Source organism: Rahnella sp. EDr1-12 (genome assembly GCF_049206505.1).
GTDB lineage: Bacteria > Pseudomonadota > Gammaproteobacteria > Enterobacterales > Enterobacteriaceae > Rahnella > Rahnella rivi.
The window spans coordinates 115344-172703 of sequence record NZ_JBLZNY010000007.1; the positions used below are offsets into that span (position 1 = coordinate 115344).

Genomic DNA, 57360 nt, shown 5'->3' on the forward strand with positions numbered 1-57360 from the left:
AAGGCGTCCGGCAAAACGTTGTGCCTGCTGATGGCAGTGTTCAATAAACGTGGTGACCAGCGCGGAAGCGGGGCGGTGCAGCGGGCGGATCAGGCTGACGGTAAACGGCACGGCGATGCTGAACTCCCGTAATACGACGCCGTTTTCGCTGTTTTTAGCAGAATAGTCCAGCGCAGTCAGCGGGTTAACGATGGAAACGCCCGCACCTTCACGCACCATGCTGCACACCGACGCGGCGCTGTGAGTTTCCATCACCAGCCGCCGCGAAACCTGTTGTTCCGTAAATAAAGTGTCGAGCAGATGGCGGTAACTGTCGGTGGCCGACAGGCTGATAAAATTCAGGCCGCTGAAATCCTGGGGTGTCAGACGTGATTTTTCCGCCAGCGGATGCCCGGCGGGCAGTACGCACACTTCGTTCAGCGTGAGCAGCGTCTGGCGCTCGGTTCCTGCGGGCGTCTGGATGTTTTCCGTCAGTCCTAAATCATGACGCTGCGCCGACAGCCACTCTTCCAGCAGCGGCGATTCCTGCGGCACGATGTTGAAACTCACGTCGGGGTAGCGGTCGAGAAACGGCTTACACACCGCAGGCAGCAGCGACTGGCTGAACACCGGCAGGCAGGCGATCGAGAGTTGCGCCTGCTCAAACTGACGGATGCCTTCCGCCGCGCTGACGATCCTGTCCAGCCCGTAATACGATCGCTGCACTTCCTCAAACAGCCGCAACCCTTGCACCGTCGGGTATAAACGCCCGCGCAACCGCTCGAACAATTGCAAATTCAGCAGCTTTTCGCAGCGCGCCAGCTCGCGGCTGACCGTCGGCTGCGAGGTATTGAGCAACGCGGCGGCTTCGGTCAGATTGCCGGTGGTCATGACCGCATGAAAAATTTCGATATGGCGCAGGGAAATCGCAGGCATGGATTTATCCGGTGAGCGAAGGAACAGCCCATATCATAAATGAATAGACTGGCCTGAAATAGATATTTTATCGCCGGTCAGTGACGCGGCATACTGAGGGAAATATGACTGAATTCACCTGACGGAAAATCTTATGCCACGCGCCCTGAACGACCTGTCTACCGCGCTTAATGCCGCGAATTTACTGGCTCTGCCGCAACAATTTGGCTGCCCTGTGTGGGCGTATGACGCTGAGATCATCAAAGCGCGCATCGCGCAGTTGCGTCAGTTCGACGTCATCCGTTTTGCGCAAAAAGCCTGTTCCAATATTCATATTTTGCGTCTGATGCGCGAGCAGGGCGTGAAAGTCGATTCCGTTTCACTGGGTGAAATTGAACGTGCGCTGGTGGCCGGTTTTATTCCGGGCCGTCAAGACAGTGAGATTGTCTTTACCGCCGATGTGCTGGACCAGCCGACGCTGGAACGCGTGACGGCGCTGGATATTCCGGTGAATGCCGGTTCCATCGACATGCTCAGCCAGATTGGTCAGCACAAAGCCGGGCATCCGGTGTGGCTGCGCGTGAATCCGGGCTTCGGTCACGGTCACAGCCAGAAAACCAATACCGGCGGCGAAAACAGCAAACACGGGATCTGGTATGCCGATTTGCCCCAGGCAATGGCAGAAATCAGTCGGTACGGCCTGAAACTGGTGGGTATTCATATGCATATCGGTTCAGGTGTGGACTACGGTCATCTGGAGCAGGTGTGCGATGCGATGGTCAGTCAGGTGATTGAAACCGGACAAGATATTGAAGCGATTTCAGCCGGTGGCGGTCTGTCGATCCCGTATCATTTTGAAGAAGAATCCATTGATACCGGCCACTACTATGGCCTGTGGAACCGTGCGCGTGAGCAAATCGCCGCGCATCTGGGGCATGACGTTAAACTGGAAATCGAACCGGGGCGTTTCCTGGTGGCGGAATCCGGCGTGCTGGTGGCGCAAATCCGCGCAGTGAAAGACATGGGCAGCCGTCACTTTGTGCTGTGCGACGCAGGCTTTAACGATCTGATGCGCCCGGCGATGTACGGCAGCTATCACCATATTTCGCTGTTACCGGCAGATGGTCGCGATGTGAGCGGACAGCCGCTGACTGATGCCGTGATCGCCGGGCCGTTGTGTGAATCCGGCGACGTCTTTACCCAGCAGGCTGGCGGCGGAGTCGAAACCTTCCCGCTGCCGCCGGTACAAATCGGTGATTATCTGGTGTTCCACGACACCGGGGCGTACGGCGCATCCATGTCATCCAACTACAACACCCGCCCGCTGCTGCCGGAAGTGTTGTTTGAGCATGGCGTACCGCGGTTGATTCGTCGTCGTCAGACGGTAGAAGAGCTGATCGCCTTAGAACTGTAATCCCCGTCATCCTTCGCGCTGACTCTGCGTTGGCTGCCTTTCACGAACCCCGGTCACATACTTGTGTATGTGACCGGGGTTTCATTGCGTTGCCGCCCTGATGCCACTCAAAGGATTCAGGGGAATTCCTGAGTGATAAAGTCATTACTTATCAAACATCTCTTTTCGCAGTAACACGATCTCTTCGGCCAGTTCACGGCACAGCATGGCGGTCATCAGGTGATCCTGCGAATGCACCATGATCAGATTCACCGGAATTTTGCCCACGCCTTCATCCAGACCAATCAGCTGCGTCTGCACTTTGTGCGCGATACGCGCCGCATCGTCTGAGGCTTTCAGCATGGCATCAGCCTGTTCCCACTCTTTTTTACGTGCGTGCTGAATCGCCATCATCGCGTTAGATCGTGCTTCTCCGGCGTTGATCAATAACTCCATCACCGTTTGTTCCAGATCGAATTCCATCGAAAACTCCAAATTGGTATACCAGAAAAGGGTGAATTCATCATATTGGAATTCCAATATTCACATGTGAGAACAATGTCACAGAAATTAATTCTCATTCAGCTATTTTTTGGCATGCCACATTTCGCATTATTGATGAAATAACGCCGACATGTGGCCGACAGGATCACTCTCAGAAACGGAATCTGGCTCTACTTCGCGCGACACCTTTTCTTTCAGATGCATAAAAGGTCAATGCGAAACAAACACCTGCAAAGCGTGAAACAAAATTAAAAGAGGTGGTGTCATGTCATTTAAAGACCGTTTTATCGATTCTCTCGGGGGATTCGCCAATACCTTTAATAGCTACAGATACATTATGGCTATCAAAGCTGCTTTTATCACATTAATGCCCGTTATTATTGTAGGGGCATTCTCCGTATTAATTTCTAACATGGTGATGGATCCGAAAAACGGATTGGCTCACTTTGAAATGTTGTCATGGCTGGCGACGCTCAAACCGATTATGAGCAGCATTAACTACGCCACGCTGAGTTTCCTGACCATTGGTGCCGTCTTCCTGATCGGTATTGAATTAGGAAGAATTAACGGCTCGCGATCATTATTTCCCGGCCTGCTGGCGGTCATTTGTTTTATTGCCGTGACGCCGACCACTGTCGATATGATGGTCAATGGTCAGATGCAGGAAGTGAAAGATGTGCTGGCTAAACAATTCTCCGATACGAAAAGTCTGTTCCTCGGCATGTTTATTGCCATCCTCTCCGTAGAAATTTATTCCAAGCTCGAAAGCTACAGTGGCCTGCGAATTAAGATGCCGGAAAGCGTGCCGCCGAATGTCTCGGCGTCATTCTCCGCATTAATCCCCGCCATTATTACCGTGGTGATCATTGCCACCTTCGGTTTTGTGTTCCATCAGGCCACCGGCATGTATTTGTACGATGCGGTGTATCAGGTGATCCAGCGTCCGCTGGAGTCGGTGATGCAAAGCCTGCCGGGCATTCTGCTGCTGATGTTTGTGGCGCAACTGTTCTGGGTGATCGGTATTCACGGCAATCAGATGATCAAGCCTATCCGCGAACCCCTGTTGCTGGGCGCGATCATGGTCAACATGACGGCCTTCGAGCAGGGTCATGAAGTGCCGAATATCATCACCATGCCGTTCTGGGATGTGTACATGAGCATCGGGGGTTCCGGTTGCACCATCGGTTTGTTGCTAGCCGTCATGCTCGCCACGCGTCGTAAAGAGATGCGCGAAATCTCCAAACTGTCACTCGGGCCAAGCGTCTTTAACATCAATGAACCGGTGATTTTCGGTATGCCTATCATGCTGAACCCGATTCTGGCGATCCCATTCATCATCACGCCGCTCATCACCGGGACCATCGGTTATTTTGCCACCAGCCTCGGTTTTGCCGGACGCGCGGTTGTCATGGTGCCGTGGACCACGCCGCCTATCATCAACGCCTGGCTTTCTACCGCGGGTTCGATGGGGGCTGTGATCACGCAGGCCGGTTGCATTGTGGTGTCGGTGCTGATTTATCTGCCGTTCGTGAAAGTGGCTTCCCGCCGCGCCGAACAGGCACAGCTTGAAGCGATGCAGCAAAAACAGGCGGCGACGGCCTGAGTCAATTCATCCGGACAAAGAGGACTGTTATGAGCAAGGTTACCATCGCCATTCCTGAAGGATTTATCCTCGGCGCCGCGGCTTCCGCGTGGCAGACCGAGGGCTGGAGCGGCAAGAAAGACGGGCAGGATTCGTATCTGGATCTCTGGTACAAAAACAGCCGTCACGTCTGGCATAACGGCTACGGCCCGGCGAAAGCCACGGATTTCATCAACCGTTATAAAGAAGACGTGGCGCTGATGAAAGCCAGCGGGCTGAGCCACTACCGCACCTCGATCAACTGGTCGCGCTTTCTCACCGACTATGAGCTGGGCACCGTCGATGAAGCGTACGCCGCTTACATCGACGACCTGCTCGATGAGATGAAACGCAACGGTATCGAGCCCATGCTGTGCCTCGAACACTACGAACTTCCGGCGTATCTGATTGAAAAATATGACGGATGGAGCTCAAAGAAAGTCGTCGAACTGTTTGTGTTGTATGCGGAAAAGGTGTTTGAGCGTTACGCCCATAAAGTCAGCCGCTGGTTTACGTTTAACGAACCGGTGGTGGTGCAGACCCGCGTGTATCTGGACGCAATCCGCTGGCCGTTCGAGCAAAACACCGCAAAATGGATGCAGTGGAATCACCACAAAGTGCTGGCGACCGCTAAAGTGGTCGAGCTGTTTTACCGCAAAGGTTATAACGCCTCAGGCACCGTCGGAGTGATTTTAAATCCGGAAGTGACCTACGCCCGTTCAACCGCGGCGCACGACCAGCAGGCGGCACGCATATACGATTTATTTTATAACCGCGTATTTTTAGACCCGATGATTAAAGGGGAATACCCGCAGGAACTGCTGGCATTACTGGAAAAGCACGGCGTGCATTTTGATTATTCACAAGCTGAGCTGACGGTGATTCGCAATAACACCGTCGATGAAGTGGGGATTAATTTGTATTACCCGCACCGGGTAAAAGCCCCCTCCCGCGAATGGAATAAAGAGACGCCATTCCATCCGGCGTATTATTACGAGCATTTTGAATTGCCGGGCCGGAGGATGAATAAATCCCGTGGCTGGGAAATTTATCCGCGCGTGGTGTATGACATGGCGATGCGCATTAAAACCGAATACGGCAATATTTCGTGGTTTGTAGCTGAAAACGGCATGGGTATCGAAAACGAAGGGCAGTTCCGCGACGCAATTTCCGGCGAAATTCAGGACGATTATCGGATCGAATTTATCGCCGAGCATCTTTACTGGACGTTAAAAGCGCGGGAAGACGGCGCAAATTGTCAGGGATATATGCTGTGGGCATTTACCGATAACGTCTCGCCGATGAATGCGTTTAAAAATCGCTACGGGTTGATTGAAATTGATCTTGATGACAACCGTAACCGCCATCAGAAAAAATCATCCCGCTGGTTTAAATCCCTCAGTGACAATGGCGTGTTGTCTTTGACGCTGGATGACGAAGATAAATAACCTAAGGAAATACTATGAAACGTATCGTATTAGCGTGTTCAGCAGGCATGTCTACCTCGCTTGTGGTCACCAAAATGGAAAAAGAAGCCGCGGCCCGTGGCCTGGAATTTAAAATCTACGCCATCCCGGAAAATAACCTGCGAGATGAGCTGGAAGCCTATGGCCGGGATATTCAGGTGGTGTTGTTAGGGCCGCAGGTGAGATTCAAACTGGCGGAAAATAAGAAGCTGACCGACGAACAGGGTATCCCGATTGCAGTGATCGACATGGTGGCTTACGGCACGTTAAACGGTGCAAAAGTGCTGGATCAGGCGTTATCTCTGATACAGTAACATCCGGTCTTTTTTGGTTTATGCATCAGGGTGATTGTGTGGAAAAGGGTGTGGTTTCGCAGGACAGAAAGCAGTATCAGGAAATCGGGCATGACCTGCGCGAGCAAATCAAGCAAGGGCATTTTGCTGTGGGATCCCGCCTGCCGCCAGAACGCAACATGGCGGAAACCTACGGCGTCAGCCGGACGATTGTGCGCGAAGCCTTACTGATGCTGGAACTGGAAGGCACGGTGGATATCCGTCAGGGTTCCGGCGTGTACGTGATCCGCATTCCTTCTCAGGAAGAAGGCGAAGACGAACTGATGTATCAGGGGCAGATCGGCCCCTTTGAAATCCTGCAGGCGCGGCAGTTGCTCGAAAGCAATATCGCCGCGTTTGCCGCCAAAATGGCGACCAAATCTGATATCGAAAATCTGCGCCGTACGCTGGAGCAGGAGCAAACCGCAATCGTTGCCAACGATGAGAGCGGCGACAATGACCGGCTGTTTCACCTGCTGATTGCCGGGGCGACGCAAAATCAGATGTTGCTCGATTCCGTCAAAAATATTTGGATGCACCGTGACTCCAGCCCGTTGTGGAAACAGTTACACAGCCACATCGCTACGCGCGGTTATCGTTTGAAGTGGCTGGCTGATCATCAGAATATTTTGGCGGCACTGCGACGTCGCGACGTGATGGGCTCGTACCAGGCGATGTGGCAGCACATGGAAAACGTGAAAAATACGCTGATGGAATTGTCGGATGTCGATGCGCCGGAGTTTGACGGTTATCTGTTTGAATCCGTGCCGATTTTTCAGGGTAAAATGGTTTGAGTGCCATGAAGATCATTAACCTCAGCGACCGGCCTGAATTCAAAGAACAGGTGACGGACTGGTTATGGCAGGCTTTCGGCAGCGAGAACAGTCGGGATTTTTTTGCAAGCGTAGTGCAAAGCAGCCTGAGCGGCGCGGATCTGCCGCAAACGTTTATCGCGCTGGCAGGCGAGACACTGGCGGGAACGGTGGGGCTGTGGCGCTGTGATCTGATCAGCCGCCAGGATCTGACCCCGTGGCTGGCGGCGCTGTACGTCGATGAAGAGTTCCGGTCACAGGGGCTGGGGCAACAGTTGCAGGCATTCGTTCTGGAACAGAGCCGCCGCAGCGGCTTTCGTGAGGTGTACTTGTACGCTGAATTTACCGGCTATTACGAGCGTTTTGGCTGGCAGTATATTGGCGATGCGCTGGATTATCCTGATAAACCAGTGCATCTGTTTCGCCAATTTCTTTAGTTGCCTGCCGGGTTGCTCACCGAGTGTCGGCGCACCAGCGTCGGGCTGAACATGTGGGTGGTTTCCGGTAACGGCAAGCCATTGGCCAGCGCTAACGCCAGCTGCGCCGCCTGATTCGCCATCGCCACCACCGGATAACGCACGGTAGTCAGACGCGGACGCAGATAGCGTGAAATCAGCACATCATCAAACCCAATCAGTGAAATTTCTCCCGGTACATCAATGCTGTTATCGCTTAACACCGATAATGCACCGGCAGCCATCGAATCGTTATAGCAGGTCACCGCAGTAAATCCTTTTCCCAAACCGAGTAAATCCGCCATGGCTTTTTCACCGCCGATTTCATCGGGTTCGGCGTAGGCGATCAGCTTGTCATCCACCGGAATATTATTCTCCGTCAGGGCGTCGATATAGCCCTGCAGGCGATCGCTGGCGTCGGAAATGCCGTGGTCAGAACACAAAATCGCGATGCGTTTATGCCCGGCCTGAATCAGATGGCGGGTTGCCAGCCAGGAACCGTAACGGTCATCAAGGGCAATACAGCGCTGCTCAAAACCCGGCAGCGTACGGTTAATCAGCACCATACCGGGGATTTGTTGCATCAGGCTGGTCAGTTCATCCTCGGGCAACATTTTGGCGTGCACCACTAACGCGGCACAGCGGTGGCGGATCAACTGTTCAATGGCCTGACGCTCTTTTTCGACGTTGTGATAACCGTTACCAATCAGCAGAAAATTGCCGGTGGCGTAGGCCACCTGTTCCACCGCTTTGACCATCGCGCCGAAGAACGGGTCAGAAACGTCTGCCACGATAAGCCCCAATGTTTCGGTCGCCTGTTGAGCCAGGGCGCGCGCATTGGCATTCGGATGATATTGCAGGTGTTGCATGGCGCTCTGAACCGCATCCCGCGAGCTTTCGCTGGCTTTCGGGGAATGGTTAATCACGCGTGAAACGGTCGCAACCGATACGCCTGCCAGTTTTGCTACATCCTTAATCGTTGCCATAACACTTCCGCTATTCCGTGAGGGTAATCGTTTACACTGACCAGTTTTGCGGAAAAGACCGGTCGCTGCAAGGAGGCTGATCGCAACTTTTAGATGTAAGGGCGATGTAATAGAAAAAGATCGTTGTGATTAACGGAAATCCCAGTGCGATAGGGCGGAAATGCATTTTATTAAGATTATTTGTTCTTTGAACTGCCAGCGTCCTGAATGGTATTTTTAAGGTCATTCATCTGCGCTGAGAAAAATAGAAATTATGTCGATAAAACGCTATCCGCAACTGGCTCACTGGGGCGCGTACACCGCCGTGGTGGAAGATGGCCGCTTGATCCGCTGTGAACCTTATAAAGCGGATGCCGATCCCTCGCCTTTACTGGATTCTATTGTGCCGCTGGTTTATTCCGACAAGCGTATCCGTAAACCGGCTGTGCGCCGCTCGTGGCTGCAAAAACGCGAAAACAGCGATCGCTCGCTGCGTGGCCGGGAAGATTTTGTCGAAGTGGACTGGGATCTGGCGTTGGATCTGGTGGCGGAAGAAAACCGGCGTGTTCGCGACCGCTATGGCGCTTCCGGCATTTTCAACGGCTCTTACGGCTGGTCCTCCGCCGGGCGTTTGCATCATGCCCGATCGCTGGTGCGTCGTTTTTATTTCACCGGCGGCGGTGGCGTGGATCAGCTTGGCAACTACAGCTGGGGCTCGGCGCAGTTTTTCCTGCCTTATGTCATCGGCACTTTTACACCGCTGACCGGCCGGGTGACTTCCTGGCCGAGCGTGGTTGAACACGCAGAAATCCTGCTGGCCTTCGGGGGCCTTGCGCTGAAAAACGCGCAGGTGGCGTCAGGTGGCGCAGTAGAACATACGCTGAAACCGGCGCTGGAGCAGCTGGCGAAGAAGGGCACCCGCGTCATTAATATCAGCCCGATGCGCGACGATTGCCCGGCGTTCCTCAATGCTGAGTGGATCCCGATCCGCCCTAATACCGATGCGGCGCTGATGATGGCGATCGCGTTTGAAATTCAGCGCAAAGAGGCGCAGGACGATGCGTTTCTCGCCAGTCACTGCGTCGGTTATCCGCAACTTGCCGCCTATCTGCGCGGCGATTCGGACGGCATCGCGAAAGACCCGGCGTGGGCGAGCCACATTACCGGTATTCCGGCGGAGCGCATTGCGCGTCTGGCCGATGAGTTGATTGGTGTACGCAGCTTTATTACCTGTTCGTATTCCGTGCAGCGTGCTCATCGCGGCGAGCAACCTTACTGGATGATGATCGCCATTTCCGCGATGCTCGGCCAGGTGGGTTTACCGGGCGGCGGTTTCTCGTTTGGTCACGGTTCGATGAACAGCGTCGGGAATCCGCGTTATGACACGCCGGGGCCAGCGGTCAGCGCAGGGCCAAATCCGTCCGGCCTGTCGATCCCGGTCGCCCGTATCAGCGACATGTTGCTCAATCCGGGGCAACCGTATGAATTCCAGGGCGAAACGCAGCATTATCCTGATATCCATCTGGTGCACTGGGCGGGCGGAAATCCTTTCCACCATCATCAGCAGCTTAACCGGCTGGTCGAAGGCTGGCAGAAACCGGACACCATTATCGTGCAGGATAACGTCTGGACGCCTGCCGCGCAGATGGCGGACATCGTGCTGCCTGCCACGACGTCGCTTGAGCGCAACGATATCGGCGGTTCTTCGAGGGATCGCTTCGTGCTGGCGATGCATCAGGCGATTGCGCCTCAGCATCAGGCGCGTAACGATTTTGATATTTTTGCAGACATCGCTGACCGACTCGGTTATCGCGAACAGTTTACGCAGGGGCGTAATGAAGATCAGTGGCTGCGCCATATTTACCGTCAGTGCGGCGAAGCGCAAAAAGGCACCGGCGTGGAATGGCCGGACTTTGAAACGTTCTGGGAGCGCGGTTTTGTTGAACTGCCGATGCCGGAAAAAGATTTTGTGTTCTTCGAGGAGTTCCGCAAAAGTCCGCGTGCAAATCCCCTCGGCACGCACAGCGGAAAAATCGAACTGTTCTCGGAAACGATCGCCGGTTACGGTTACGCAGATTTCGCGCCACACCCTGAATGGCAGCCGCCGGTAGAATGGCTGGGCGCTGAAACAGCCAAAGAGTGGCCGCTGCACCTGATTTCCATTCAGCCGAAAGATCGTCTGCACAGCCAGCTCGATCAGTCTCCGCTGGCGCAGTCCAACAAAACGGCCGGCAAAGAAACGCTGTTTATGCACCCGGAGGATGCCGTCAGCCGTCAGCTGAATGAGGGCGATCGCGTAAAAGTGCATAATGCACGCGGCAGTTGTCTGGCCGGAGTGACGTTTAACGATGGCATAACGCGCGGTGTGGTGCTGATGTCGACAGGTGCCTGGTTTAACCCCGGCTTTGGCGGCAAATGGCAGGAGACCGAGCAGGCGGGTAACCCGAATGTGCTGACGCTGGATATCGGCACTTCACGCCTTACGCAGGGTCCGAATGCCATGAGTTGTCTGGTGGAAGTCACGCAGTGCGCACTAAATGATTAAAACCGGGGACATTTTCACCACTCGTTACACTTTGCGGAATTATGTTTCGATTGCCCGCTGGCTGTGATTACCACAAACCAGCTAGATTGAACGTCCCAGAGGTATTGATTGGTGAATCATCAACGTGCTCTGCATGTTGATACCGATTAGATTTGCACCAACCTACGCAGATGCGTAGGTTTTTTTTTGCCTCCGGTCCCCACTTACTCATCCTCCTCCTAAACTCACTGCTGACTGTCGTCATTATTCTGCGGCTTATAGTATGCTGTTTCCCCAACCTTTTTCTTTCAGGATCAGGGATGACACATAAGGAGATGGCACACATGTATAACTTTCTTTTCGCTGCGTTCAGATGGCTGTTCCGCATCGCGTTTCGGGTCACTGTGACGCCGGCCACATCCTCATTTGATTACCCGCGTTTATTGCTCACCCCCAACCATGTTTCTTTTATTGATGGCATGCTGCTGGTGCTTTTCCTGCCGGTGAAGCCGGTTTTCGCCGTCTATTCCAATATTACCGACACCTGGTATATGCGCTGGCTGAAGCCGTACGTTGACTTTATGCCGCTCGACCCGACCAAACCGATGGCGATCAAGCATCTGATCCGCCAGGTCGAGAAGGGGCGTCCGGTGGTGGTCTTCCCGGAAGGGCGTATTACGGTCACCGGATCACTGATGAAAATTTACGACGGCGCGGCCTTTGTGGCGGCGAAGTCTCAGGCGACAGTGATCCCTGTGCGTATTGATGGCGCCGAATACACGCCGTTTGGTCGTCTGTTCGGCAGCTTTAAGATTCGCTGGTTCCCGAAAATCACCATCAACGTGTTACCCCCGCAGACTATCCCGATGCCGGATGCGCCGCGTTCACGCGACCGCCGCGTGCTGGCCGGAGAGCAATTGCATAAGATCATGATGCAGGCGCGCATGGCCACCCGCGAACCGGAAACGCTGTATGAAGCGCTGCTGTCCGCGCAGACCCGTTATGGCCGCCGCAAACCCTGCATCGCCGATATCGCGTTTAAAGAAGATACCTATCAGGGGCTGCTGAAAAAATCCCTCGGCGTCAGCCGGATCCTGCAACGTTTCACCCGCGAAGGGGAACACGTCGGCATGCTGCTGCCAAATGCCACCATCATGGCGGCGGCGCTGTTCGGTGCCTCTGTGCGCAACCGTATTCCGGCGCTGCTTAACTACACCGCCGGGGCGAAAGGCCTGCAAAGCGCAATGAAAGCGGCGCAGATCAAAACCATCGTCACTTCCCGTCAGTTTCTGGAAAAAGGCAAACTGACGCATCTTCCTGAGAATGTGCCAGAAGCGAACTGGGTGTATCTGGAAGATTTAAAAGACACGGTCACCACGCAAGATAAGCTGTGGATCCTGTTCCATCTGATTTTCCCACGCCGCGCCATGCTGCCGCAAAAAGCCGATGATGCCGCGCTGGTGTTGTTCACGTCCGGCTCGGAAGGCAACCCGAAAGGCGTGGTGCATTCCCACGCCAGCCTGCTGGCGAACGTCGAGCAAATCCGCACCGTGGCAGACTTTACGCCGCGTGACCGCTTTATGTCGTCGCTGCCGTTGTTCCACGCATTTGGTCTGACTGTTGGTCTGCTAACACCGCTGCTGACCGGTGCCCGCGTGTTCCTCTATCCCAGCCCGCTGCATTACCGCATCGTGCCGGAACTGGTTTATGACCAGAACTGCACCGTGCTGTTTGGTACGTCGACCTTCCTCGGCAACTACGCCCGCTTTGCCCATCCTTATGATTTTGCACGCCTGCGTTACGTGGTGGCGGGCGCGGAGAAACTGGCGGAAAGCACTAAGGAAATCTGGCAGGACAAATTTGGTATCCGCATTCTGGAAGGCTACGGCGTGACCGAGTGTGCGCCGGTGGTGGCGATTAACGTGCCAATGGCGACCAAAGTGAACACTGTCGGGAAGATTTTACCGGGAATGGACGCGCGCCTGATTAACGTGCCGGGCATTGAAGAGGGCGGACGGCTGCAACTGCGCGGCCCGAACATCATGAAAGGCTATCTGCGCGTTGAAAATCCGGGCGTACTGGAAACCCCGCAGGCTGAAAATGCCGAAGGTGAAATGCAGGCTGGCTGGTATGACACCGGTGATATCGTCACGCTGGATGAAAAAGGCTTCTGCGCCATTCGTGGGCGCGTGAAACGCTTCGCCAAACTGGCAGGCGAAATGGTTTCACTGGAAAGCGTGGAACAGCTGGCGATCAAGGCGTCTGCGGATGCGCAACACGCCGCGACGTCGCGCAGTGACAGCAGTAAAGGCGAGGCGCTGGTGCTGTTCACCACAGACCCACAATTACGTCGTGATGCGCTGAGTAAGGCTGCCCGTGAACTGGGGCTGCCGGAACTTACCGTGCCGCGTGATATTCGTGTGGTAAAAGCCCTGCCGTTACTCGGCAGCGGTAAACCTGATTTTGTCACCCTGCGCGAAATGGCAGAAAAACCGGAGACTGAGGCATGAGTAAACCTTTAGCGGCGGCCTCGCCGCTGATGTCCAAAAGCATGACGGCGGTGATCGTGGCGCAGTTCCTCTCTGCTTTCGGCGATAACGCGTTGTTGTTTGCCGCGCTGGCGTTGATCAAACAGCAGCTTTATCCCGACTGGAGCCAGCCTGTTTTACAGATGGCCTTCGTCGCCACCTACATCATTCTCGCGCCGTTTGTCGGGCAGTTCGCCGACAGCTTCTCCAAAGGGCGGGTAATGATGGTGGCTAACCTGCTGAAACTGGGCGGCGCGGCGGTTATCTGTGCCGGTCTGAATCCTTTCCTCGGCTATACGCTGGTCGGTATTGGGGCCGCCGCGTATTCGCCGGCCAAGTACGGCATTCTGGGTGAAATCGCCAGTGGCGAACAGCTGGTAAAAGCCAACGGTCTGATGGAGGCGTCTACCATCGCCGCTATCTTGCTGGGTTCTGTGGCGGGCGGTGCGCTGGCGGACTGGAATATCCTGGCGGCGCTGGGGATCTGTGTGCTGGCCTATGGCGCGGCAGTGGCGGCGAACTGGTTTATCCCGAAACTGACGCCGGCGCGCGCCGGGCAGTCCTGGCATCCGGTAAAAATGACGCGGACATTTTTCGCTGCCTGCACCACGTTGTGGCGCGACGGTGAAACCCGTTTCTCGCTGGTGGGAACCAGTCTGTTTTGGGGCGCGGGCGTGACGCTGCGCTTCCTGCTGGTGCTGTGGGTGCCGGTGGCGCTGGGCATTACCGACAATAAAACGCCGACGCTGCTCAACGCGATGGTGGCGATCGGGATTGTGTTTGGTGCCGGTGCGGCCGCGAAATTGATTCGCCTGGAAACGGTGAAACGCTGTCTGCCTGCGGGCGTGGCGATCGGTGTCGCCGTGGTCGTCTTTGCACTGCAAACCAGTATGCTGAGTTCTTACATCGTGCTGATCGTGGTCGGTGTTCTCGGTGGCTTCTTTGTGGTGCCATTGAATGCGTTGTTGCAGCATCGCGGTAAGGCTTCGGTCGGTGCCGGTAATGCCATTGCGGTGCAAAATCTGGGCGAAAATACCGCCATGTTACTGATGCTCGGCCTGTATTCGCTGGTGGTGATGGCAGGAGCGCCGGTGGTGGCGATCGGTATTGGTTTCGGTGTGGTCTTCGCGCTGGCGATCACCGCGCTGTGGATCTGGCAGATTATGCAAAAACGACGTCACGCCTGAGGCTTGTCTGTCATCTCAAAAAACAAAAGGGCGCTGAGCGCCCTTTTTTAATGGCTGAGATCCGGCGTTACGGTGCAGGGATCGTGAAACGCTTATGAATATTTTCCAGTTCGCCCATGATGTCGGCATCCAGCGTTAACTCCTGGCTGTCGATATTGATCTTCAGCTGTTCCAGCGTGGTTGCGCCCAGCAAGGTGCTGGCAACAAAAGGTTGCTGACGCACAAAGGCCAGCGCCATCTGAGAAGGATCCAGATTGTGTTTTTTGGCCAGCGCCACGTATTCCGCCACCGCGCCTTCGGCCTGCGGTGAAGAGTAACGGGTGAAACGGCTGAACAACGTATTACGCGCGTTGGCCGGTTTTGCGCCGTTAAGGTATTTTCCGCTCAGGGTGCCGAACGCCAGGCTGGAATACGCCAGCAGCTCGACCCCTTCGTACTGGCTGATTTCCGCCAGACCGATTTCGAAACTGCGGTTCAGCAGGCTGTACGGGTTTTGAATGGAAACAATACGCGGCAGATCGTGTTTTTCCGCCAGTTGCAGATAACGCATCACACCCCATGGCGTTTCGTTGGAAACGCCGATATAGCGGATTTTACCGGCGCGAACCTGTTCATTCAGCGCTTCGAGCGTTTCCAGCAACGTGACCGGAGACTGCTCTTCGGTGTACTGATAACCCAGTTTGCCGAAGAAATTGGCCTGACGCTGTGGCCAGTGCAACTGGTAGAGATCGAGATAATCAGTGTTCAGACGTTTCAGGCTGGCATCCAGCGCTGCACGGATGTTTTTACGATCCAGCATCTGCGCCGGGCGGATCGCGTTGTCGCTGCCGCGGGAAGGGCCGGAGACTTTGCTCGCCAGAATGATTTTTTCGCGGTTACCACGGGCTTTCAGCCAGCTGCCGATATAGCTTTCCGTCAGACCCTGCGTTTCCGGGCGTGGCGGAACAGGGTACATCTCTGCGGTATCAATCAGATTGATGCCCGCGGCGACGGCGTAATCGAGTTGCTGGTGGGCGTCGGCTTCGCTGTTTTGTTCACCAAAAGTCATGGTGCCAAGACCCAGTAAGCTCACTTCTAAAGAACTGTGGGGTATACGGTGATATTGCATTGCCGGTCTTCCTTTCTTCTGAGAATGTCAGGCGGAGAAAAAAAATGCCTTAACTGACTATATACAAGGCTGGCAGAAGGGGGAAGTAGCAGAGAGTGCCGGTAACGCGGGCGGAAAGGGGCTGACAGCAAAAGAGCCAGCAAAAACTGGCTCTTTGGGTTGCGGGTAACAGAATTTGCTTAACGCTTCATGACCTGGCTGACATTGTCGTTATTGATCTGACGTTCGTTGCCTTGCTCATCGGTATAACTGAGCAGACCGGTGGATTTATCCAGCTCCGGTTTGCCGTCGGTCAGGATCATGCTGCCGTCCTTGGTGGAAATTACATAGTCACTGGCGCAGCCTGCAAGCCCGAATACCAGCAGAGCAGCACTGGTCATCATCAACGCTTTCTTCATCATTGTTGTCATTCCTTTTATGTACGCGACGTAGTAGTGAACGTGAAGTGTGACAAAGTCGAACTTTATACACTCCAGACAGAATCACATTCTAGCGTAGCAAAGGCTTTTAAAAGTGACATAAAAGGTGCCGGTATTTTTAAAATGATGATTCAGAGCTGAAAATGATGCGCCAGCAACGCTGCGGTAAAACGTTTCTTCAGATAAAAGCCGCGTGGCAGGGTCATAATGGGCTGGCCAAATTCACCGATGGCCTCAGTTAACGCTTTGCTGTTTGCCGCTTTCGGGCGCAGTTGCAGGAATTCTCCGTGGCGCGCCGTGATGCTTTCGACTTTGCCCAGCACGATCAAATCCATTAATTCTTCCCAGTCCTGACGCAGTTGCTCATCTTCTTCCTGCGTGGGTTGCCACAGCAGAGGCGCGCCGATGTGGCGTTCGGCCAGCGGGATCTGACGTTCCCCTTCCACCGGGATCCACAATACCCGCGCCAGTTTGTGGCGGACGTGGCTGCTCTCCCAGGTCACACCGCTGTTGCCGGTCAGAGGGGCAACGCAGACGAAGGTGGTTTCCAGCGGCTTTCCCTGAGAATCAATGGGGATCGTTTTCAGCTCGATGCCGATATCAGCAAAATCCTGCTCCGGCTTACTGCCGGCACTCGCGCCGAGATACACTTCCAGCAGCATACCCACCCAGCCTTTTTCACGCTTAAGGTTTGCCGGTATCGGCAATCCGGCACGGGCCGCCAGCTCACCCAGCGTATGCCCGGCGAGCGACTGCGCGCGATGCAGCAACGCATCTTCGTGACGTGGCGGTTCAGTTGCAGGTAAAGGAATAGACATAAAAAACAACACTCATGAAATTAGGTTAAATTTTATACTCACCCTGCGTAATGCAGTGCATAAAAAGTTATACCCGTGGGATGGCCGAATAATAGCATGATTTAATTTGATTTTTTTTACCCTTCTGACCGGTTTATCACAAGCCGTTTTCAGGTTGACCACCTGTTGAAGGCGACAATGAACAGGATCTTCCCCCTACTTATCCACAGATTTCTTGGATAACCCTGGGTAAATTCGATCACTGGTTCGATTTACAGGCTTGACGGACCGGGTTTTATCCAATTTCAGAGCAGGTAACGTCAACTTTTAGACGATCGCTGTGGATAAAAACGTCATTGGTGGATCTTTCGCCAGATCATGTTCGAATGTGACTTGTCTCACTTTTTTAGTCCCGTGATAACCTCATTTTCACGATATAACTCAATGTTTATTAACGATTTTATAAATTTTAATTTTGAGGCTGGGGATAAGTTCACGAGAGTTTTACCCTGCTTACTCTTAAGTTCTGCACACATCTATCCACAGAAAAAGTGAATAAAATCGCGGGCGTCGAACAGAATCTGTTTATAACTTTGCTGTTAAGTGAAAGTTATCCCATTTTTATTCGTGCGGATCAGCGCTAACCAGTGGTTTACCGCCTGTTGGTAGTGTGAAACAATCACAACATCTATGATTTTAAGCTATTGAGGTAGTCCGGTGATCGATGATGATGGCTACCGCCCGAATGTTGGTATCGTAATCTGTGACAAGCAGGGTCAGGTGTTATGGGCCAGACGATACGGTCAGCACTCCTGGCAGTTTCCTCAGGGAGGCATTAACCCCGGAGAAACCGCTGAGCAGGCAATGTACCGCGAGCTGTTTGAGGAGGTAGGTCTGAGCCGTAAAGATGTGCGTATTCTGGCTTCGACCCGCAACTGGTTACGATATAAATTGCCAAAACGTTTGGTGCGTTGGGACACAAAGCCGGTTTGTATCGGCCAAAAGCAAAAATGGTTCTTGCTGCAACTGATGTGTAACGATGCTGATATCAATATGCAGCGCAGCAGCACGCCTGAATTTGATGGCTGGCGTTGGGTGAGTTTCTGGTATCCGGTTCGTCAGGTGGTGTCATTCAAACGCGATGTTTATCGTCGCGTGATGAAAGAGTTTTCGACAACCATTATGCCGATGCAGGAAATCTCCCTTCCCAAGACATCGCCCGCTTATCGTCGTAAAAGAGGCTAAGTCGCGAAGAGATGCTCACGCGTTTGCGAGAAATTGTTGAAAAGGTAGCAATGGCGGCCAGCCTGAATGATGCGCTGGACGTTCTGGTCAATGAAACCTGCCTGGCGATGGACACTGAAGTGTGTTCTGTTTATCTCGCAGATAATGACCGGCGTTGTTATTACCTGATGGCGACGCGAGGTTTGAAAAAACCTCGCGGGCGCACGGTTACGCTTGCGTTTGATCAGGGGATCGTGGGTCTGGTTGGCCGCCTGGCTGAACCAATCAACCTTGCCGACGCACAGAGTCATCCAAGCTTTAAATATATTCCCGCCGTAAAAGAAGATCTTTTCCGATCCTTTTTAGGTGTGCCGATCATTCACCGTCGACAGCTGTTGGGCGTGCTGGTTATTCAACAGCGTGAACACCGCCAGTTCGATGAAAGTGAAGAGTCATTTTTAGTCACACTGGCAACTCAGCTGGCGGCGATCCTTTCGCAGGCGCAGCTGAATGTGCTTTATGGCCGTTTTCGCCAGACGCGCGTTCGTGCGCTGGCGGCTTCGCCGGGTGTGGCGATTGGTATCGGCTGGCAGGACAGTTCGCAGCCTTCCCTCGAACATGTCTATATGGCATCCACGCTGGATACGGTACGTGAACGTGAGCGGCTGACCCGCGCGCTGGAAGATGCCGGTGCCGAGTTCCGCCGTTTCAGTAAACGCTTTACCGCCAGCGCACAAAAAGAAAGTGCCGCGATTTTCGATCTCTACTCCCACCTGCTCAATGATGCCCGCCTGAAACGTGAACTGTTTGCTCAGATCGATCAGGGCGCAGTGGCCGAATGGGCAGTAAAAAAGGTGGTTGAGGAGTTTGCGGCGCAGTTTGCCAGCCTGCAGGATACCTACCTGCGTGAACGCGGCAGTGATTTACGTGCGCTCGGGCAGCGTCTGGTTTTCCATCTCGACGATTCAATTCAGGGCAATACTCAGTGGCCTGAACGCTTCATTCTGGTGGCCGACGAACTGACCGCCACACTGTTAGCCGAAGTCCCTCAGGACCGGCTGGCTGGCGTAGTGGTTCGCGACGGTGCGGCTAACTCTCATGCCGCCATTCTGGTGCGCGCAATGGGCGTGCCGACCATTATGGGCGCAGATATTCAGCCTGCGCTGCTTAGCCAGCGTCAGCTGATTGTCGATGGCTATCGCGGCGAACTGCTGATCGACCCTGAGCCGGTACTGGTCGCAGAGTATAAGCGGCTTATCAGCGAAGAAATGGAACTGAGCCAGCGTGCGGAAGACGACGTTGACCAGCCAGCGGCGCTGAAAAGTGGCGAAAGAGTGCATGTGATGCTCAATGCCGGTCTGAGCGCCGATCATGAAAAGTTGTTTGGCAGCCGCGTTGACGGCGTCGGGCTTTACCGCACCGAAATTCCTTTCATGCTGCAAAGCGGTTTCCCTTCTGAAGAGGAGCAGGTGGCGCAGTATCAGGGCATGTTGCAGCTGTTCCCGCAAAAGCCTGTGACGCTGCGAACGCTGGATATCGGCTCTGATAAACAGCTGCCCTATATGCCGATCAGCGAAGAAAATCCGTGTCTGGGCTGGCGTGGTATTCGCATTACGCTCGATCAACCTGAAATCTTCCTGATCCAGGTTCGCGCGATGCTGCGAGCCAATGCGGCGACCGGTAATCTTGGTATTTTGCTGCCCATGGTCACCAGCCTGGAAGAAATTGATGAAGCGCGCAGGCTTATCGATCGCGCCGGTCGTGAAGTGCAGGAACAACTCGGCTACGAGCTGCCACGCACGCGTATCGGCGTGATGATTGAAGTGCCCTCGATGATCTTTATGTTGCCTGCGCTGGCCGGAAGAGTGGAGTTCATCTCTGTCGGCACTAACGATTTAACGCAATACCTGCTGGCCGTCGATCGCAACAACACCCGCGTTGCAGGGCTCTATGACAGCCTGCATCCGGCGATGCTTCGTGTGCTCAGGCAAATCATCACCAGTGCAGAAGCTATCGGGCTCGACGTCAGCCTGTGTGGTGAAATGGCCGGTGATCCGATGGGCGCCTTGCTGCTGACCGGCATGGGTTACCGTAATCTCAGCATGAACGGGCGCAGTGTCGCTCGTGTGAAATACTTGCTGCGCCGCATCGATTTAGCGGATGCCGAAGAACTGGCTGGCCGGGTTTTACAGGCCCATTTCACCACGGATGTACGCCACATGACGGCGGCATTTATGGAAAGACGCGGTTTAGGCGGACTGATTCGCGGCGGTAAATAACCTTCGGGCGCGGCATTTCCTGTCGCGTCGTTTAAGCCCGCATCTCAGGCCGGGCAAACTGAGACGATTTTTTACAGAACTTTTCCCCCGGCGTAGCCACGGAAAACCTCCGGCTTATGCTACTATTCGCCTCCTGCTGACCCCTAACCGGGCTAAAACAATAAACAATTTGTGGTGATAGATGAGCAACAGCTATCTGGCGTTTCCCCAGTTTGATCCGGTGATTTTCTCTATCGGACCGGTATCCCTTCACTGGTACGGACTGATGTATCTGGTCGGGTTTGTCTTCGCAATGTGGCTGGCCGTGCGCCGTGCGAACAAACCGGGCAGTGGCTGGACAAAAGACGAAGTTGAAAATCTGCTGTATGCCGGTTTCCTTGGCGTATTCCTTGGCGGCCGTATTGGCTACGTATTCTTCTACAATTTGCCTCTGTTCCTCGACAATCCGCTCTATCTGTTCAAAGTGTGGGACGGCGGTATGTCCTTCCACGGCGGTCTGCTTGGTGTGATCGTTGTGATGCTGGTCTTCGCCCGCCGCACCAAACGTAATTTCTTCCAGGTTGCAGATTTCATCGCGCCACTGATCCCGTTTGGTCTTGGTGCCGGTCGCCTTGGCAACTTTATCAACGGCGAGCTGTGGGGGCGTGTGACCACCGATGTGCCATGGGCAATGCTTTTCCCGGGTTCCCGTCAGGAAGATATCGCCATTGCCGCTGCGGATCCTAAATGGCAGCCGCTGCTGAACCAGTACGGTGTGCTGCCGCGTCATCCTTCTCAGCTGTATGAATTGCTGCTCGAAGGTGTCGTGCTGTTTATCATCCTGAATGTCTTTATCCGCAAATCACGCCCGATAGGTGCGGTATCAGGTTTATTCCTGATCGGTTATGGCTTATTCCGCATTATCGTTGAGTACTTCCGCCAGCCGGATGCACAGCTTGGGTTGTTCGACGGCGTCATCAGCATGGGACAGGTTCTGTCCATCCCGATGGTGGCCATCGGCCTGATTATGATGGTCTGGGCATATCGTCGTCCGCAGAAACAATTGTCGTGAGGTAACATGAAACAGTATCTGGATTTAATGCAGAAAGTGCTCGATGAAGGCACACCTAAAGCCGACCGTACGGGTACTGGCACATTGTCGATTTTCGGTCATCAGATGCGTTTCAACTTGCAGGAAGGTTTTCCGCTGGTCACCACCAAACGCTGTCATTTGCGCTCAATCATTCATGAACTCCTGTGGTTCCTGAAAGGTGAAACGAATATCGCCTATCTGCGTGAAAACAACGTCAGCATTTGGGACGAATGGGCCGATGAAAACGGCGATCTCGGCCCGGTATATGGCAAACAGTGGCGCGCCTGGGGCGCAGCCGACGGTAAGCAGATTGACCAGTTGACGAATGTTATCAATCAGCTGAAAAGCGACCCTGATTCCCGTCGTATCATCGTATCGGCGTGGAATGTGGGCGAGCTGGATCAGATGGCGCTGGCGCCTTGCCATGCCTTCTTCCAGTTTTACGTGGCGAACGGTAAATTGTCCTGCCAGCTGTATCAGCGCTCTTGCGATATCTTCCTCGGCCTGCCGTTTAACATCGCCAGCTATGCGCTGCTGGTACATATGATGGCGCAACAGTGCGATCTCGAAGTGGGTGATTTTGTCTGGACCGGTGGTGACACCCATCTCTACAACAACCACATGGAACAGACGCATCTGCAACTGAGCCGTGAACCTCGCGCAATGCCAACACTGATTATTAAACGCAAACCTGCCTCCCTGTTTGATTACAACTTCGACGATTTCGAAATCGAAGGATACGACCCGCATCCTGCAATCAAAGCACCTGTCGCTATCTGATCGTCTGCTGCCTGACCCCGCGTCAGGCAGCGATCCCTCTGACGTACCGCCTTTCTGTTGCGCCACTTTCTACGCTTTTTTCTGACGATTCCCACCGCTATTTCGCCCTGACTATTGTTTCTGCGAGACGCCCCGCAACATTTTTGTTTAGGGTGCTTTGTTGCACATTTTCTTCTGAAGGCATCGCGGAGAAAGGTTTTTTGCCTGTGGCACCGAAAATTTAAATGCTTACCCTGACCGCATGAAAAAAAACGAACGTTCAGGGGAGCAGGGAATGTCGCTGATAGAAATGATGGTCGTCGTTGCGCTGGTGGCAATGTGCACTCTTTGGGGATTGCACAGCTGGCGAGGTTACCAGCAGGCGTTAAAGCTTGAGCAACAGGCTCAGCAGTTACGTTTATATCTCTATGGCCTGCAGGCCGAAGCCAATAATTACAATCGCTCCGCCGTGTTGTGGGCCATCGGTGGAACCGCCGGTTGCGTGGGCGCAGGGCTGCGCCCGGCCGACTGCCATGCGGCCAGTGGCAGAGTATTTGCTGTCGGCGAAGCGGATATAGAATTGCTCGATTTTACCGATAAATCGATGGGCTTTTACGGGCTGCGTAATGCCGCACTGGCAGGGCATCTGACGTTAAAAAATACCGCCGGAAGTTTGCGCGTGGTGCTCTCAGCCAGAGGGCGGCTGCGTATCTGCAGCGAGAATCAGCCTGTACTGGGCATCGGTGTGTGCCAGTGATTCATCATCGTGCCAACGGATTCACCCTGCCGGAAGTGATGATGGCGATGGGTGTCGGCAGTATGCTTATGCTCAGTGCCGCGCAAATTTATCCGCTGATGCGCCAGCGCAGCCAAAGCCTGGGGAGACATTATCAGCTTGAGGAGTTACTGCATCAGACCGCTTTTACCATCGAAAAAGATGTGCGGCGCGCCGGGTTTTGTAATGGTATCTGTCAGGGCAAAACAGTCATCATCGGCAATGCGTCCGGTGAGCCCGCGGGTTCCTGCATCATTGTCATCTATGATCTGAATCGCAACGGGCGCTGGGAGAAACCGGGCACCGCGGAATCAGAGTATTTTGGTTATCGCCTGCGACAGGGAGGGATTGAAATGCAGCGTGGCACAGAGTCGTGCGGCAGTTCAGGGTGGGAGAAATTACTCGATCCGGCGGAAGTCACCGTCACGAAATTTGTTGTAACTGAAAGTTCTGGTCTGCATTCAGGAAACTTGTTTTCTCTGCAAATTGACGCCCACTGGAGTAAAAACCCGCTTATTCACCGGCAGGTTGACGCTCAGATTGCAGGGCATTCTCTGTGAACTCATTGGAAAAGAACACAGCGAAAAATCATCCTGATCGCCAGCAGGGCAGTGCCATGATTTTAAGCATCATGGTGATGATGGGGTTGGGGATCATTGCCCTTAATGCTTTACAGCAACAGCTTTCCGCCGGACTGGCGCTGACCTCAAACCAGCACCGTTATGTGATCGCCTGGGAAAATGCCGCATCGTCATTAAGCTGGGGAGTCAGCCAGCCCTGGAAGGCGTTCAATGATGCTAAGTGGCAATGTCAGGACGTCCCGGCAGTCGTTGTTGGCGCCGGATCCGGGCGGGCATGTGTACGCCCTTCGCTGAGAATTGACGTTTTTGTGGTTCGCGGGGAAGGTGTATTGGCCCAAGGTGGGGAACCTGTGAGGCTTTATCAACAGGTCAGCATGCAAAAACAAGCGGACGGTTCACTGGCTTTTTCACCTCTCAGACAAGGCTGGCTGGATTTCTGCCCGGAAGCTGATGAGCAGTTTTGCAATGAATAAGGCTGAGAAGAATCAGCAGGGGTTTAGCCTGCCGGAAGCGCTGATCGCCGCGCTGCTGCTTTCGGTATCTGTTCTGGGATTGCTTAATTATTTTCAGTCACTGAGTCATGGCTTTATGCGTCAGTGGCAGGTGCAGCAGGCGTGGTCGGAGGCTCACTCACAGTTAGAAGCCTATTCGGCCACCGGAAACGTGACTGAACCGCAAATTAAAGGCTGGGAGTATCAGTTGTCGGTCTTTCCCGTGGGGCAACGCTGCCAGCGGATTAACGTGGTGATCCTGACTCCCACACATTATCAGGCACGTTTACAACGTTTACTTTGTGAGCCTGGCACGGGGAACCCCGCCGGCTAAGCAGGAAAAATACCGCCAAGCCGCTTGCAATAGCAGCCCAACTGCATAGAGTGGTTTAAGACCGAGGAATTAACCGGGCGTGTAATATCGCGACAGGTCGCAAACTGTGACATTACGCCAGAATGCACATCACGGTACTGAGATTGTGACAACTATCCTGCATCCGCGGGGTCTTATCAGACTCAACGGCATAAAACAGCAGGTTGAGGTTCATCAGTTGGTGAACCGTTATTTTTGCCCACGTGGCATGTTTATTTGATTGAGGGAGAGTGGCAATGTTAAAACAGGTTACCCGAATTTCAGGGTTACTGTTGTTATTGACCTTTTGGGCCCCTGTTGTTTCAAGCGCTGCCGGTTGGCAGCCTTATGCACAAGCTATCAATAAAAGTCAGAACGACCCGCGTCAGTATCAGGCGATAAAGCTGGCCAATGATATGACGGTTTTGCTGGTTTCTGATCCTGAGGCGCCCAAGTCACTTGCCGCTCTGGCTATCCCCGTAGGCTCGCTGGAAGACCCGAATTCACAGTTAGGTCTGGCTCACTACACCGAACACATGTTGCTGATGGGCTCAAAAAAATATCCTCAGCCTGAAAGCCTTTCTGAATTCCTCAAAAAACACGGCGGCAGCCACAATGGCAGCACGGCTTCCTACCGCACAGCCTTTTATCTGGAAGTTGAAAATGATGCCCTGCCGGAAGCGGTAGATCGCCTTGCCGATGCTATTGGTGAACCTTCACTGGATCCTGCCAACGGCGATCGCGAGCGTAACGCGGTGAATGCTGAGCTGACCATGGCGCGCTCGCGCGATGGAATGCGTATGGCCCAGGTGCGGGCTGAAACCCTAAATCCCGCGCATCCCGGCTCCCGTTATTCCGGCGGGAATCTGGATACTCTGAAAGACAAACCAGGCAGCAATCTGCACGAGAAACTGACGGAATTTTATCACCGTTACTATTCGGCGAATCTGATGGTCGGTGTGATTTATAGTAATAAGCCGTTGCCGGAGCTGGCTGAGCTGGCCGGGAATACCTTCGGGAGTATTGCCAATCATCATGCTGCAGTACCACCGATTACCGTTCCCACATTAACGGACGAGCAAAAAGGTGAATATATCCATTTTGTTCCGGCACAGCCCCGCAAAGAATTGCGCGTAGAGTTTGCCATTGATAACAACAGCGCAGCGTTTCGCAGTAAGACAGATACCTATATCAGCTATCTGATCGGAAACCGCAGCCTGAATACATTATCTGACTGGTTACAAAAGCAAGGTTACTCCGACGGTATCAGTGCGGGGGCAGACCCGATGGTTAACCGCAATCAGGGCGTATTTAACATTTCGGTATCCCTGACGGACAAAGGTCTGGCTGAGCGCGACAGAGTGATTGCCGCCATTTTCAGTTATCTCCAGGAGATGCGCGGGCAGGGCATTAACAAAAGCTATTTTGATGAAATCGCGCATGTGATGGCGCTTGATTTCCGGTATCCCGCGCTGACGCGGGATATGGACTACGTTGAATGGCTGGTGGATACCATGCTGCGCGTACCGGTTGAACACGTTCTGGATTCGCCATATCTGACGGATCAATATGATCCTAAAGCGATTGAATCGCGTCTGGATGAAATGACCCCACAGAATGCGCGTTACTGGATTATCAGTCCCAACGAGCCGCACAACAAAGTTGCCTATTTTGTGAATGCGCCTTATCAGGTTGATAAAGTCCCACCGCAAACCTATGAACAATGGAAAGCGCTGGGGAAGGACATCAAACTTTCTCTGCCTGAGCTGAACCCTTATATTCCCGACTCGCTGGCGCTGGTGACTAAAAACGCCACGGCCACCAAACCTGAACTTCTGATTGAAGATAAAGGCCTGCGCGTTTTCTATATGCCAAGCCGCTACTTTGCCGATGAGCCCAAAGCCAATGTGACGGTTTCTTTTCGCAATGAGCAGGCGTTAAGTACGGCGAAAAACCAGGTACTTTACGGTCTGACTGACTATCTGACCGGTGTGGCATTTGATCAGCTGAGTTATCAGGCTTCTATCGGCGGGCTGAGTTTTGGGACGTCGCCGGATAATGGACTGCAGTTTACCGCCAGCGGTTTCACCGAATGTCTGCCAGATCTGCTGGCTACGCTGGTGGAGAGTTACCCTGATTTTAAACCGACGCAGGAACAGCTGGATCAGGCGAAATCGTGGTATCTGGAACGTCTGGCATCGGCGGATAAAGGTAAAGCTTTCGAACTGGCGCTGCAGCCGGTTCAGTTATTGTCGCGGGTACCTTACACCGAACGTTCAGAACGGGAGAAACTGGTTGCGGGTATCACACTGGAAGATGTGAACGCTTACCGTGAGCAACTTATTCACCACGCCGCCGTTGAGATCATGGTGGTGGGGAATATGACCGGGGATCAGGTGAAAGCCATGTCCCTGCAGATTATGCAGAAGCTGGGGGCGCACGGCACACAGTGGTGGCGTGGAACGCAGGCCGTCGTCACGGAGCCGTTGAAAGCCAATATTCAGCGGACGGGCAGCAGTTCTGACTCGGCGCTGGCCGCCGTGTATGTGCCAACAGGTTATGATGAAATTCAGAGCATGGGCTACAGCGCATTGCTCGGGCAAATCATCCAGCCATGGTTCTATAGCCAGCTGCGCACCCAGGAGCAACTGGGTTACGCGGTGTTCGCCTTCCCCATTCCTGTTGGCAAACAGTGGGGTATTGGTTTCCTGCTGCAAAGTAACAGTAAGCAACCGGACTATTTGTATCAGCGGTACCTGGCCTTTTACCCACAGGCTGAGAAGCGTTTGCGGGAAATGAAAGATGCCGAGTTTGTTCAGTACAAACAGGGTCTGGTGAATGAAATGCAGCAGCGTCCGCAAACGCTGGATGAAGAGTCAGACCGCCTGGGCAATGATTTCAGCCGTGGGAATGCGCAGTTTGATACGCGCACCAACGTCATTCGAGTCATTGCGGGGCTGACGCAGACGCAGCTGGCGGACTACTTCCATCAGGCAGTGATTAAACAGGACGGACTGGCGATGTTGTCGCAAGTTTCCGGCAATGACAGTAAGACGCCGCAGTATGCGGCGCCGGAAGGGTTCAAAACCTATGCCGACACCTCGACACTGCAGCAAACCCTGAAATCTCAGACTTCACATTAATGTGAGATTAGTGAGCGGGGAAACTAAAAAGGGCGCATTTGCGCCCTTTTTAGTATGTGCACCAGAGCGCTTACAGTTCGGAAATTAAGATCTTCGACCGGCGCTGATAGTTGTACATTTCCTGCTTTTGAATCGGCAGAACATCAACTTCAGCCGGTTTGAAGCCGCGTTCCTGGAACCAGTGAATGCTGCGGGTCGTCAGCACGAACAGGCGGTTCAGCCCCATTTGTTTTGCCTGACTGGCCACCCGCTGCAACAACATTTCACCGCGTGACGAACTGCGGTAATCAGGATGAACTGCCACGCAGGCCATTTCCCCGATACCTTCATCGTGGAACGGATACAGCGCCGCACAGGCAATGGTCAGGTTATCCCTTTCAATAATCGTGAATTTATCGATTTCCATCTCTAGCTGCTCGCGGGAGCGACGAACCAAAATACCTTGTTGTTCAAGCGGGCGGATAAGCTCGAGGATCCCGCCGATATCGTTGATCGTTGCACGGCGTACCTGCTCCGCACTCTCCATCACAATTTGGGTACCGATACCGTCACGCGAGAACAGTTCCTGAATCAGCGCACCGTCTTCCTGATAGCTGATCAGGTGGCTGCGACGCACACCGCTGCGGCAGGCTTTAACAGCGCCACGCAGGAAACGCACTGTTCCCGAAAGGTAATCGCCGCTGGCTTCCATCTTATCAATGCGTTGCTGCGCATCGTTCGGGAACAACTCAGAAATGATATTCCCTTCCTCATTAATCACGCCCTGCGACGAGCAGAAACCGATCATCTTTTCGGCTTTCAGCTTGATGGCCAGTTGCGTCGCCACTTCTTCAGACGTCAGGTTAAAACTTTCTCCGGTAACGGATACGGCTACCGGCCCCATCAGCACGATGGCATTGCTGTCGAGCTGGCGGTGAACGGCCTCTTCATCGATGCGACGGATACGGCCACTGTGGCAATAGTCGATACCGTCATCTACGCCCAGGGGTTGCGCGATAATAAAGTTACCGGAAACAACATTGATGTGCGCACCCTGCAGCGGAGTATTATTCAGGCTCATCGACAGGCGGGCGGTGATATCCAGCTGTAACAACCCCGCAGCCTGCTTCACCAGCTCGAGTGTACGGGCATCGGTAACACGAATATTTTTATGATAAATCGGCTCGCAGTGATGCTCTGCCAGATTCTCATCGATTTGCGGACGGGCACCATACACCACCACCAGCCGGATACCTAAGCTATGTAACAGCCCGATATCATTGACGATGTTGCTGAAGTTCTCATGTTCAATGGCTTCACCACCGAGCATGACAACGAATGTTTTGCCACGGTGAGCATTTATGTAGGGAACGGAGTGGCGAAATCCCTGGACCAATTCAGTGCTACGTTCCTTCACGGCAAAACCTCATTTGAATTTTTATTCGTAATTTTTGTATTTTTATTCTTTTGAGGCTGTGTGGCAAGTAAGAAATCTCTGTTTTTCTATTAACAACGATTACAAACACTCAACAAATTGATTTATCAAAATAATGTTAAGGAATGACATGCAGGGAAGGATTAGTTAAAATTCCCAAACTGAGTTTTTTATCATCACTTTTGATTTTTGTAACCTGTTTGAGATTGCATGACTGACGATAACCACAACCCCGGAAGACGACGACTTCTTCAGACCGTAGCGGCTTCCTGGATGCTCAGTGTGAGTAAAGTGGGGTTTGCCGCCAGTTCACAGGTTATCGCCGTGCGCATATGGCCTTCCTCGACGTACACCCGCATCACTCTGGAATCCAGTACTCCTCTGAAGTATAAGCAGTTTCTGCTGAGTTCACCTGCGCGTGTGGTTGTGGATATTGAGGGTGTACAACTGAATAGCGTGCTCAAAGGTTTGGGCGAAAAAGTTCAGCAAACCGACCCGTACATTCGCCAGGCGCGGGTAGGTCAGTTTGATGCCCAAACGGTGCGCATGGTGCTTGAGCTCAGGCGCCCCATCAATCCCCATGTGTTTACACTCAAACCGGTCGCAGAGTTCCACAATCGTCTGGTGGTTGATTTGTACCCTGAAGAGGGGGCGGTCAGCGCTGAGGATGATCCGCTGCTGGCATTACTGGAAGATTACAACCGCGGGGACGTGGCCAGAACATTGCCGCCGGAAACGGCGAAAGATGGGCAGGCAGGGCACAGCCGCCCTCTGGTCATTATGTTGGATCCCGGTCATGGCGGTGAAGACCCCGGCGCAATCGGCAAATATAAGACCCGTGAAAAAGACGTTGTCTTACAGATCGCGCGTCGTTTACAAAAACTGATCGCCCGTGAAAAGAACATGAAAGCCTACATGACCCGTAATGAAGACGTGTTTATTCCGCTGAAAGTGCGGGTCGCCAAGGCACGAAAGTTGCGGGCTGATTTGTTTATTTCCATCCATGCTGATGCTTTTACCAGCCGTGCCGCCAAAGGTTCATCCGTTTTTGCTCTGTCGACCAAGGGCGCTACCAGCTCAGCAGCACGTTTTCTTGCGCAGACTCAGAATGAATCCGATCAGATAGGCGGTGTCAGTAAAAGTGGCGATAAGTATCTCGACCATACGATGTTCGATTTGGTGCAGACCGCGACAATCAACGACAGCCTGAAATTTGGCAAAGAAGTGCTGACACGGATGGGCAAGATTAACCCGCTGCATAAAAACAAAGTGGATCAGGCCGGTTTTGCGGTACTGAAAGCGCCGGATATTCCGTCGATTCTCGTGGAAACCGCGTTTATCAGTAACATCAATGAAGAGAAAAAACTGCGCACCGCGCATTTTCAGCAGCAGGTTGCAGAATCAATACTGGCGGGGATTAAGGCGCATTTCGCCAATGGCTGAGTGCCTGCAATGAATTGGATATTAAGGATAATGTGAGGAAAAATGTCGGGGCTGGTGCGCTGTTAACTCAATCTTCAGATACAAAAAAACACCCGTTAAGGTGCCTGATGTTTACGTCTTACTGATTATTTTAGTAGTTGGTTGCGGGGGCCGGATTTGAACCGACGACCTTCGGGTTATGAGCCCGACGAGCTACCAGGCTGCTCCACCCCGCGTCCGTCACTACTTAATACTGCATTTACTTCTTCACATTATTCGAACTCAGCGTAATAAGCATAAGTCTCGAATTGGTTGCGGGGGCCGGATTTGAACCGACGACCTTCGGGTTATGAGCCCGACGAGCTACCAGGCTGCTCCACCCCGCGTCCGTAGCACTTCTTACTTCTTTACTTCATCGTTCAATTCAATCGGGCATTTTATTGCCTGCGAATCGAATTGGTTGCGGGGGCCGGATTTGAACCGACGACCTTCGGGTTATGAGCCCGACGAGCTACCAGGCTGCTCCACCCCGCGTCCGATGGAGGCGAACTATACTCCCCATGAGATTTCGCGCAACCCTTTATTTGGATTTATTCAAATAAACCACCTGGTTGCTGACTTTTTAGGCATAAATTCCTCTATTGCTTCCCAATTTGGCCGAGGGCACTTTTTTCGGCTATTGCAATTCCTTTCTGATAGGCCGTTTGTTATCGTTTCGCCAGTCAATTCCCATGAAAGTAAGAGAGCGCGGCAATAATGAAAGGACGTTGGAGTAAATTTCTGCTGGGTGGTTTGGTTGTTGCGGTGCTTGCAGGTTGTTCCTCGCGCCCGACCGACCGGGGTCAGCAGTATAAAGACGGGCGGCTTGATAACGCGCTTGAATACGTCAATGAGCCGAATGCGACAGGCAAACCCGTCAATGCCCTGGATTACTCCAATCAGGTCGCCGCGGTACAAATTGCCTCTTCTTCCTTATATGGCAGAAATAACCCCACTTTCCAGGCCGTCCAGCAATGGCTGCGTTCCGGTGCTGATACCCGCAACCTGAGCCAGTACGGTATCAGCGCTTATCAGATGGAAGGGGCTGATAACTTCGGTAACGTGCAACTGACCGGCTATTATACGCCGGTGGTACAGGCGCGTTACACGCGTCAGGGTGAATTCCAGTATCCGTTGTACCGTATGCCGCCTAAACGTGGACGTCTGCCTGATCGCGCCTCGATTTACTCAGGTGCACTGAGTGAAAATTACGTAGTGGCCTGGACTAACTCCCTGATGGATAACTTCATGATGGAAGTGCAGGGCAGCGGCTATGTGGATTATGGCGACGGGCGTCCGTACATGTTCTTTGGTTATGCCGGGAAAAATGGTCACGCTTACCGCAGTATCGGTAAGGTGCTGATCGATCGTGGCGAAGTCGCGCGTGAGAATATGTCGATGCAGGCGATCCGCCAGTGGGCGGATACGCACAGTGCCGCTGAAGTCCGTGAGTTGCTGGAACAGAATCCCTCATTTGTATTCTTTAAACCTGAACCTTTTGCCCCTGTTCGTGGCGCAAGCGGCGTGCCGCTGATTGCCAAAGCATCCGTGGCGTCTGACCGCTCGCTGATCCCGGCAGGAACCACGCTGCTGGCGGAGGTGCCGGAGCTGAATGATAAAGGTAAGTTCACCGGTAAATACCATATGCGTCTGATGGTTGCGCTGGACGTCGGCGGTGCCATTAAAGGGCAACATTTCGATATGTATCAGGGGATTGGTACCGATGCCGGACACTCAGCAGGATTTTATAACCACTATGGCCGCGTCTGGGTGTTAAAATCAGCGCAAAATGGCAAACCGCTGTTCACAGCCTATGCTCAGCCAAATTAAGTTTCGACACGTATTGAGGTTCAGAAGGTCATGACAGCAACATATTCCGACGCCTACCAGCAACGCTTTGGCGGCACTGCACGTCTTTATGGTCAGCAGGCACTGGCGTTATTCTCACAGGCACATGTCTGCGTGATTGGTATCGGCGGAGTGGGTTCCTGGGCTGCGGAAGCGTTGGCCCGCACCGGAATTGGCGCCATTACGCTCATTGATATGGATGATGTGTGCGTGACCAATACCAACAGGCAGATCCACGCTCTGCGGGAAAATGTCGGGCAGGCGAAAACCGAAGTAATGGCCCAGCGCATTCTGGCGATAAACCCGGAATGCAAAGTGACCTGTATCGATGATTTTATTACGCCGGACAATGTTGCTGAAATGCTCAACAAGGGATTTAGCTACGTGATTGATGCCATCGACAGCGTGCGGCCAAAAGCCGCGCTGCTGGCATACTGTCGTCGTTTTAAGATCCCGGTCGTGACCACCGGCGGGGCGGGCGGACAAATCGATCCGACGCAGATCGCCGTCGTGGACCTGGCGAAAACCATACAGGATCCGCTGGCAGCCAAACTGCGTGAGCGCCTGAAAAACGATTTCAACGTGCTGAAGAACAGTAAAGGTAAGCTTGGGATTGACTGTGTATTTTCCAGCGAACCGCTGATGTACCCGCAGGCGGATGGTTCAGTCTGCGCATCGCGCGCGACGGCAGAAGGCCCGAAACGTATGGACTGCGCTTCAGGTTTTGGTGCGGCGACGATGGTCACCGCCACGTTTGGTTTTGTCGCGGTTTCTCATGTTCTTAAGAAGATGATGGCAAAACAGCAGCGTCAGGCTCAGTCTGCCTGACGGGCGAGATGTAAAACACCTTCAGCCAGCGCGTTCAGCCCGCTGGAGCGGCTGGTGCTCAGTTGCTCCCTCAGGCCCAGCACATCGAATAACGCCAGCGGATCCCGACTCAGGATCTCGTCTGGCGTTTTGCCTTCTACGGCGGTCAGCAGCACTGCCAGCAAACCTTTGACGATCCGTCCCTCGCTGTCACCGTAAAAATGCATTCTTCCATTTTCTGATTTTTCCGCTCCCAGCCAGACCCTATTTTCGCATCCCGACAGCTCATTCTCCGGTACCTTCAATGATGCCTCCAGCGGTGGCAGAGATTTCGCCAGCAGAATTAACTGGCGATAGCGGTCCTCCCACTGACGAAATGAAGCAAATTTTTCTGTCAGCGAAGCTTCGGTAATTTCCTGTCCAAAAGGGTGTGGCGCGAGCATTGTGATCCTTAAAAAGCGTATGTCTCAGAAATGTGATTAATCAGCCAGCAGGCTCATCGCATATTTTACCGCCCCGACCAGGCGTGCGACATCTTTTTCATTATTATAGGGCGCGAATGATGTGCGCAGGGTTCCTTTGACGCCCAGTGCGTCCATCAGTGGCTGCGCGCAGTGTTGCCCGGCGCGCAGCGCAATGCCTTGCTCCGCGAGTAAGGTGACCAGGTCGCTGTGATGCACGCCGGCAATATCAAATGCAAGCAGCGAAGCGTCCTGTGCGCGGAAACTTCGAAAACCTTCAATCTGCGACAACTGTTTCTCCGCCATTGCAGCCAGGTTTTGCGCATGTTTCTCGCCAGCCTGTAGGTCTTGGGTTTTCAGCCAGGTCAGCGCAGCGGCCATGCCGATCACGCCGGCAATATTGGGGGTACCTGCTTCAAAGCGATGGGGCACCTTCTGCGGCGTAAAGCCGGTCATTGTCGCATGGGTCAGCATTTTTCCGCCGCCGTGCCAGGGCGCCATGCTGTCGAGCAATTCTGTTTTGCCGTACAACACGCCAATCCCCGTCGGGCCATACAGCTTGTGGCCAGAAAAAGCATAGAAGTCGATATCAAGTTGCTGTACGTCCGGCGGGCAATGCACTACGCCCTGTGCGCCATCCACCAGAACCGGCGTGCCGTTGGCGTGTGCCAGTTTAATGGCGAGTGAAAGATCGGGCATACCGCCGGTGACGTTCGACATTTGTGTGATCGCCAGCAGACGCGTGCGGGTATTCAGCAGGGCGGGAAGCTGGCTGATATCTGCAATACCTCGCTCGTCTACCGGCAACGTGATAACCCGCGCCTGACACTGTTCTGCCAGCATCAGCCAGGGGATCAGATTCGCGTGATGCTCGGCCTGACTGACAATAATCTCATCTCCGGCCTGCAACCGCGGGCGCAGATAGCTTTGCGCGACAAGATTGACTGACTCGGTGGTGCCGCGTGTCCAGACAATGTTCTCTGCGCATGGCGCATGGATCCAGTCAGCCACCTGTACGCGCGCCTGTTCGTAGGCATCAGTAAGTGTTTGTGCCGCACGGTGCTGACTGCGGTGGACTGTCGCCCCCTCCTGTGAATAAAAATCCACAGTGGCGTCAATCACGGCCTGCGGTTTGAGCGCCGTGGCTGCACTGTCGAGGTAGCACTGCCCCTGCGACAGGGCGGGGAAGTGTCGCCGGAAATCAGCGGCGTTAAAGTCGGTCATGCGAGGTTATATCCTTCGGCTTCAGGGTAAAGAGTACAAACTTTGAGCTAATGCAAACCACCTATTCATTTTAGGAATGGTTACCTGGAAATATATCAGAGGTTTGTTATGCTGAATTACGAACACTAGACAAATTAGCCTGGGGGCTTCCCGGGAATTGAAAGCATTTTAATCTGCAAGGAGTCTACAATGAAAAAGATCGTCGCCGTAATTTCAGCCGCACTGCTGACCACAACACTTGCCGCCTGTTCAAGCAACTACGTGATGCACACCAACGATGGCCGTACAATCGTTGCTGAAGGCAAACCAAGCACTGACAGTGATACCGGTATGATCAGTTATACCGATGCGTATGGCAACAAGCAGCAGATCAATAAATCTGAAGTGAAAGAAATGGCCGAAGGGAAATAATCCCTTGCGTGACACCACCTTCGGGTAACCTCACTGCGCCTCACGACAAAACCGGATACGTATGCGACGTAGCCGGTTTTGTCACATATGAAGGGCGCTCATTGGCAGGCATCCCAAAATTCGGGCAAAAAAAAGCACCGCAAAATGCGGTGCTAAAAAATCACTTTGGACAGACAGGGTAATGTACAGGAAGTGAAAAGTTTGTAGCATTCAAGCTACGTGTCCGGATTGCCGGACAATTGCAAACACAACATCACAACCACAAGCCAAAAGTATTTCAGCATCCTCATACCAATCTACTTTTCGTTCCGGCTCAGGAAGTGGCGCCACTATAGGTTTTTGCCTGTACATCCTCAACGGACAAATTATAATGTCTCGGATTAAAAAAACTAATATCTGAACCTCCTGACAGGGGTTCCGCTGACCGCCACATAAGAAGTCTCTTATTTATGTCAAAACGTTTACCCCCTCTGAATTCACTGCGCGTGTTTGACGCCGCAGCGCGTCACCTTAGTTTTACTAAAGCGGCGGAGGAATTGTTTGTCACACAGGCTGCTGTTAGCCACCAGATCAAGTCACTTGAGGACTTTTTGGGGCTAAAACTGTTTCGTCGCCGAAATCGCTCTTTGTTACTGACCGAAGAAGGGCAGAGCTATTACCTCGATATTAAAGAGATATTCTCGTCTCTGAACGAAGCGACACGCAAACTTCAGGCCCGCAGTGCAAAAGGCGCACTGACCGTCAGTTTGCCGCCAAGCTTTGCGATTCAATGGCTGGTGCCAAGATTGTCTGGCTTTAACTCAGCTTATCCGGGTATCGATGTACGCATTCAGGCCGTAGACCGCGAAGAGGACAAATTGTCCGATGATGTGGACGTGGCGATTTTCCATGGCCGAGGTAGCTGGCCGGGGCTGCGTGCAGAGCGTTTATACGCCGAGTATTTGATTCCCGTTTGTTCTCCTTCCTTATTGATGGGCGATAATTTGCTGAAAGAACCGGCAGATCTCGGCCATCACACGCTGCTGCATGATGCCTCGCGCCGTGACTGGCTGGCCTACACCAAACAGCTTGGCCTGCAGCAGGTGAATGTTCAGCAGGGGCCGATTTTCAGCCACAGTGCGATGGTTGTTCAGGCCGCGGTTCACGGGCAGGGGATTGCACTGGTGAATAATGTGATGGCGCAAACCGAGATTGAAGCTGGCCGTCTGGTGTGTCCTTTTAATGAAGTTTTAGTCAGTAAAAACGCTTTTTATCTGGTTTGTCATGACAGTCAGGCAGAACTGGGTAAAATAGCCGCCTTTCGTCAGTGGATCCTCGCGCGGGCCGCCAGTGAGCAGGAAAAACTGCGCTTTCGGTTTGATCAGGCCTGAAACCTGAAATACAGAAACCGATGACCATGAACGTACTGATGAGACGGATGAGTAGACGTTTTCATCATTAAAAAACGATAACGGGTAACGTATAATGACCAGTCGTTCAATGCTGATTTTTGCCGCGATAAGCGGTTTTATCTACGTGGCGTTTGGTGCTTTTGGCGCGCACGTGCTGAGCCAGTCGCTGGGAGAGGCCGAAATGGCCTGGATCCACACCGGGCTGACCTACCAAAGTATTCACACGCTGGCGGTGATGATTTTAGGCGTTGCCATGCAGCGTCAGCGTAATGTGTGGTTCTACTGGAGCAGTGCCTTCCTGGCGCTGGGAACCGTGTTATTCAGCGGCAGCCTTTACTGTCTGGCGCTGTCGCACCTCCGTTTATTTGCTTTTGTGACTCCGATTGGCGGTACCTTGTTTCTGGTCGGTTGGATTTTGATGTTGATAGGCGCATTGCGTCTGAAGAAAAAGGCCGAACGCCATGAATAAAGTTGCCCTCTACTGCCGTCAGGGTTTTGAAAAAGAATGCGCAGCAGAAATCACAGATAAAGCTGCGAAGATGGAAATCTTCGGTTTTGCCCGCGTAAAAGAAAACAGCGGGTATGTGTTGTTTGAATGCTATCAGCCTGATGATGCTGATCGTCTGGCGAAAGAGCTGCCATTCCGCGAACTGATCTTTGCTCGTCAGCTGATCGTCGTCGGCGAATTGCTGAAAGATCTGCCGCCGGAAGATCGCGTTTCGCCGATCGTGGGCATGGTACAAAACGTGGTGACCAACGGTGGTGAACTGCGTGTAGAAGTGCCGGATACCAATGAAAGTAAAGAACTCACCAAGTTCTGTCGCAAACTGACAGTGCCATTACGTACCGCGATGCGCGAACGCCGCGTGCTGGGAAAACGTGAAAATCCGCTGCGCCCTGTCGTGCACGTCTTCTTCATTGCATCAGGTTGCTGCTACGTTGGTTATTCCTACAGTAATAACAATTCCCCGTATTACATGGGGATCCCGCGTCTTAAGTTTCCGTCAGAAGCACCAAGCCGCTCCACGCTGAAGCTGGAAGAAGCATTCCATGTGTTCATTCCTGCTGATGAATGGGAAGAGCGTCTGGCGAGCGGGATGTATGCGGTAGATTTGGGTGCCTGCCCGGGCGGCTGGACCTATCAGCTGGTACAACGCAGCATGATGGTTACCGCCATTGATAACGGCCCGATGGCGCCAAGCCTGATGGAAACCGGTCAGGTTATTCACTTGCGTGAAGATGGCTTCCGCTACAAGTCCACCAGTACCAAAAACTACTGGCTGGTGTGTGACATGGTAGAAAAACCGGCGAAAGTGGCTGCGCTGATGTGCGACTGGCTGGTTAACGGCTGGTGCCGCGAGACGATTTTCAACCTGAAATTGCCGATGAAAAAGCGTTACGAAGAAGTGTCTAACATCCTCGCGCGAATTGATGAACGTCTTAAAGAAAATGGCATTAATGCGGAGATCTTTGCCAAACAGCTCTACCATGACCGGGAAGAGGTAACGGTGCATATTCGTCGCTTCTGGTCCGCCATCGGTGGCCGTCGTGATGAACGCGATCGTTGATTTACGCTGAATGGCGTTTGATATGATGCGAAAAGGCGCTTTCTTCGGGAAGCGCCTTTTTTCTTTGGCAGACTTACGGCAAGCGCAACTGCTGTAAATTCCCGTCGAGAGCGATATCAGTTTGCAGCGCAGACACCCGTTTGCAGGCGTATGCCAGATCCCGATGCTCCCGCAATTTTGACTGCCACTTTTCCGGCACCGCACTGAGATTGTCATACAGCGCGTCCAGTGAACCGGCCTGAGCCAGCAGAGTCACGGCTGTTTTTGGGCCAATACCGGGTACGCCAGGGATTTTACTGCTGCTGATCCCCGCCAGCCCCCAGTAGTCTGTAAGCTGGTGCGGTAATACGCCGAATGTTTCCTGCACAAACGGCAAATCAAGCCAGCGTTTTTGGAAATAATCGCGGATCTGAACGTTAGGGGCCAGCAACTGGCAATACCCTTTATCCGTTGAGACGATGGTGACCTGATGACCGCCGGAGGCGACTTTTTCCGTCAGCGTCGCCGCGAGATCGTCAGCTTCGTTGCCGGCTGAATGCCAGCAGGCGATCCCGTGAGCTTCAAAACCGGCCTTCAGACTGGGCATTTCTGCAAACAAATTGTCCGGCATCGGTGAGCGTCCTGCTTTGTAATCTGGCAGGCACTGATGACGCCAGCTATCAGCGCGATCGTCTTCATCGAAAACGGCTACAGCGTGCGTTGGGCGGGTATGCTGAATCAGCTGCGCGATCGCATTCTGACAGGTAATCAGGCAGGGCGAACCCTGAACCGCATGAATGCGGCGGATAAGATTCAGGGCATCAATAATCAGCAGATGTATTGCCATCGACAAACTCCATAATAATCAGGGCGACATCGCGTCGCCCTGAAAAACCCTTATTCTTCAAACTTACCGTGACATGTACCGGGCATCCGAAGGTGTTTGGGTATCCATTTCTATGCACAAATCTCGTAGCACGGAATGTACGCGCTGCCCGGTAATTTCATGCGGTGCTGAGCGACAAAACCTTGCAACAAACTGTCCATTTTCTTCATCAGTGCCGGATCACCATGCAGCTTAAAGCGCCCGTACTGTTCAATGGCGTGGATGCCAAACTCTTTGACGTTACCGGCCACAATCCCGGAGAAGGCGCGGCGCAGGGCAGCGGCCAGTTCCTGTGGGGGTTGGTTTGGATAAAGATTCAGGTTAGCCATATTTTCATGGCTTGGTTCGAACGGATGCTGTAAGTCAGGTGCAATACGAATCGACCAGTTAAAGCTGTAAGCATCACCGCTGTTACGACGGTTTTCCTTGACCAGCGGCATAGCCCGTTTCATCTGGCGTGCCACTTCGGTCGGATCGTCAACAATGATGGTATAGAACTTAGAGGCTTCTTCGCCCAGCGTTTCTTTGATGAACGCATCCAGTACGTGGAAGTAGTCTGCACTCTCTTTCGGGCCGGTCAGAATCAGCGGTAACACCTGATCGCTGTTTTGCGGATCCATCAATATGCCCAGTAAATAGAGCAGTTCTTCCGCCGTGCCGACGCCGCCAGGGAAAATGATAATACCGTGGGCAATACGCACGAAAGCTTCCAGCCGTTTTTCGATATCCGGCATGATGATCAGTTCATTGACCAGGGGATTAGGCGGTTCTGCGGCAATGATCGACGGTTCGGTCATTCCGATAAAACGACCGGCTTTGTAACGTTGCTGCGCGTGGCCGACGGCCGCACCTTTCATCGGCGCTTCCATTGCCCCCGGACCGCAGCCGGTGCAGATGTTCAGTTCACGTAAACCAAGCTGGCTGCCGACGTTGCGGGCATACTGGTATTCAATCTCATTGATTGAGTGCCCGCCCCAGCACACTACCATGTTCGGATCTTCATCCAGATGGAGTGCGCGGGCATTACGTAAGATGGAGAACACCATATTGGTCAGGTGTGCAGAATCGTTATCGTTGAAGTTCTCAAAGCGCGGGTTATTAGAGATTTGCGCATTCACAAACAGGATGTCACGCAAAACAGCGAACAGGTTGGCCTGTAATGAGCGGATAATCCGGCCATCGACAAAGGCATCTTCCGGCGGGTTTACCAGCTCGAGTTTTACGCCGCGCTCTCTGCGCAGCACATTGATATCAAAACTTTCGTAACGTTCGAGGAGTTCTTTGCTGCTGTCGGTCTGGCTGCCGCTGTTGAGTACGGCCAGTGAGCAATTTCTGAAAAGACGATATAAGTCGCTGCTCGCCGTGCGCTTGAGCATGTCGACTTCCAACTGCGACAACAAATCCATTGAGCCCAGCGGGCTGATGTGAGTAATCAAAGTTGCTCCTTGACACCTAAGGGTGCAGTGATTCTTTCTGCCTGCCGGGCGCGATGCATGATTTTTCGGATCATGTTTTTTGCGTCGCAAAGCGTGAGCAAACAAAAACAATTGTCTGTTAGCAGAAAGGATTACCGGTACTGTTTTGCCCCGTAATCTCTTTCTGATTTAACAGTAACCTTGTCACCAGGCTTTTACCAATACTCACAGAGCGTTAGCGCAAATCTTGAGCAATGCCTCGCATTATTGCCTGACGAGTCTTGCTGTTACCGGTTCAAACGGGAAGTTAGATCGCCATGGATTGATGTCCAGACCGCCGCGGCGGGTGTAACGCGCATACACAGCGAGCTTCTCTGGCTGACAAAAATGCAGAATGTCGTTAAAAATTCGCTCCACGCATTGTTCGTGAAATTCGTTGTGATGACGGAATGACACCAGGTAGCGCAGCAGGGCTTCGCGGTCGATTTTCGGGCCACGGTATTGGATCTGCACTGAACCCCAGTCGGGCTGATGGGTGATCAGACAGTTTGATTTGAGCAGGTGGCTGACCAGTGACTCTTCGACGAACTCTTCGCCCGCAGCATTCGCAAGATAGCCGGCATTGAATTCGTAGCTGTCGATTTCAATATCCTGATCGTCGATGCAGTCGCCTGCGAAATGCCCGACGGGCGACCCTTCTATTTCTGACAAGCGACTGACGCTTACCGTCACCTCACCTTCAGCGCAGGCGCTTAAATCACGTGTTAACGTTTCCTGTACTGTCTGCCAGTCCGGGAATACGGTCTGGTTGAAGCTGTTGAGGTAAAGTTTAAAGCTTTTGGATTCGATCAGATTTTGACTGTCGGCCTTCAGGCTGATTTCACCCACAGCGACCTGAGGTAATCCTTTTGCATTGAGCCAGGACAGTTCATACAGCGTCCAGATATCTGCGCCATGAAAAGGCAGATTATCCGGAAATAAACCCAGGGGTTCGCGGTTCATACTGCGGGGAACGGCTTGTAATAAGGAGGCGTCGTAGTGATCGACGTAGGCCGTGCTTTTGCCCAGCGTCAGTTGCGCCAGTGCGGGGTTATCCTGATAAGAGGACATGCTGTCACCTTGCTAAGAGATCGGTACAATAGGGAATAGTGACTAGTTTAACCCAGCCTTACCTGAAGATGAGAGAATTATGGAGTCTGAAGTTTCTGTAGCATTGCGTGAATTTACTCAGCGTTATGTCGATCTCTGGCAGCGGGAAACCGGGATGCCGCCATCAAGTGAAGCATTATTGGGTGTGGAATCACCTTGTATCGTGAAAACCGATGAAGACAAGGTGTTTTGGCTCACTCAGATTTTCAGCCCCGATGACACGCTGCAAAACGTTGAACGGGCGATGGAGTTGCAGCTACGCCATGAAGCGCACGTGTTTTATACCACGCAGTTTGCTGGTGATATGACAGCGCAATGGCAGGGCAATACGCTGACGCTGTTACAGGTCTGGAGCCCGGAGGATTTCACCCGTTTGCAGGAAAATCTGATAGGCCATCTGGTGACGCAAAAGCGCCTTAAGCTGACGCCAACCGTGTTTCTGGCGACGACCGATTCTGAGTTGGATCTCGTATCGCTGTGTAATGTGACGGGGAATGTTATTCTGGAGCAGTTCGGCAGCAAAAAAAGAACGATACTCTCGCCATCGCTATCTGAATTCCTTACAATGCTGACCCCTGTTTATCCCGCCTGATGCCGTTATTCAGAAAAACATTTTCCCGCAGAGCTTAAATGGCTCACATGCGTGTGAGAGATCTCTCACAAAGACTGTAAGAGATCTCGCTAATTTGACTTATCCTCTCGCCGATATTCTTGTTAAATTTCTTTTTAATGAATGAGTTAAGTGTTTTTATGCCTGTGAGATGGCTTACCCGTTTCTCTTTTGGCTTACAGCCCTTATTGCCTGAGAGGGCAAAATCAACGATTCTAGTCGGGCAGAAAGGAAGCATGAATCGGAACATCAGGATGATGGCTGATTCATAAAGCAGGGGACGGCTCAGGAAGAGTCAGGACGGCATCGGATTATGCCAGGATGTTTCAGGAAGAAACCAGGGACACCTCCAGGACGGAGAAGAGAGCTCACAAAGGAAGCTGAGCGGGTCACAGATGACCAGGATGCAAGTCGGGATGACTTAGGATAAACCGTCAGGATGAAAGTTGGACGATGCAAAGGACAGCCGGTTAGGATAACCGCAGGAAAAGTTTTCAGGGATTGAGCAGGGAGCACTTAGGTAGCTGGATTGCTATAAAACGAACCGGGGGCACTGTGTAAACAGTGCCCCCAACTTTTTGTCTGAACCCTGAGATTTTGCTACACACTGAACGGCGCCCCGAAGTTCACGGCGCGCCTCTTAGCGACAAGGGCTAGCCAATCGCGCCCAGAACATCATCCTGACCCTGCTTTTTCGGCAGCAGGAACAGCGTTGCGAAGATATCCAGCAGGTAGATAGCCGCCAGTAACGTTATGGCGGCTGTGAAGGAAACCTGCGCGACCAGCATACCGATCACCAGCGGACCAAAACCTCCCACGCCGCGCCCCATGTTGAACAACAGATTTTGTGCCGTCGCCCTGACGCGAACCGGATAGAGGTCTGAAATTAATCCGCCGTATCCCCCAATCATGCCATTGACGAACATGCCCATAAGCGCGCCTGCAAACAACATCAGTGTTGGATCGGATAACTGCGCGTAACAGACGACCATGATTACGGCACCCACCTGATAAATCAGGAAAATTTTCCAGCGCGGGAAGCGGTCAGACAATACGCCAAACAGCCAGATGCCGAAGGTCATGCCGATAACGGTTACCGCCGTCCACAAACCGGATTTAGTCAGCGAGAAGCCAAAGTTTTTGGACAGATAACTCGGCATCCAGATCATCAGGCCGTAATAACCAAAATTTTGCACCGAGCACAGAATGAAAATACCGATGCTGGCTTTGGTCGTGGCTTTATCGCGAAACAGCAATTTGATGCGGCTGAACAATGAACCGTCGTTATCAGTTGACGCACTTTTGACAAAGGCTTCAGGTTCGCCCATGGTGCGGCGGATAAGGAAGGAGGCCAACGCTGGCAGCAGGCCGACCAGAAACATTCCGCGCCAGCCAATGATGCCGAGCAGCAGCGGAGTGAGGAATGCCGCGAGCAGTACACCGAGCTGCCAGCCCATACCGACGTAGGCCGATGCCCGGTTACGTTTTTCTGCCGGCCAGGCTTCGGCAATCAGCGCCATGCCAATTCCAAACTCACCGCCAAGTCCGATACCGGCCAATGTGCGATAAATCAGTAAATCCCAGTAACCCTGTGCGAAGGCGCATAAACCGGTAAATACTGAGAACATCAGTATCGTAAAGGTCAGGACGCGTATGCGGCCAAAACGATCGCTGATCGGCCCGAAAATTACGCCACCGAGCACGGCGCCAATCAGCGTCCAGGTCACCAGTGAACCGCTTTGGGAGGCCGTCAGGCCAAATTCGCTGGAAATTGCCGGGAGCATGAAGCCGAGGATGAGCAGATCAAAGCCGTCCATGGCGTAGCCTGTTACCGAGGCCAGCATGGCTTTTGCGGGTGTTGCGTGTGTTTTTTGAGTGTGTTGAGCAGACATGGATACACATCTTGAGAGAAAAAAGTGGCGGTAGTTTGCCCGTATCGGGCATCTTTCGCTACCACGAAAAACGTATGGTTGAAGGGATTAACGCAGCCGGATGCAGAAAGTTGGGGCAAAAGGTCTTCAATGTTATGCTTTGCGCCCCCGAACGGACGCTGGCCGGGGCCATGAATGAAGAGAGCGACTCATGAATATAGAAAAACAGGTTCGTCAGATTTTAGAAGATATTGAACAGGTAATGCGTGACGATAAACTCTGGCACGCCACGCCTCCTGATGCGGAAGCTTTTGAGAGTAAAGAACCGTTCTCGGTCGATACGATGTCTGCTGAACAGTGGCTGCAATGGGTGCTGGTTCCCCGTATGTATGCGTTACTGGCTGCCGGATCGCCAATGCCTACCCGCTTTGCTATCACTCCTTATTTTGAAGTGGCGATGCCTGAAGCAACCCTGTTGTTGAGTCAGTTGCAGCGTCTCGATGACTTGCTGAATATAGAAGACTGACATGCTGGAAATTTTGTATCAGGACGAACATCTGGTCGCAGTGAATAAACCTGCGGGCATGCTGGTTCATCGCAGTTGGCTTGACCAACATGAAACAGTGTTTGTGATGCAGACATTGCGTGATCAGATTGGTCAGCATGTGTTTACCGTTCACCGGCTGGATAAACCAACTTCAGGCGTTTTGCTGATGGCGTTATCCAGCGACGTGGCAAGGTTGCTGTCCCAGCAGCTTGAGAATCACCAGATGAATAAGGTGTATCACGCGGTGGTTCGCGGTTATGTCAGCGAGGACGGAACGGTCGATTACGCACTGACCGAAGAGCTGGACAAAATTGCCGATAAGTTTGCTAACCCCGATAAAGCGCCGCAGTCAGCCGTCAGCCATTATCGCGTGGTAGCACAGGCTGAGATGCCGGTCGCCATTGGCCGTTACGATACTGCCCGCTACAGCCTGGTAGAGCTCAAACCCGAGACTGGCCGTAAGCATCAGTTGCGTCGGCATATGTCGCATCTGCGCCATCCTATTATCGGGGACAGCGCGCATGGCGATTTGAAGCAAAACCGTGGCATGACGGAGCATTTCGGTTGTTCCGGTTTGATGCTGCACGCCAGCCACATGACGCTGCCGCATCCGGTTACGGGTGAGCTGCTGTCTTTACAGGCTCGCTGGGATAACCGCTGGCAAAGTGTGGTCGAACAGTTCGGCTGGCAGGGAAAAATCCCTGAACTTGAAAGGGTTGAAGTTACCCCCGCTTGCGGTCAGGATAGTGAACAAATTTAAGTTCTACGGACGAAATCGTCGAATGACACAGGAGTGAAGCCATGGCAGAAGTCGGAATTTTTGTCGGTACGGTGTACGGCAATGCGTTGCTGGTTGCGGAAGAAGCGGAAACCGTGCTCAAAAGTCAGGGGCATGAGGTAAAGCTGTTCGAGGAAGGATCGCTCGAAGCCTGGCAGTACTATCGTCATCATTTCGTTCTGGTTGTGACGTCGACGACCGGGCAGGGCGATTTGCCTGACAGCATTGCGCCGCTGTATGTGGCCATCCGGGATACTGTCGGATATCAGCCTGAGCTGCGTTACGGTCTGATTGCGCTGGGTGACAGCAGTTATGATCATTTTTGCGGCGGCGGGCACAAGCTGGATGATTTATTGCAGGAGCAGGGCGCTGCGCGTATTGGCGATTTGCTGGAAATTGATGCCATGGAAAATCCGGAGCCGGAAACAGTGGCTATTCCATGGGTAGAGAAGTGGGCGTCGCTGCTGAAATAAGGTGCACTTCTGCATATATTAAAAGGTCAGGTAATTCACCTGACCTTTTGCATTTCTGAATGGCGAAATAATGCCAGACATTAACCGCGTTAACGACCGCTGGTCAGTTTTTCCAGATCGGATTCAATCTCGGTAATTTTATTGGCCACCACGGATTCCAGATGACGTAAATCATCCAAAATTTTACGTTTCAGGTCGACTTCCACCTGGTCGCGCTGACAGATTTGATCTAACTCATCTATGACATAACGCAGATTCGGGCTGATTTCATGAATTTCTTTATAACCCTGCCCTGCATTATCGGCAACGATGGTTTTACGCTGGCGCGGATATTTAAATTTCACGCTTTTAGCGAAGAATTCACCTTTATCACGGCGGAAATAAATCTTCAGGATGTCGTTATTAGCCTCCTGACGCAGGCTGTAACGATCAATATCGTCGGGATTATTAATGCCCAGGCTTTTCAGATTGTCATACATAGCGCTACCTTCGTTTAGGAGAATATTTAAACATCATGATGAACCGAACGGCGGTTCGAATCGTTGATTAATGACACAATTTGCTATCAACAAGATAAAAAAATAGCGGGTATCGTTGTAAACACAAAACTTAACCCGCTATTTCTCAGTTTAGTCGATGTTACGTAATAACTCATTCAGACCGGTTTTGCCCAGCGTTTTAGCATCGACTTTCTTCACGATGACTGCGCAGTACAGGCTGTAGCTGCCATCTTTAGAAGGCAGGTTACCGGAGACGACAACAGAACCCGCTGGCACGCGGCCGTAATGCACTTCGCCGGTTTCGCGGTCGTAAATTTTGGTGCTCTGGCCGATGTAAACGCCCATCGAAATCACGGAGCCTTCTTCAACGATCACGCCTTCAACGATCTCTGAACGGGCACCGATAAAGCAGTTATCTTCGATAATGGTCGGGTTAGCCTGCAGAGGCTCCAGAACGCCACCGATGCCGACGCCGCCGGAAAGGTGAACATTTTTACCGATTTGCGCACAAGAACCAACGGTCGCCCAGGTATCTACCATGGTGCCTTCATCTACATAAGCACCAATGTTGACGTAAGACGGCATCAGCACAGTATTGCGTGCGATGAACGCGCCTTTGCGCACCGCGGCTGGCGGCACTACGCGGAAACCTTCACGCTGGAAACGCGCTTCATCATAATCGGCGAATTTCATAGGGACTTTGTCGAAGTAACGGCTTTCACCGCCTTCCATCACCTGGTTGTCATTGATTCTGAAAGAGAGCAGTACCGCTTTCTTCAGCCACTGATGCGTTACCCATTCGCCATTAATCTTTTCAGCCACGCGCAGTTCGCCGCTGTCGATTTTGTTAATGACCTGAGTGATGGCGTCGCGCGTTACGCTGTCTACGTTTGCCGGGGTAATGTCTGCACGGCGCTCGAAGGCTTGTTCAATAACGGTTTGTAGTTGCTGCATCCTGTTCTCTTTCCTGAAGTGATGTTAAATAGACAACCGTACTTGTATCACATTTTGTCGGCTGGGTTGAGTGCCTCGGTTAATCGGCGTGTGATTTCCTTGCGCGTCGGCTTATCAAGGGCACGACGTTCTGAGTTCGCCAAAATAAATAAGTCCTCCACCCGTTCGCCGATGGTCGAAATTCTTGCACCGTGCAGCGATAAACCTAAATCAGAGAAAACTTCGCCGACACGGGCCAGCAGGCCGGGTTGATCCAGCGCCACCAGTTCCATATATGTGCGGCGATCGGTGTGCGTCGGCAGAAAACTGACGTCGGTCTGCACACTGAAATGGCGAAGTTTTGGCGACGGGCGTCTTGCCCGCGGCGGCTGATATGCCTGCGTCATTGACTGTTCCAGCGCATAGCGGATCGCCTCGTGGCGATCCTGCGCAAGCGGGCTGCCGTCCGGCTCGAGCACAATAAAGGTATCCATTGCCATGCCGTCGCGGTTGGTGAAAATCTGTGCGTCATGAATGCTCAGATTGCGGCGGTCGAGCTCTCCGGCTACGGTTGCGAACAGATATGGACGGTCCGGGCTCCAGATAAAGATTTCTGTTCCGCCGCGGGTAGCCTGACGGCTGACCAGCACCAGCGGTTTAGTGGAATCATGTTCCAGCAGGTGCCGGGCATGCCACGCCAGCTGATTAGGAGAATGGCGCAGGAAGTAATCTGCACGACAGCGGCTCCAGATCCGGTGCAAGGCTTCTTCATCAATGTTGTCCATACGCAACAAGGCCAGCGCCTGCAGGCGGTGATGGCGCACGCGTTCCCGCAGATCCGGCGTATTTTGCATTCCCCGCCGCAATTGTTTTTCGGTGGCGAAATACAGTTCGCGTATCAGGCTCTGCTTCCAGCTGTTCCACAACGTTTCATTGGTGGCGCAGATATCGGCAACGGTCAGGCTCACCAGATAACGGAGACGGACCTCGGTTTGCATTTCTGCTGCGAACTGCTGGATCTCGTTGGGATCCTGAATATCACGGCGCTGCGCGGTGACGGACATCAGCAAATGACAGCGAACCAGCCACGAAACCAGCTGCGTTTCCCGCGAGTTCAGCCCGTGCAGCTCGGCGAATTCCAGCACATCCTGCGCGCCAAGAATCGAGTGATCGCCACCGCGACCTTTAGCGATATCGTGGAAAAGCGCAGCCATCAGCAGCAATTCGGGCTGCGGAAGGCGCGGATACAATTCCACGCACAAAGGATGTTTAGGGCGAGTTTCTTCATGCGCAAAGCTTTCGATTTTCTGCAGAACGCGGATCGTATGTTCATCCACCGTGTAGGCATGGAACAAATCGAACTGCATCTGGCCGACAATTTGTCCCCACTGCGGCATGTACGCCCACAACACGCTGTGCCGGTGCATCGGCACCAGTGCGCGCGAGACAGCGCCCGGATGGCGAAGGATCGACATAAACATTTCCCGCGCCTGGGGGATCATACAAAGCGGTTCTTTCAGATGACGGCGCGCATGGCGCAAAAGACGTACGGTGGTGGAGTAAATCCCTTTGATTTCGCGATGACGGACCATCAGATGGAACATACCGATGATCGTTTCCGGCTGGCGTTCAAACAAAGAGTCGTCGCGCAGATCGATCAGATCCCCTCGCAGCTGGAAATGCTCATCCAGTGGACGCGGTTTCTCGTTCGGGCCTATCGCGAGAATCGCTTCATCGAACAGCTGCAGTAACATTTGATTCAGCTCGCCCACCCGGCGGGTCATGCGATAGAAATCTTTCATCATCCGTTCGACAGGCTGATTGCCTTCGCCCTGATATTGCAGGAGCTGGGCGACGTTAAGCTGTCTGTCGAAAAGCAGGCGGTTATCGTAACGCGGCAACACCAGGTGCAGGGCAAAGCGGATACGCCACAGGAAACTCTGGCACTCCAGCAGCTCGTTGCGTTCGGCTTTCGTCAGAAATCCAAAAGCGACCATTTCATCCAGCGACGTTGCGCCGAAGTGACGACGTGCGACCCACAGAATGGTATGGATATCGCGCAGGCCGCCCGGGCTGCTTTTGATATCCGGTTCCAGATTGTAGCTGGTGCCGTGATAGCGCAAATGGCGCTCGTTTTGTTCTTCAATTTTGGCACGAAAGAAGTTAGGGGAAGGCCAGAAGCCATCACTGAAAATGTGTTTTTGCATACTGAGAAACAGCGCAACATCCCCGCAAATCAGGCGGGATTCAATCAGGTTTGTTGCGACGGTAAGGTCCGCAAGCCCTTCCAGCAGGCATTCTTCCAGCGTGCGGACGCTGTGTCCGACTTCCAGTTTCAGATCCCACAACAGGGTGATCAGCTCTCCGATGCGCTGCGCCTGTTCATCGTTGAGGCGCTTTTGGCTCAGTACCAGGACGTCGATATCGGAAAGCGGATGCAGTTCTCCGCGGCCATAACCGCCAACGGCAACCATCGCCGTCTCCGGGATATTATCGAAACCGTAGAATGTCCACAGGCGTTGCAGGAGCTGGTCGATGTAATGCGCTCGCGCATCCACCAGTTCCTCGGCGCGCAGCCCGGCATTAAAGGCGTCCGCCAGCCAGCCCTGAAACTGTTCCATATGTTGTTTGAGGCTCTGACGATTTAACTCGTCGTCCGGATAAACGGAGGGGGAAACGGGCTGTGGCGGGCAGGAGCAAGGGGGGTTCTGCATTAATTCTGGTTGCAGGCTCTTTTCAGCAGAGAAGTTTTCAGTCATAGAAGCGCAGCCCATTCCTACACGTTAAGATAAAAAAAACCGGCTTTCGCCGGTTTGATTGACAGATTTATACCCTCTGCGCCGAGCGGGTCACTGTTAGTCGTGCGTCAGGATAGCCGGGATGGTGTCATCCTTACGCAGCGTCATAATTTCACAACCGTTATCAGTCACCACAATAGTATGCTCGTACTGAGCCGACAAGCTGCGATCTTTAGTTTTTACTGTCCAGCCATCTTTCATGGTGCGGATGCGGAAATCACCGGCGTTAACCATAGGCTCAACGGTAAAAGCCATACCGGCTTGCAACACTACGCCGCTGTCGTCGGCATCGTAGTGCAGAACCTGAGGTTCTTCGTGGAAGCCTTCGCCAATACCGTGACCACAATATTCACGGACTACGGAGAATTTTTCAGCTTCCACGAATTTCTGAATCTCTTTGCCTAACGTCCGCAAGCGGATGCCCGGCTTGATCAGACGCAGCGCCAGATACAGGCTCTCCTGCGTTACGCGGCAAAGGCGCTCACCGAGAATGGTCGGTTTCCCCACGATGAACATCTTCGAAGTATCGCCGTGGAAACCCTCTTTAATCACCGTGACGTCGATGTTGACGATATCGCCGTCTTTCAGAATTTTGTCGTCACTCGGGATACCGTGACAAACGACTTCGTTAATCGAGATACACACCGACTTAGGGAAGCCGTGATAGTCGAGGCAGGCAGAAATGGCATGCTGTTTGTTTACGATGTGATCAGAGCAAATGCGATCCAATTCACCGGTGCTGACGCCAGGTATGACGTAAGGCTCGATGATTTCCAGCACTTCGGCAGCCAGACGGCCAGCGACGCGCATTTTTTCGATATCTTCAGGGGTTTTGATTGAAATGGCCATGAGTCATCCTGCAGGTTTGTACATCCGGTGTGCTGTATTTCTTCACCGTTGTCGTCAATAATTAGCTGTGGCTTATGGTATCAGCCCTGATATTAGCTGCCAAACTATCATTTCCCGGTGCGTAATCCGCTGAACAAAAGTTGCTGCCCGACCGTTATTTGTGGTATAAAACGCGCCGGCAATCCGCTCTGGGTCCCAGACTCCGGGGGATTAAAGCCAAATTCACTCATATGTGTACTTATTAACGTAAGTAATAACACACACGTATCGACACATACGCCGGGGTGCCTTGGGAATTCGTTCTGCAGGGTCGGTTGTATGGGATACGTGGAGGCATAACCCCAACTACTTAATAGAGGTTTTATCATGGCAACTGTTTCCATGCGCGACATGCTCAAGGCCGGTGTTCACTTCGGTCACCAAACCCGTTACTGGAACCCGAAAATGAAGCCATTCATCTTCGGCGCTCGTAACAAGGTTCACATCATCAACCTTGAGAAAACTGTTCCAATGTTCAACGAAGCTCTGGCTGAGTTGCAGAAGATCTCTGCCCGTAAAGGCAAGATCCTGTTCGTTGGTACTAAACGCGCAGCAAGCGAAGCGGTAAAAGACGCTGCTCACAACTGCGACCAGTTCTTCGTGAACCATCGCTGGTTGGGCGGCATGCTGACTAACTGGAAAACTGTTCGTCAGTCCATCAAACGTTTGAAAGACCTGGAAATTCAGTCTCAGGACGGCACTTTCGAGAAGCTGACCAAGAAAGAGGCGCTGATGCGTACTCGCGAACTGGCTAAGCTGGAAAACAGCCTGGGTGGTATCAAGGATATGGGTGGTCTTCCTGACGCACTGTTCGTTGTTGACGCTGATCACGAACACATCGCTATCAAAGAAGCTAACAACCTGGGTATCCCGGTATTCTCCATTGTTGATACCAACTCCGATCCGGATGGCGTTGACTTTGTTATCCCTGGTAACGATGACGCAATCCGTGCAGTAAATCTGTACCTGAGCGCTGTTGCTGCCACTGTCCGTGAAGGCCGTTCGCAAGATCTGGCTGTTCAGGCAGAAGAAAGCTTCGTAGAAGCTGAATAATAAGGCAAGCTCAGCAGAGCCCTTATTAACCAGGTATTGAAATATGTTGGTTAGGGGGCCTTTATTGGCCCCCTTTGCTTATCTTAAATGCGAGAAATATCTCACCGCAAAAAGCCTTTTTGCACTGAGATAATCGAGGAAAATACAATGGCTGATATTACCGCTGCCCTGGTAAAAGAACTGCGCGAACGTACTGGCGCTGGCATGATGGATTGTAAGAAAGCTCTGGTTGAAGCTAACGGCGACATCGAGCTGTCAATTGAAAACATGCGTAAATCTGGCGCGATCAAAGCGGCGAAAAAAGCAGGCAACGTAGCTGCTGACGGCGTGATCAAAACCAAAATCGAAGGCAACTACGGTGTGATTCTGGAAGTTAACTGCCAGACTGACTTCGTTGCTAAAGATGCCGGTTTCCAGGCATTTGCTGACAAAGTGTTGGATGCTGCTGTTGCAGGCAAAATCACTGACGTTGAAGTGTTGAAAACACAGTTCGAAGAAGAGCGTATTCAGCTGGTTGCTAAAATCGGTGAGAACATCAACATTCGTCGCGTTTCTTCTCTGGAAGGCGATGTGTTGGGTAGCTACCTGCACGGTGCTCGTATCGGTGTTCTGGTTTCTGCTAAAGGCGCTGACGAAGATCTGGTTAAACAGCTGGCTATGCACGTTGCAGCAAGCAAACCAGAATTCGTTAAACCAGAAGACGTGTCTGCTGAAGTGGTAGAAAAAGAGTACCAGGTTCAGCTGGACATCGCGATGCAGTCTGGCAAGCCAAAAGAAATCGCAGAGAAAATGGTTGAAGGCCGCATGAAGAAATTCACCGGCGAAGTTTCTCTGACTGGCCAGCCTTTCGTTATCGACCCAAGCAAAACTGTTGGTCAGATGTTGAAAGAGCATAACGCCGACGTTATCAACTTCATCCGCTTCGAAGTGGGTGAAGGCATTGAGAAAGTTGAGACTGACTTTGCTGCTGAAGTTGCAGCGATGACCAAACAGTCTTAATCAGTACCTGATGCACAATAAAACGGAACCGCTGCATGTTGGCGGTTCCGTTTTATCCAGCCCCAAATTCCAATGACATTGTGCGATGTACTGTAGAACATCCGGTAACAACGCTATGATGTAAAGATTGAATTCTCATTAAGACACATTGCTTCTAGGACAGACACCATGGCTACCAATGCGAAACCCGTTTATCAGCGTATCCTGCTCAAACTCAGTGGCGAAGCCCTGCAGGGCAGTGAAGGTTTTGGTATCGACGCGAGTGTATTAGATCGTATGGCTCAGGAAGTGAAAGAGCTGGTCGAACTCGGCATTCAGGTAGGCGTTGTGATCGGCGGCGGTAACTTATTCCGTGGCGCGGGTCTGGCGCAGGCGGGCATGAACCGTGTTGTAGGCGACCATATGGGTATGCTGGCGACTGTCATGAACGGCCTGGCAATGCGTGATGCATTACACCGTGCTTATGTTAACGCGCGTCTGATGTCTGCAATTCCTTTGAACGGTGTTTGTGATAATTACAGCTGGGCTGAAGCCATCAGCCTGCTGCGTCATAACCGCGTGGTGATTTTCTCCGCGGGGACAGGCAATCCATTCTTTACCACCGATTCTGCAGCGTGCCTGCGTGGTATCGAAATCGAAGCCGATGTGGTATTAAAAGCCACCAAAGTCGACGGCGTATATTCTGCTGATCCGGTCAAAAACCCGGAAGCAACGCTGTATGAGACATTGACCTATCAGGAAGTGCTGGAGCAGGAATTGAAAGTGATGGATCTGGCGGCGTTTACGTTAGCCCGCGATCACAATCTGCCAATTCGTGTATTCAACATGAACAAACCTGGCGCACTGCGCCGCGTGGTGATGGGTGAAAATGAAGGGACGCTGATTTCTAACGCTGAGTGATCCTTCGCCATTGAACATTGTGTTCAGCCAGCCTGTGCTGGCATAAGTATTCACGGACTATACTGAGTATGGTCTGCCAGGTAACCAGCTCTCAAGGGTTCACATCGTGATTAACGACATTAAAAAAGACGCTGAAATTCGTATGGACAAATGCGTAGAAGCATTCAAAACCCATATCAGCAAAATTCGTACCGGTCGCGCTTCTCCGGGTATTCTTGACGGCATCATGGTCGAATACTACGGTTCTGCAACGCCACTGCGCCAGTTGGCTCAGGTAACGGTTGAAGATTCCCGTACCCTTGCTATCTCCGTCTTTGACCGTTCTATCAGCGCTGCTGTTGAAAAGGCGATCATGACATCTGATTTGGGTCTGAACCCTTCTTCTGCGGGCGCGACTATCCGCGTTCCATTGCCAGCACTGACCGAAGAGCGTCGTAAAGACCTGATCAAAGTCGTGCGTGGTGAAGCAGAGCAGGGCCGTGTTTCTGTGCGTAACGTCCGCCGTGACGCTAACGACAAAACCAAAGCGCTTCTGAAAGATAAAGAAATCAGTGAGGATGAAGATCGTCGTTCCCAGGACGATATCCAGAAACTGACTGATATCTTCATCAAGAAAATCGACGTTGCGTTGAGTGAGAAAGAAACCGAGTTGATGGAGTTCTAATCAGACTCGCTCGTTTTCTCCGATAAAGCGTCGCAAATGCGGCGCTTTATTTTTTACAGGCCTCAGATCTTTTATCTGTTTCCACAATCTCATGGACAAGCCGGATAAGAGGTTTCAGACTGTGCACTATTCTGAATTAATGGCGTTATCCCGGGCATTTTCATGAAACAAATGACTATTCTTGGTTCGACAGGTTCTGTCGGCACCAGCACGCTTTCCGTTGTCCGGTCTAATCCCGACGCCTTTGTGGTGAAAGCCCTGGTAGCAGGATGTAATGTGGACGTGATGGCGCAGCAATGTCTGGAGTTTCGTCCAGCCTATGCGTCAATGGCCGATGAACCGTCAGCCCGCGCACTGCGCAACATCCTGACTGAACATGGCGTCACCACTGAAGTGCTTTCTGGCGAAAAGGCGGCAATCGAACTGGCCGCGCTGGATGATGTTGATCAGGTCATGTCAGCCATTGTCGGAGCCGCAGGGCTTTTGCCGACGCTCGCCGCAGTGCGTGCCGGTAAGCAGGTCCTTCTGGCGAACAAAGAGTCGCTGGTCACCTGTGGTCGTATTTTCATGGATGCCGTCCGGCAGAGCCAGTCTCAACTCCTTCCTATCGACAGTGAACATAACGCGATTTTCCAAAGTTTGCCTGAAGCTGTGCAACAGCAACTTGGCTATGCTTCACTCGAAGAAAACGGCATCTCCCGCATTATTCTGACGGGGTCAGGTGGACCGTTCCGCGAGCTACCTTTGAACCAATTTAATGATGTGACGCCGGATCAGGCCTGCGCGCATCCGAACTGGTCTATGGGGCGCAAAATTTCAGTCGACTCCGCCACCATGATGAATAAGGGGCTGGAGTACATCGAGGCCCGCTGGCTGTTTAATGCGTCGGCTGCAGAGATGGAAGTGATCATCCATCCTCAATCGGTCATCCACTCGATGGTGCGTTATCGCGATGGCAGTGTGCTGGCACAACTGGGCTCTCCGGATATGCGCACGCCTATCGCACATGCAATGGCTTATCCTCGACGGGTTGCTGCAGGAGTGGAAGCGTTGGATTTCTGCAAGATGGGGGCACTGACCTTCTCTGAGCCGGATTATACACGCTACCCTTGTCTGCAACTGGCTATCGAAGCCAGTAATACCGGTCAGGCAGCGACAACTGCGTTGAACGCCGCCAATGAAATTTCTGTTGCTGCATTCCTAAACGGCGAGATCCGTTTCACTGATATTGCATCGGTCAACCGGGATGTCATGGAACAGCTGGTAAGTGCTGAGCCGGGCTCGGTGGATGAAGTTCTGGATATCGACAGGCAATCGCGGGCTTTAGCCAGGCAGAAACTTCGCACATTTGCGGTCTGACGCTAATTTTAGTGCTTATGCAGCAGTTTGTTAGCATCACATTGAAATGGTATAGTCTGCGCCACGCTGACAGTGGATTCAGGTTTTTAGTGCCTGGATCCCGTAAGTGGAATCGGTAAGCTGTCAGTGTAGCCGTGCCCGCAAGGGAGACACGGCTTTTTTGCGCGTGTTACAGCGCCAGCGTTTGATGTACAACGCCAGCTAAAAAGCCGTCGTGTTCTGATAAAAGGAAATGAGTACGCGTTATGTCCCTCGAAAATCAACAGATGTCTGATACGTCTTGCGCTCAGCCGCGCCATGTTGCCATTATTATGGACGGCAACGGTCGTTGGGCAAAACGTCAGGGTAAAATGAGGGTCTTTGGTCATAAAGCGGGCGTAAAATCAGTGCGTAAAGCCGTGAGTTTTGCTGCCAACCATCATTTAGATGCTCTTACGCTTTATGCCTTTAGTAGTGAAAACTGGAATCGCCCGGCTCAGGAAGTCGCCGCGTTAATGGAACTGTTTGTTCGTGCACTCGACAGTGAAGTTAAAAGCCTGCATAAACACAATGTCAGGTTGCGGATTATTGGCGATGTCAGTCGCTTTAGTGCTCGTCTGCAGGAACGCATTCGTCGTTCAGAAACACTTACACAAAATAACGACGGTCTTACGCTAAACATCGCTGCGAATTATGGCGGACGATGGGATATTATTCAGGGCGTTAAGGCACTGGCCGGTCAGGTTGAAGCTGGTGCGCTGCGGGCAGAGCAAATAACAGAAGACATGCTGGATTCAGCCGTCTGTATGAGCGAACTGGCACCAGTCGATTTGGTGATCAGAACCGGTGGGGAACATCGAATCAGTAACTTCTTGCTGTGGCAAATTGCCTATGCGGAGTTTTACTTTACGGATGTCCTCTGGCCTGATTTTGATGAAAATACCTTTGAAGATGCGCTAAATGCTTTTGCACAACGCGAGCGCCGCTTTGGAGGGACTACACCTATCGGCGCCAATGCGTCCTAGGGAGAACATTTGCTGAAGTATCGCATTATCACAGCTCTGATTTTAATACCGATTGTTATTGCAGCACTCTTTTTGTTACCACCGGTAGGTTTTGCCATTGTCACGCTGGTCGTGTGCATGTTGGCGGCGTGGGAGTGGGGGCAATTAGCGGGTCTGGGAACACGTAATCAGCGGATCTGGCTGGCTATCCTGTGTGGTTTTCTGCTGGCAGTCATGCTACTGAGCATTCCGGCCTATCATCACAGCGTGCAGTTGCCGCAGGTGAGTGGATCGTTATGGGCTGCGCTT

53 protein-coding genes and 3 tRNA genes (2 of these 56 running past the window's edge) are annotated in these 57360 nt (G+C 52.7%); 36 read left to right on the forward strand and 20 right to left on the reverse strand.

Annotated elements, in window-relative coordinates; all coding sequences use genetic code 11:
- On the reverse strand, positions 1-915 hold the 5' portion of the coding sequence (locus ACO0U8_RS21265; RefSeq protein WP_122097014.1) for a LysR family transcriptional regulator. The gene continues 21 nt to the left of window position 1, outside the view; the window shows 915 of its 936 coding nt (coding positions 1-915); the start codon lies at positions 913-915; its stop codon lies off the left edge, out of view.
- A 133-nt stretch (positions 916-1048) separates the two neighbouring features.
- Between ACO0U8_RS21265 and lysA the strand changes: the two genes are divergently transcribed.
- The gene (gene lysA / locus ACO0U8_RS21270; RefSeq protein ID WP_421671588.1) at positions 1049-2308 is read left to right on the forward strand and encodes a diaminopimelate decarboxylase; all 1260 of its coding nucleotides are present in this window, start codon (positions 1049-1051) and stop codon (positions 2306-2308) included.
- Between the two features lie 144 nt (positions 2309-2452).
- Here lysA and ACO0U8_RS21275 read toward each other — a convergent pair whose 3' ends face one another.
- Positions 2453-2770, reverse strand: coding sequence for a PTS lactose/cellobiose transporter subunit IIA (locus ACO0U8_RS21275; protein ID WP_056781835.1), 318 nt, complete (start codon positions 2768-2770; stop codon positions 2453-2455).
- Positions 2771-3056: 286 nt separating this feature from the next.
- Here ACO0U8_RS21275 and ACO0U8_RS21280 point away from each other — a divergent pair, with 286 nt between their 5' ends.
- From ACO0U8_RS21280 to ACO0U8_RS21300, 5 genes are read left to right on the forward strand one after another with little or no spacing between them, the layout of a single operon-like run.
- Complete coding sequence (locus ACO0U8_RS21280; RefSeq protein ID WP_421671589.1) at positions 3057-4394, forward strand: PTS sugar transporter subunit IIC; 1338 nt, start codon at positions 3057-3059, stop codon at positions 4392-4394.
- Between the two features lie 29 nt (positions 4395-4423).
- Positions 4424-5860 carry a glycoside hydrolase family 1 protein gene (locus ACO0U8_RS21285; protein WP_390973057.1) on the forward strand — a complete coding sequence of 479 codons (1437 nt, stop codon included), beginning with the start codon at positions 4424-4426 and terminating at the stop codon, positions 5858-5860.
- 14 nt (positions 5861-5874) lie between these two features.
- Complete coding sequence (locus ACO0U8_RS21290; RefSeq protein ID WP_056781828.1) at positions 5875-6192, forward strand: PTS sugar transporter subunit IIB; 318 nt, start codon at positions 5875-5877, stop codon at positions 6190-6192.
- 38 nt (positions 6193-6230) lie between these two features.
- Entirely contained in the window at positions 6231-7004 is a 774-nt protein-coding gene (locus tag ACO0U8_RS21295; protein WP_056781826.1) for an FCD domain-containing protein, read from the forward strand.
- Positions 7005-7009: 5 nt separating this feature from the next.
- Positions 7010-7459, forward strand: coding sequence for a GNAT family N-acetyltransferase (locus ACO0U8_RS21300; protein ID WP_122097010.1), 450 nt, complete (start codon positions 7010-7012; stop codon positions 7457-7459).
- On the opposite strand, the gene galR is transcribed toward ACO0U8_RS21300, so the two are convergent.
- Entirely contained in the window at positions 7456-8463 is a 1008-nt protein-coding gene (galR, locus tag ACO0U8_RS21305) for an HTH-type transcriptional regulator GalR (RefSeq protein WP_056781823.1), read from the reverse strand. The two genes, ACO0U8_RS21300 and galR, sit on opposite strands and share 4 nt — an antisense overlap.
- A gap of 253 nt (positions 8464-8716) precedes the next feature.
- On the opposite strand from galR, the gene ACO0U8_RS21310 reads away from it, so the two are divergent.
- The 3 genes from ACO0U8_RS21310 to lplT all read left to right on the forward strand — a co-directional run bounded on the left by ACO0U8_RS21310 (position 8717) and on the right by lplT (position 14681).
- Positions 8717-10987, forward strand: coding sequence for a molybdopterin-dependent oxidoreductase (locus tag ACO0U8_RS21310; RefSeq protein ID WP_217203829.1), 2271 nt, complete (start codon positions 8717-8719; stop codon positions 10985-10987).
- A 323-nt stretch (positions 10988-11310) separates the two neighbouring features.
- The gene (gene aas, locus ACO0U8_RS21315; RefSeq protein WP_421671590.1) at positions 11311-13476 is read left to right on the forward strand and encodes a bifunctional acyl-ACP--phospholipid O-acyltransferase/long-chain-fatty-acid--ACP ligase; all 2166 of its coding nucleotides are present in this window, start codon (positions 11311-11313) and stop codon (positions 13474-13476) included.
- On the forward strand, positions 13473-14681 hold the full coding sequence (lplT, locus tag ACO0U8_RS21320; RefSeq protein WP_122097007.1) for a lysophospholipid transporter LplT: 1209 nt from the start codon (positions 13473-13475) through the stop codon (positions 14679-14681). The genes aas and lplT overlap by 4 nt, the downstream gene beginning before the upstream one ends.
- A 67-nt stretch (positions 14682-14748) precedes the next feature.
- Here lplT and ACO0U8_RS21325 read toward each other — a convergent pair whose 3' ends face one another.
- The 3 genes from ACO0U8_RS21325 to mutH all read right to left on the reverse strand — a co-directional run bounded on the left by ACO0U8_RS21325 (position 14749) and on the right by mutH (position 17026).
- Complete coding sequence (locus tag ACO0U8_RS21325; protein ID WP_056781813.1) at positions 14749-15789, reverse strand: NADP(H)-dependent aldo-keto reductase; 1041 nt, start codon at positions 15787-15789, stop codon at positions 14749-14751.
- Positions 15790-15968: 179 nt separating this feature from the next.
- Complete coding sequence (locus ACO0U8_RS21330; protein WP_056782032.1) at positions 15969-16187, reverse strand: YgdI/YgdR family lipoprotein; 219 nt, start codon at positions 16185-16187, stop codon at positions 15969-15971.
- 152 nt (positions 16188-16339) lie between these two features.
- A complete protein-coding gene (gene mutH, locus ACO0U8_RS21335; RefSeq protein WP_056781810.1) occupies positions 16340-17026 on the reverse strand; it encodes a DNA mismatch repair endonuclease MutH in 687 nt (228 codons plus the stop codon).
- A gap of 696 nt (positions 17027-17722) precedes the next feature.
- Here mutH and rppH point away from each other — a divergent pair.
- The 9 genes from rppH to ptrA all read left to right on the forward strand — a co-directional run bounded on the left by rppH (position 17723) and on the right by ptrA (position 27681).
- A complete protein-coding gene (gene rppH / locus ACO0U8_RS21340) occupies positions 17723-18250 on the forward strand; it encodes an RNA pyrophosphohydrolase (RefSeq protein WP_056781808.1) in 528 nt (175 codons plus the stop codon).
- Positions 18251-18261: 11 nt separating this feature from the next.
- Complete coding sequence (ptsP, locus tag ACO0U8_RS21345) at positions 18262-20508, forward strand: phosphoenolpyruvate--protein phosphotransferase (protein WP_056781807.1); 2247 nt, start codon at positions 18262-18264, stop codon at positions 20506-20508.
- A gap of 181 nt (positions 20509-20689) precedes the next feature.
- Positions 20690-21559, forward strand: coding sequence for a prolipoprotein diacylglyceryl transferase (gene lgt, locus ACO0U8_RS21350; RefSeq protein WP_217203825.1), 870 nt, complete (start codon positions 20690-20692; stop codon positions 21557-21559).
- Between the two features lie 6 nt (positions 21560-21565).
- Entirely contained in the window at positions 21566-22360 is a 795-nt protein-coding gene (gene thyA, locus ACO0U8_RS21355) for a thymidylate synthase (protein WP_056781802.1), read from the forward strand.
- Positions 22361-22601: 241 nt separating this feature from the next.
- The gene (locus ACO0U8_RS21360; RefSeq protein WP_122097002.1) at positions 22602-23096 is read left to right on the forward strand and encodes a prepilin peptidase-dependent protein; all 495 of its coding nucleotides are present in this window, start codon (positions 22602-22604) and stop codon (positions 23094-23096) included.
- A 38-nt stretch (positions 23097-23134) separates the two neighbouring features.
- Positions 23135-23674: a prepilin peptidase-dependent protein gene (locus tag ACO0U8_RS21365; RefSeq protein WP_156362063.1), complete on the forward strand. Its 540-nt coding sequence runs from the start codon at positions 23135-23137 to the stop codon at positions 23672-23674.
- 56 nt (positions 23675-23730) lie between these two features.
- Positions 23731-24168, forward strand: coding sequence for a YgdB family protein (locus tag ACO0U8_RS21370; protein ID WP_421671591.1), 438 nt, complete (start codon positions 23731-23733; stop codon positions 24166-24168).
- Entirely contained in the window at positions 24146-24520 is a 375-nt protein-coding gene (locus ACO0U8_RS21375; protein ID WP_238485140.1) for a prepilin-type N-terminal cleavage/methylation domain-containing protein, read from the forward strand. Before ACO0U8_RS21370 ends, ACO0U8_RS21375 begins: the two co-directional genes overlap by 23 nt.
- Positions 24521-24795: 275 nt before the next feature.
- Positions 24796-27681, forward strand: coding sequence for a pitrilysin (gene ptrA / locus ACO0U8_RS21380; protein ID WP_421671592.1), 2886 nt, complete (start codon positions 24796-24798; stop codon positions 27679-27681).
- A 70-nt stretch (positions 27682-27751) separates the two neighbouring features.
- Here ptrA and argA read toward each other — a convergent pair whose 3' ends face one another.
- On the reverse strand, positions 27752-29077 hold the full coding sequence (gene argA, locus ACO0U8_RS21385; RefSeq protein ID WP_056781792.1) for an amino-acid N-acetyltransferase: 1326 nt from the start codon (positions 29075-29077) through the stop codon (positions 27752-27754).
- Between the two features lie 228 nt (positions 29078-29305).
- Between argA and amiC the strand changes: the two genes are divergently transcribed.
- On the forward strand, positions 29306-30538 hold the full coding sequence (gene amiC / locus ACO0U8_RS21390) for an N-acetylmuramoyl-L-alanine amidase AmiC (protein ID WP_056781791.1): 1233 nt from the start codon (positions 29306-29308) through the stop codon (positions 30536-30538).
- Positions 30539-30676: 138 nt separating this feature from the next.
- Here amiC and ACO0U8_RS21395 read toward each other — a convergent pair.
- The 3 genes from ACO0U8_RS21395 to ACO0U8_RS21405 all read right to left on the reverse strand — a co-directional run bounded on the left by ACO0U8_RS21395 (position 30677) and on the right by ACO0U8_RS21405 (position 31051).
- Positions 30677-30753: transfer RNA gene (locus ACO0U8_RS21395), tRNA-Met, on the reverse strand.
- A 73-nt stretch (positions 30754-30826) separates the two neighbouring features.
- Positions 30827-30903 (reverse strand) — tRNA-Met (locus tag ACO0U8_RS21400).
- 71 nt (positions 30904-30974) lie between these two features.
- Positions 30975-31051, reverse strand: a tRNA-Met gene (locus tag ACO0U8_RS21405).
- Between the two features lie 222 nt (positions 31052-31273).
- On the opposite strand from ACO0U8_RS21405, the gene mltA reads away from it, so the two are divergent.
- Together mltA and tcdA are read left to right on the forward strand one after the other, a co-directional pair.
- The gene (mltA, locus tag ACO0U8_RS21410; protein ID WP_056781790.1) at positions 31274-32386 is read left to right on the forward strand and encodes a murein transglycosylase A; all 1113 of its coding nucleotides are present in this window, start codon (positions 31274-31276) and stop codon (positions 32384-32386) included.
- Between the two features lie 30 nt (positions 32387-32416).
- Positions 32417-33232 carry a tRNA cyclic N6-threonylcarbamoyladenosine(37) synthase TcdA gene (gene tcdA, locus ACO0U8_RS21415; RefSeq protein ID WP_421671593.1) on the forward strand — a complete coding sequence of 272 codons (816 nt, stop codon included), beginning with the start codon at positions 32417-32419 and terminating at the stop codon, positions 33230-33232.
- Here the strand turns inward: tcdA and csdE are convergent.
- Together csdE and csdA are read right to left on the reverse strand one after the other, a co-directional pair.
- Positions 33220-33654 (reverse strand): cysteine desulfurase sulfur acceptor subunit CsdE, encoded by a 435-nt coding sequence (gene csdE, locus ACO0U8_RS21420; RefSeq protein ID WP_421671594.1) that lies wholly within the window; start codon positions 33652-33654, stop codon positions 33220-33222. The two genes, tcdA and csdE, sit on opposite strands and share 13 nt — an antisense overlap.
- 36 nt (positions 33655-33690) lie before the next feature.
- Positions 33691-34896: a cysteine desulfurase CsdA gene (gene csdA / locus ACO0U8_RS21425; protein WP_421671595.1), complete on the reverse strand. Its 1206-nt coding sequence runs from the start codon at positions 34894-34896 to the stop codon at positions 33691-33693.
- Between the two features lie 189 nt (positions 34897-35085).
- Here csdA and ACO0U8_RS21430 point away from each other — a divergent pair, with 189 nt between their 5' ends.
- The 4 genes from ACO0U8_RS21430 to rlmM all read left to right on the forward strand — a co-directional run bounded on the left by ACO0U8_RS21430 (position 35086) and on the right by rlmM (position 38266).
- Positions 35086-35307 (forward strand): YgdI/YgdR family lipoprotein, encoded by a 222-nt coding sequence (locus ACO0U8_RS21430; protein ID WP_056781782.1) that lies wholly within the window; start codon positions 35086-35088, stop codon positions 35305-35307.
- 449 nt (positions 35308-35756) lie between these two features.
- Positions 35757-36677 carry a transcriptional regulator GcvA gene (locus ACO0U8_RS21435; RefSeq protein WP_421671596.1) on the forward strand — a complete coding sequence of 307 codons (921 nt, stop codon included), beginning with the start codon at positions 35757-35759 and terminating at the stop codon, positions 36675-36677.
- A gap of 94 nt (positions 36678-36771) precedes the next feature.
- Positions 36772-37167 carry a DUF423 domain-containing protein gene (locus tag ACO0U8_RS21440; protein ID WP_056781778.1) on the forward strand — a complete coding sequence of 132 codons (396 nt, stop codon included), beginning with the start codon at positions 36772-36774 and terminating at the stop codon, positions 37165-37167.
- A complete protein-coding gene (rlmM, locus tag ACO0U8_RS21445; protein ID WP_056781775.1) occupies positions 37160-38266 on the forward strand; it encodes a 23S rRNA (cytidine(2498)-2'-O)-methyltransferase RlmM in 1107 nt (368 codons plus the stop codon). The genes ACO0U8_RS21440 and rlmM overlap by 8 nt, the downstream gene beginning before the upstream one ends.
- Before the next feature lie 73 nt (positions 38267-38339).
- Here rlmM and xni read toward each other — a convergent pair whose 3' ends face one another.
- The 3 genes from xni to queF form a co-directional block, all read right to left on the reverse strand.
- Complete coding sequence (gene xni, locus ACO0U8_RS21450; protein ID WP_122096997.1) at positions 38340-39092, reverse strand: flap endonuclease Xni; 753 nt, start codon at positions 39090-39092, stop codon at positions 38340-38342.
- A gap of 110 nt (positions 39093-39202) precedes the next feature.
- On the reverse strand, positions 39203-40567 hold the full coding sequence (ppnN, locus tag ACO0U8_RS21455) for a nucleotide 5'-monophosphate nucleosidase PpnN (protein WP_122096996.1): 1365 nt from the start codon (positions 40565-40567) through the stop codon (positions 39203-39205).
- A 243-nt stretch (positions 40568-40810) separates the two neighbouring features.
- A complete protein-coding gene (queF, locus tag ACO0U8_RS21460; protein ID WP_421671597.1) occupies positions 40811-41656 on the reverse strand; it encodes an NADPH-dependent 7-cyano-7-deazaguanine reductase QueF in 846 nt (281 codons plus the stop codon).
- Positions 41657-41735: 79 nt separating this feature from the next.
- Between queF and syd the strand changes: the two genes are divergently transcribed.
- The gene (gene syd, locus ACO0U8_RS21465; RefSeq protein WP_136376287.1) at positions 41736-42287 is read left to right on the forward strand and encodes a SecY-interacting protein; all 552 of its coding nucleotides are present in this window, start codon (positions 41736-41738) and stop codon (positions 42285-42287) included.
- A gap of 671 nt (positions 42288-42958) precedes the next feature.
- Here syd and ACO0U8_RS21470 read toward each other — a convergent pair.
- A complete protein-coding gene (locus tag ACO0U8_RS21470) occupies positions 42959-44197 on the reverse strand; it encodes an MFS transporter (RefSeq protein WP_421671598.1) in 1239 nt (412 codons plus the stop codon).
- Positions 44198-44387: 190 nt separating this feature from the next.
- On the opposite strand from ACO0U8_RS21470, the gene ACO0U8_RS21475 reads away from it, so the two are divergent.
- Genes ACO0U8_RS21475 through ACO0U8_RS21485 form a run of 3 tightly spaced genes read left to right on the forward strand, consistent with a single transcriptional unit; the run spans position 44388 to position 45974 of the window.
- On the forward strand, positions 44388-44702 hold the full coding sequence (locus tag ACO0U8_RS21475) for a YqcC family protein (RefSeq protein ID WP_390973020.1): 315 nt from the start codon (positions 44388-44390) through the stop codon (positions 44700-44702).
- Position 44703: 1 nt separating this feature from the next.
- Positions 44704-45483: a tRNA pseudouridine(65) synthase TruC gene (truC, locus tag ACO0U8_RS21480; RefSeq protein WP_122096993.1), complete on the forward strand. Its 780-nt coding sequence runs from the start codon at positions 44704-44706 to the stop codon at positions 45481-45483.
- A 41-nt stretch (positions 45484-45524) separates the two neighbouring features.
- Entirely contained in the window at positions 45525-45974 is a 450-nt protein-coding gene (locus ACO0U8_RS21485; RefSeq protein WP_056781758.1) for a flavodoxin, read from the forward strand.
- Positions 45975-46063: 89 nt separating this feature from the next.
- Here the strand turns inward: ACO0U8_RS21485 and ACO0U8_RS21490 are convergent, their stop codons facing one another.
- From ACO0U8_RS21490 to map, 4 genes are all read right to left on the reverse strand, one after another.
- Positions 46064-46453 carry a DUF3461 family protein gene (locus ACO0U8_RS21490; RefSeq protein WP_056781756.1) on the reverse strand — a complete coding sequence of 130 codons (390 nt, stop codon included), beginning with the start codon at positions 46451-46453 and terminating at the stop codon, positions 46064-46066.
- A gap of 150 nt (positions 46454-46603) precedes the next feature.
- Entirely contained in the window at positions 46604-47428 is an 825-nt protein-coding gene (dapD, locus tag ACO0U8_RS21495; RefSeq protein WP_056781755.1) for a 2,3,4,5-tetrahydropyridine-2,6-dicarboxylate N-succinyltransferase, read from the reverse strand.
- Between the two features lie 47 nt (positions 47429-47475).
- Positions 47476-50121: a bifunctional uridylyltransferase/uridylyl-removing protein GlnD gene (gene glnD / locus ACO0U8_RS21500; RefSeq protein ID WP_414071810.1), complete on the reverse strand. Its 2646-nt coding sequence runs from the start codon at positions 50119-50121 to the stop codon at positions 47476-47478.
- A gap of 141 nt (positions 50122-50262) precedes the next feature.
- Positions 50263-51054: a type I methionyl aminopeptidase gene (map, locus tag ACO0U8_RS21505; RefSeq protein WP_056781752.1), complete on the reverse strand. Its 792-nt coding sequence runs from the start codon at positions 51052-51054 to the stop codon at positions 50263-50265.
- 366 nt (positions 51055-51420) lie between these two features.
- On the opposite strand from map, the gene rpsB reads away from it, so the two are divergent.
- The 7 genes from rpsB to cdsA form a co-directional block, all read left to right on the forward strand.
- Positions 51421-52146, forward strand: a complete 726-nt coding sequence (gene rpsB / locus ACO0U8_RS21510) for a 30S ribosomal protein S2 (RefSeq protein ID WP_056781750.1) — start codon at positions 51421-51423, stop codon at positions 52144-52146.
- Positions 52147-52293: 147 nt separating this feature from the next.
- Positions 52294-53145 carry a translation elongation factor Ts gene (gene tsf, locus ACO0U8_RS21515; protein WP_056781746.1) on the forward strand — a complete coding sequence of 284 codons (852 nt, stop codon included), beginning with the start codon at positions 52294-52296 and terminating at the stop codon, positions 53143-53145.
- Between the two features lie 168 nt (positions 53146-53313).
- Positions 53314-54045 carry a UMP kinase gene (gene pyrH, locus ACO0U8_RS21520; protein WP_056781743.1) on the forward strand — a complete coding sequence of 244 codons (732 nt, stop codon included), beginning with the start codon at positions 53314-53316 and terminating at the stop codon, positions 54043-54045.
- A gap of 106 nt (positions 54046-54151) precedes the next feature.
- Positions 54152-54709, forward strand: coding sequence for a ribosome recycling factor (gene frr / locus ACO0U8_RS21525; protein ID WP_056781740.1), 558 nt, complete (start codon positions 54152-54154; stop codon positions 54707-54709).
- Positions 54710-54871: 162 nt separating this feature from the next.
- Positions 54872-56068 (forward strand): 1-deoxy-D-xylulose-5-phosphate reductoisomerase, encoded by a 1197-nt coding sequence (gene ispC, locus ACO0U8_RS21530; protein ID WP_421671599.1) that lies wholly within the window; start codon positions 54872-54874, stop codon positions 56066-56068.
- Positions 56069-56313: 245 nt separating this feature from the next.
- Positions 56314-57072, forward strand: coding sequence for a (2E,6E)-farnesyl-diphosphate-specific ditrans,polycis-undecaprenyl-diphosphate synthase (gene ispU, locus ACO0U8_RS21535; protein WP_056781735.1), 759 nt, complete (start codon positions 56314-56316; stop codon positions 57070-57072).
- A gap of 9 nt (positions 57073-57081) precedes the next feature.
- Positions 57082-57360, forward strand: the 5' end (the start) of a protein-coding gene (cdsA, locus tag ACO0U8_RS21540; protein ID WP_056781733.1) for a phosphatidate cytidylyltransferase. 570 nt of this gene lie beyond the right edge of the window; 279 of the gene's 849 nt are visible here — the first part of the coding sequence; it begins with the start codon at positions 57082-57084; its stop codon lies off the right edge, out of view.

What these genes read in the sequence shown, in the direction of transcription:
- lysA (WP_421671588.1), top strand. Translation starts at nt 1,049, where the DNA reads ATGCCACGCGCCCTGAACGACCTGTCTACCGCGCTTAATGCCGCGAAT.
- ACO0U8_RS21275 (WP_056781835.1), bottom strand. Translation starts at nt 2,770, where the DNA reads ATGGAATTCGATCTGGAACAAACGGTGATGGAGTTATTGATCAACGCC.
- ACO0U8_RS21280 (WP_421671589.1), top strand. Translation starts at nt 3,057, where the DNA reads ATGTCATTTAAAGACCGTTTTATCGATTCTCTCGGGGGATTCGCCAAT.
- ACO0U8_RS21285 (WP_390973057.1), top strand. Translation starts at nt 4,424, where the DNA reads ATGAGCAAGGTTACCATCGCCATTCCTGAAGGATTTATCCTCGGCGCC.
- ACO0U8_RS21290 (WP_056781828.1), top strand. Translation starts at nt 5,875, where the DNA reads ATGAAACGTATCGTATTAGCGTGTTCAGCAGGCATGTCTACCTCGCTT.
- ACO0U8_RS21300 (WP_122097010.1), top strand. Translation starts at nt 7,010, where the DNA reads ATGAAGATCATTAACCTCAGCGACCGGCCTGAATTCAAAGAACAGGTG.
- galR (WP_056781823.1), bottom strand. Translation starts at nt 8,463, where the DNA reads ATGGCAACGATTAAGGATGTAGCAAAACTGGCAGGCGTATCGGTTGCG.
- ACO0U8_RS21310 (WP_217203829.1), top strand. Translation starts at nt 8,717, where the DNA reads ATGTCGATAAAACGCTATCCGCAACTGGCTCACTGGGGCGCGTACACC.
- aas (WP_421671590.1), top strand. Translation starts at nt 11,311, where the DNA reads ATGTATAACTTTCTTTTCGCTGCGTTCAGATGGCTGTTCCGCATCGCG.
- lplT (WP_122097007.1), top strand. Translation starts at nt 13,473, where the DNA reads ATGAGTAAACCTTTAGCGGCGGCCTCGCCGCTGATGTCCAAAAGCATG.
- ACO0U8_RS21325 (WP_056781813.1), bottom strand. Translation starts at nt 15,789, where the DNA reads ATGCAATATCACCGTATACCCCACAGTTCTTTAGAAGTGAGCTTACTG.
- ACO0U8_RS21330 (WP_056782032.1), bottom strand. Translation starts at nt 16,187, where the DNA reads ATGAAGAAAGCGTTGATGATGACCAGTGCTGCTCTGCTGGTATTCGGG.
- mutH (WP_056781810.1), bottom strand. Translation starts at nt 17,026, where the DNA reads ATGTCTATTCCTTTACCTGCAACTGAACCGCCACGTCACGAAGATGCG.
- ptsP (WP_056781807.1), top strand. Translation starts at nt 18,262, where the DNA reads ATGCTCACGCGTTTGCGAGAAATTGTTGAAAAGGTAGCAATGGCGGCC.
- lgt (WP_217203825.1), top strand. Translation starts at nt 20,690, where the DNA reads ATGAGCAACAGCTATCTGGCGTTTCCCCAGTTTGATCCGGTGATTTTC.
- thyA (WP_056781802.1), top strand. Translation starts at nt 21,566, where the DNA reads ATGAAACAGTATCTGGATTTAATGCAGAAAGTGCTCGATGAAGGCACA.
- ACO0U8_RS21360 (WP_122097002.1), top strand. Translation starts at nt 22,602, where the DNA reads ATGAAAAAAAACGAACGTTCAGGGGAGCAGGGAATGTCGCTGATAGAA.
- ACO0U8_RS21365 (WP_156362063.1), top strand. Translation starts at nt 23,135, where the DNA reads ATGATGGCGATGGGTGTCGGCAGTATGCTTATGCTCAGTGCCGCGCAA.
- ACO0U8_RS21370 (WP_421671591.1), top strand. Translation starts at nt 23,731, where the DNA reads ATGATTTTAAGCATCATGGTGATGATGGGGTTGGGGATCATTGCCCTT.
- ACO0U8_RS21375 (WP_238485140.1), top strand. Translation starts at nt 24,146, where the DNA reads ATGAGCAGTTTTGCAATGAATAAGGCTGAGAAGAATCAGCAGGGGTTT.
- ptrA (WP_421671592.1), top strand. Translation starts at nt 24,796, where the DNA reads ATGTTAAAACAGGTTACCCGAATTTCAGGGTTACTGTTGTTATTGACC.
- amiC (WP_056781791.1), top strand. Translation starts at nt 29,306, where the DNA reads ATGACTGACGATAACCACAACCCCGGAAGACGACGACTTCTTCAGACC.
- mltA (WP_056781790.1), top strand. Translation starts at nt 31,274, where the DNA reads ATGAAAGGACGTTGGAGTAAATTTCTGCTGGGTGGTTTGGTTGTTGCG.
- tcdA (WP_421671593.1), top strand. Translation starts at nt 32,417, where the DNA reads ATGACAGCAACATATTCCGACGCCTACCAGCAACGCTTTGGCGGCACT.
- csdE (WP_421671594.1), bottom strand. Translation starts at nt 33,654, where the DNA reads ATGCTCGCGCCACACCCTTTTGGACAGGAAATTACCGAAGCTTCGCTG.
- csdA (WP_421671595.1), bottom strand. Translation starts at nt 34,896, where the DNA reads ATGACCGACTTTAACGCCGCTGATTTCCGGCGACACTTCCCCGCCCTG.
- ACO0U8_RS21430 (WP_056781782.1), top strand. Translation starts at nt 35,086, where the DNA reads ATGAAAAAGATCGTCGCCGTAATTTCAGCCGCACTGCTGACCACAACA.
- ACO0U8_RS21435 (WP_421671596.1), top strand. Translation starts at nt 35,757, where the DNA reads ATGTCAAAACGTTTACCCCCTCTGAATTCACTGCGCGTGTTTGACGCC.
- ACO0U8_RS21440 (WP_056781778.1), top strand. Translation starts at nt 36,772, where the DNA reads ATGACCAGTCGTTCAATGCTGATTTTTGCCGCGATAAGCGGTTTTATC.
- rlmM (WP_056781775.1), top strand. Translation starts at nt 37,160, where the DNA reads ATGAATAAAGTTGCCCTCTACTGCCGTCAGGGTTTTGAAAAAGAATGC.
- xni (WP_122096997.1), bottom strand. Translation starts at nt 39,092, where the DNA reads ATGGCAATACATCTGCTGATTATTGATGCCCTGAATCTTATCCGCCGC.
- queF (WP_421671597.1), bottom strand. Translation starts at nt 41,656, where the DNA reads ATGTCCTCTTATCAGGATAACCCCGCACTGGCGCAACTGACGCTGGGC.
- syd (WP_136376287.1), top strand. Translation starts at nt 41,736, where the DNA reads ATGGAGTCTGAAGTTTCTGTAGCATTGCGTGAATTTACTCAGCGTTAT.
- ACO0U8_RS21470 (WP_421671598.1), bottom strand. Translation starts at nt 44,197, where the DNA reads ATGTCTGCTCAACACACTCAAAAAACACACGCAACACCCGCAAAAGCC.
- ACO0U8_RS21475 (WP_390973020.1), top strand. Translation starts at nt 44,388, where the DNA reads ATGAATATAGAAAAACAGGTTCGTCAGATTTTAGAAGATATTGAACAG.
- truC (WP_122096993.1), top strand. Translation starts at nt 44,704, where the DNA reads ATGCTGGAAATTTTGTATCAGGACGAACATCTGGTCGCAGTGAATAAA.
- ACO0U8_RS21485 (WP_056781758.1), top strand. Translation starts at nt 45,525, where the DNA reads ATGGCAGAAGTCGGAATTTTTGTCGGTACGGTGTACGGCAATGCGTTG.
- ACO0U8_RS21490 (WP_056781756.1), bottom strand. Translation starts at nt 46,453, where the DNA reads ATGTATGACAATCTGAAAAGCCTGGGCATTAATAATCCCGACGATATT.
- dapD (WP_056781755.1), bottom strand. Translation starts at nt 47,428, where the DNA reads ATGCAGCAACTACAAACCGTTATTGAACAAGCCTTCGAGCGCCGTGCA.
- glnD (WP_414071810.1), bottom strand. Translation starts at nt 50,121, where the DNA reads ATGCAGAACCCCCCTTGCTCCTGCCCGCCACAGCCCGTTTCCCCCTCC.
- map (WP_056781752.1), bottom strand. Translation starts at nt 51,054, where the DNA reads ATGGCCATTTCAATCAAAACCCCTGAAGATATCGAAAAAATGCGCGTC.
- rpsB (WP_056781750.1), top strand. Translation starts at nt 51,421, where the DNA reads ATGGCAACTGTTTCCATGCGCGACATGCTCAAGGCCGGTGTTCACTTC.
- tsf (WP_056781746.1), top strand. Translation starts at nt 52,294, where the DNA reads ATGGCTGATATTACCGCTGCCCTGGTAAAAGAACTGCGCGAACGTACT.
- pyrH (WP_056781743.1), top strand. Translation starts at nt 53,314, where the DNA reads ATGGCTACCAATGCGAAACCCGTTTATCAGCGTATCCTGCTCAAACTC.
- ispC (WP_421671599.1), top strand. Translation starts at nt 54,872, where the DNA reads ATGAAACAAATGACTATTCTTGGTTCGACAGGTTCTGTCGGCACCAGC.
- ispU (WP_056781735.1), top strand. Translation starts at nt 56,314, where the DNA reads ATGTCCCTCGAAAATCAACAGATGTCTGATACGTCTTGCGCTCAGCCG.